General features: G+C 63.9%; 57 protein-coding genes and 1 pseudogene (2 of these 58 running past the window's edge). 15 read left to right on the top strand and 43 right to left on the bottom strand.

Annotated features, from left to right (window positions below; all coding sequences use genetic code 11):
- The coding region annotated (locus tag F8S13_24485; GenBank protein ID KAB8140389.1) for a DHA2 family efflux MFS transporter permease subunit crosses the window boundary (this coding region is incomplete at its 3' end): on the bottom strand, positions 1–200 show 200 of its 1,132 nt. 932 nt of the annotated region lie to the left of the window's left edge.
- Between the two features lie 78 nt (positions 201–278).
- Here F8S13_24485 and F8S13_24480 point away from each other — a divergent pair.
- The 4 genes from F8S13_24480 (at position 279) to F8S13_24465 (ending at position 3,244) form a co-directional block, all read left to right on the top strand.
- On the top strand, positions 279–1,247 hold the full coding sequence (locus F8S13_24480; protein ID KAB8140388.1) for a LacI family transcriptional regulator: 969 nt from the start codon (positions 279–281) through the stop codon (positions 1,245–1,247).
- 100 nt (positions 1,248–1,347) lie between these two features.
- Positions 1,348–1,776 carry a heme-binding protein gene (locus F8S13_24475; GenBank protein KAB8140387.1) on the top strand — a complete coding sequence of 143 codons (429 nt, stop codon included), beginning with the start codon at positions 1,348–1,350 and terminating at the stop codon, positions 1,774–1,776.
- A gap of 38 nt (positions 1,777–1,814) precedes the next feature.
- Positions 1,815–2,381: a histidine phosphatase family protein gene (locus F8S13_24470; protein KAB8140386.1), complete on the top strand. Its 567-nt coding sequence runs from the start codon at positions 1,815–1,817 to the stop codon at positions 2,379–2,381.
- A gap of 86 nt (positions 2,382–2,467) precedes the next feature.
- Positions 2,468–3,244: a DUF4111 domain-containing protein gene (locus tag F8S13_24465; protein KAB8140385.1), complete on the top strand. Its 777-nt coding sequence runs from the start codon at positions 2,468–2,470 to the stop codon at positions 3,242–3,244.
- A 12-nt stretch (positions 3,245–3,256) separates the two neighbouring features.
- On the opposite strand, the gene F8S13_24460 is transcribed toward F8S13_24465, so the two are convergent.
- The 5 genes from F8S13_24460 to F8S13_24440 all read right to left on the bottom strand — a co-directional run bounded on the left by F8S13_24460 (position 3,257) and on the right by F8S13_24440 (position 8,976).
- Entirely contained in the window at positions 3,257–4,147 is an 891-nt protein-coding gene (locus tag F8S13_24460) for a hypothetical protein (protein ID KAB8140384.1), read from the bottom strand.
- Positions 4,148–4,227: 80 nt separating this feature from the next.
- Positions 4,228–5,007, bottom strand: a complete 780-nt coding sequence (locus tag F8S13_24455; protein KAB8140383.1) for an ethanolamine ammonia-lyase subunit EutC — start codon at positions 5,005–5,007, stop codon at positions 4,228–4,230.
- 142 nt (positions 5,008–5,149) lie between these two features.
- Positions 5,150–6,544, bottom strand: coding sequence for an ethanolamine ammonia-lyase subunit EutB (locus tag F8S13_24450; GenBank protein ID KAB8140382.1), 1,395 nt, complete (start codon positions 6,542–6,544; stop codon positions 5,150–5,152).
- Between the two features lie 66 nt (positions 6,545–6,610).
- A complete protein-coding gene (gene eat, locus F8S13_24445) occupies positions 6,611–8,122 on the bottom strand; it encodes an ethanolamine permease (protein KAB8140381.1) in 1,512 nt (503 codons plus the stop codon).
- Between the two features lie 377 nt (positions 8,123–8,499).
- Positions 8,500–8,976, bottom strand: coding sequence for an OsmC family protein (locus F8S13_24440; GenBank protein KAB8140380.1), 477 nt, complete (start codon positions 8,974–8,976; stop codon positions 8,500–8,502).
- 867 nt (positions 8,977–9,843) lie between these two features.
- On the opposite strand from F8S13_24440, the gene F8S13_24435 reads away from it, so the two are divergent.
- On the top strand, positions 9,844–10,815 hold the full coding sequence (locus F8S13_24435) for a carbon-nitrogen hydrolase family protein (protein ID KAB8140379.1): 972 nt from the start codon (positions 9,844–9,846) through the stop codon (positions 10,813–10,815).
- A gap of 81 nt (positions 10,816–10,896) precedes the next feature.
- Here the strand turns inward: F8S13_24435 and F8S13_24430 are convergent, their stop codons facing one another.
- Positions 10,897–11,352, bottom strand: a complete 456-nt coding sequence (locus F8S13_24430; protein KAB8140378.1) for a hypothetical protein — start codon at positions 11,350–11,352, stop codon at positions 10,897–10,899.
- Between the two features lie 663 nt (positions 11,353–12,015).
- Positions 12,016–12,408, bottom strand: coding sequence for a hypothetical protein (locus F8S13_24425; protein ID KAB8140377.1), 393 nt, complete (start codon positions 12,406–12,408; stop codon positions 12,016–12,018).
- 525 nt (positions 12,409–12,933) lie between these two features.
- Between F8S13_24425 and F8S13_24420 the strand changes: the two genes are divergently transcribed.
- The 6 genes from F8S13_24420 to F8S13_24395 all read left to right on the top strand — a co-directional run bounded on the left by F8S13_24420 (position 12,934) and on the right by F8S13_24395 (position 21,955).
- Positions 12,934–13,512, top strand: coding sequence for an SHOCT domain-containing protein (locus tag F8S13_24420; protein ID KAB8140376.1), 579 nt, complete (start codon positions 12,934–12,936; stop codon positions 13,510–13,512).
- Between the two features lie 27 nt (positions 13,513–13,539).
- A complete protein-coding gene (gene chrA / locus F8S13_24415; GenBank protein ID KAB8140393.1) occupies positions 13,540–14,685 on the top strand; it encodes a chromate efflux transporter in 1,146 nt (381 codons plus the stop codon).
- 227 nt (positions 14,686–14,912) lie between these two features.
- Positions 14,913–17,240, top strand: a complete 2,328-nt coding sequence (locus tag F8S13_24410) for a prolyl oligopeptidase family serine peptidase (GenBank protein KAB8140375.1) — start codon at positions 14,913–14,915, stop codon at positions 17,238–17,240.
- 279 nt (positions 17,241–17,519) lie between these two features.
- Positions 17,520–19,430, top strand: coding sequence for a bifunctional metallophosphatase/5'-nucleotidase (locus F8S13_24405; protein KAB8140374.1), 1,911 nt, complete (start codon positions 17,520–17,522; stop codon positions 19,428–19,430).
- Positions 19,431–19,904: 474 nt separating this feature from the next.
- Positions 19,905–20,747 carry a methyltransferase domain-containing protein gene (locus tag F8S13_24400; protein ID KAB8140373.1) on the top strand — a complete coding sequence of 281 codons (843 nt, stop codon included), beginning with the start codon at positions 19,905–19,907 and terminating at the stop codon, positions 20,745–20,747.
- Complete coding sequence (locus F8S13_24395) at positions 20,744–21,955, top strand: PAS domain-containing protein (GenBank protein ID KAB8140372.1); 1,212 nt, start codon at positions 20,744–20,746, stop codon at positions 21,953–21,955. The genes F8S13_24400 and F8S13_24395 overlap by 4 nt, the downstream gene beginning before the upstream one ends.
- A 76-nt stretch (positions 21,956–22,031) precedes the next feature.
- On the opposite strand, the gene F8S13_24390 is transcribed toward F8S13_24395, so the two are convergent.
- The 9 genes from F8S13_24390 to F8S13_24350 all read right to left on the bottom strand — a co-directional run bounded on the left by F8S13_24390 (position 22,032) and on the right by F8S13_24350 (position 31,357).
- On the bottom strand, positions 22,032–22,877 hold the full coding sequence (locus F8S13_24390) for an energy-coupling factor transporter transmembrane protein EcfT (protein ID KAB8140371.1): 846 nt from the start codon (positions 22,875–22,877) through the stop codon (positions 22,032–22,034).
- Between the two features lie 4 nt (positions 22,878–22,881).
- Positions 22,882–23,790 carry a hypothetical protein gene (locus F8S13_24385; GenBank protein ID KAB8140370.1) on the bottom strand — a complete coding sequence of 303 codons (909 nt, stop codon included), beginning with the start codon at positions 23,788–23,790 and terminating at the stop codon, positions 22,882–22,884.
- Between the two features lie 68 nt (positions 23,791–23,858).
- A complete protein-coding gene (locus tag F8S13_24380; GenBank protein KAB8140369.1) occupies positions 23,859–25,457 on the bottom strand; it encodes an energy-coupling factor ABC transporter ATP-binding protein in 1,599 nt (532 codons plus the stop codon).
- A 165-nt stretch (positions 25,458–25,622) separates the two neighbouring features.
- Positions 25,623–26,432: an MBL fold metallo-hydrolase gene (locus F8S13_24375; protein KAB8140368.1), complete on the bottom strand. Its 810-nt coding sequence runs from the start codon at positions 26,430–26,432 to the stop codon at positions 25,623–25,625.
- A gap of 110 nt (positions 26,433–26,542) precedes the next feature.
- The gene (locus tag F8S13_24370) at positions 26,543–26,947 is read right to left on the bottom strand and encodes an ester cyclase (GenBank protein ID KAB8140367.1); all 405 of its coding nucleotides are present in this window, start codon (positions 26,945–26,947) and stop codon (positions 26,543–26,545) included.
- 212 nt (positions 26,948–27,159) lie between these two features.
- Complete coding sequence (locus F8S13_24365) at positions 27,160–28,017, bottom strand: alpha/beta hydrolase (protein ID KAB8140366.1); 858 nt, start codon at positions 28,015–28,017, stop codon at positions 27,160–27,162.
- A 246-nt stretch (positions 28,018–28,263) separates the two neighbouring features.
- Positions 28,264–28,929 carry a cysteine hydrolase gene (locus F8S13_24360; protein ID KAB8140365.1) on the bottom strand — a complete coding sequence of 222 codons (666 nt, stop codon included), beginning with the start codon at positions 28,927–28,929 and terminating at the stop codon, positions 28,264–28,266.
- Between the two features lie 288 nt (positions 28,930–29,217).
- Positions 29,218–30,375 (bottom strand): hypothetical protein, encoded by a 1,158-nt coding sequence (locus F8S13_24355; GenBank protein KAB8140364.1) that lies wholly within the window; start codon positions 30,373–30,375, stop codon positions 29,218–29,220.
- Between the two features lie 283 nt (positions 30,376–30,658).
- Positions 30,659–31,357, bottom strand: coding sequence for a hypothetical protein (locus tag F8S13_24350; protein ID KAB8140363.1), 699 nt, complete (start codon positions 31,355–31,357; stop codon positions 30,659–30,661).
- Between the two features lie 179 nt (positions 31,358–31,536).
- On the opposite strand from F8S13_24350, the gene F8S13_24345 reads away from it, so the two are divergent.
- Complete coding sequence (locus tag F8S13_24345) at positions 31,537–32,646, top strand: IS200/IS605 family element transposase accessory protein TnpB (GenBank protein KAB8140362.1); 1,110 nt, start codon at positions 31,537–31,539, stop codon at positions 32,644–32,646.
- A gap of 429 nt (positions 32,647–33,075) precedes the next feature.
- On the opposite strand, the pseudogene F8S13_24340 reads toward F8S13_24345, so the two are convergent.
- From F8S13_24340 to F8S13_24305, 8 genes and pseudogenes are all read right to left on the bottom strand, one after another.
- A pseudogene (locus F8S13_24340) lies at positions 33,076–34,062 on the bottom strand (hypothetical protein).
- A gap of 354 nt (positions 34,063–34,416) precedes the next feature.
- A complete protein-coding gene (locus F8S13_24335) occupies positions 34,417–34,956 on the bottom strand; it encodes a histidine phosphatase family protein (protein ID KAB8140361.1) in 540 nt (179 codons plus the stop codon).
- A gap of 12 nt (positions 34,957–34,968) precedes the next feature.
- The gene (locus F8S13_24330; protein ID KAB8140360.1) at positions 34,969–35,505 is read right to left on the bottom strand and encodes a GNAT family N-acetyltransferase; all 537 of its coding nucleotides are present in this window, start codon (positions 35,503–35,505) and stop codon (positions 34,969–34,971) included.
- On the bottom strand, positions 35,486–36,094 hold the full coding sequence (locus tag F8S13_24325; GenBank protein KAB8140359.1) for a hypothetical protein: 609 nt from the start codon (positions 36,092–36,094) through the stop codon (positions 35,486–35,488). The genes F8S13_24330 and F8S13_24325 overlap by 20 nt, the downstream gene beginning before the upstream one ends.
- A 54-nt stretch (positions 36,095–36,148) precedes the next feature.
- Entirely contained in the window at positions 36,149–36,367 is a 219-nt protein-coding gene (locus F8S13_24320; protein KAB8140392.1) for a hypothetical protein, read from the bottom strand.
- A gap of 1,177 nt (positions 36,368–37,544) precedes the next feature.
- Positions 37,545–38,174 carry a DUF4303 domain-containing protein gene (locus tag F8S13_24315; GenBank protein KAB8140358.1) on the bottom strand — a complete coding sequence of 210 codons (630 nt, stop codon included), beginning with the start codon at positions 38,172–38,174 and terminating at the stop codon, positions 37,545–37,547.
- A gap of 428 nt (positions 38,175–38,602) precedes the next feature.
- Complete coding sequence (locus F8S13_24310; GenBank protein KAB8140357.1) at positions 38,603–39,205, bottom strand: dihydrofolate reductase family protein; 603 nt, start codon at positions 39,203–39,205, stop codon at positions 38,603–38,605.
- Between the two features lie 258 nt (positions 39,206–39,463).
- On the bottom strand, positions 39,464–40,057 hold the full coding sequence (locus F8S13_24305) for a TetR family transcriptional regulator (GenBank protein KAB8140356.1): 594 nt from the start codon (positions 40,055–40,057) through the stop codon (positions 39,464–39,466).
- A gap of 115 nt (positions 40,058–40,172) precedes the next feature.
- On the opposite strand from F8S13_24305, the gene F8S13_24300 reads away from it, so the two are divergent.
- A complete protein-coding gene (locus F8S13_24300; GenBank protein KAB8140355.1) occupies positions 40,173–41,114 on the top strand; it encodes an SDR family NAD(P)-dependent oxidoreductase in 942 nt (313 codons plus the stop codon).
- A 345-nt stretch (positions 41,115–41,459) separates the two neighbouring features.
- Here the strand turns inward: F8S13_24300 and F8S13_24295 are convergent, their stop codons facing one another.
- The 4 genes from F8S13_24295 to F8S13_24280 all read right to left on the bottom strand — a co-directional run bounded on the left by F8S13_24295 (position 41,460) and on the right by F8S13_24280 (position 43,692).
- The gene (locus F8S13_24295) at positions 41,460–41,690 is read right to left on the bottom strand and encodes a KTSC domain-containing protein (GenBank protein ID KAB8140354.1); all 231 of its coding nucleotides are present in this window, start codon (positions 41,688–41,690) and stop codon (positions 41,460–41,462) included.
- Positions 41,691–41,737: 47 nt separating this feature from the next.
- Positions 41,738–42,763: an ADP-ribosylglycohydrolase family protein gene (locus F8S13_24290; protein ID KAB8140353.1), complete on the bottom strand. Its 1,026-nt coding sequence runs from the start codon at positions 42,761–42,763 to the stop codon at positions 41,738–41,740.
- A gap of 268 nt (positions 42,764–43,031) precedes the next feature.
- Entirely contained in the window at positions 43,032–43,397 is a 366-nt protein-coding gene (locus F8S13_24285; GenBank protein KAB8140352.1) for a hypothetical protein, read from the bottom strand.
- Between the two features lie 67 nt (positions 43,398–43,464).
- Positions 43,465–43,692: a hypothetical protein gene (locus tag F8S13_24280; GenBank protein KAB8140351.1), complete on the bottom strand. Its 228-nt coding sequence runs from the start codon at positions 43,690–43,692 to the stop codon at positions 43,465–43,467.
- 127 nt (positions 43,693–43,819) lie between these two features.
- Here F8S13_24280 and F8S13_24275 point away from each other — a divergent pair, with 127 nt between their 5' ends.
- Positions 43,820–44,656, top strand: coding sequence for an SDR family NAD(P)-dependent oxidoreductase (locus F8S13_24275; protein ID KAB8140350.1), 837 nt, complete (start codon positions 43,820–43,822; stop codon positions 44,654–44,656).
- A 149-nt stretch (positions 44,657–44,805) separates the two neighbouring features.
- On the top strand, positions 44,806–45,846 hold the full coding sequence (locus tag F8S13_24270) for an AraC family transcriptional regulator (protein KAB8140391.1): 1,041 nt from the start codon (positions 44,806–44,808) through the stop codon (positions 45,844–45,846).
- Positions 45,847–45,889: 43 nt separating this feature from the next.
- Here F8S13_24270 and F8S13_24265 read toward each other — a convergent pair whose 3' ends face one another.
- The 14 genes from F8S13_24265 to F8S13_24200 form a co-directional block, all read right to left on the bottom strand.
- A complete protein-coding gene (locus F8S13_24265) occupies positions 45,890–46,774 on the bottom strand; it encodes a class I SAM-dependent methyltransferase (protein KAB8140349.1) in 885 nt (294 codons plus the stop codon).
- A 36-nt stretch (positions 46,775–46,810) separates the two neighbouring features.
- Entirely contained in the window at positions 46,811–47,110 is a 300-nt protein-coding gene (locus tag F8S13_24260; protein KAB8140348.1) for a hypothetical protein, read from the bottom strand.
- A 60-nt stretch (positions 47,111–47,170) separates the two neighbouring features.
- Complete coding sequence (locus F8S13_24255) at positions 47,171–48,298, bottom strand: beta-lactamase family protein (GenBank protein KAB8140347.1); 1,128 nt, start codon at positions 48,296–48,298, stop codon at positions 47,171–47,173.
- A gap of 39 nt (positions 48,299–48,337) precedes the next feature.
- Complete coding sequence (locus F8S13_24250) at positions 48,338–48,883, bottom strand: GNAT family N-acetyltransferase (protein ID KAB8140346.1); 546 nt, start codon at positions 48,881–48,883, stop codon at positions 48,338–48,340.
- 225 nt (positions 48,884–49,108) lie between these two features.
- On the bottom strand, positions 49,109–49,459 hold the full coding sequence (locus F8S13_24245) for a glyoxalase/bleomycin resistance/extradiol dioxygenase family protein (protein ID KAB8140390.1): 351 nt from the start codon (positions 49,457–49,459) through the stop codon (positions 49,109–49,111).
- A 230-nt stretch (positions 49,460–49,689) separates the two neighbouring features.
- Entirely contained in the window at positions 49,690–50,175 is a 486-nt protein-coding gene (locus tag F8S13_24240; protein KAB8140345.1) for an SgcJ/EcaC family oxidoreductase, read from the bottom strand.
- Between the two features lie 106 nt (positions 50,176–50,281).
- Entirely contained in the window at positions 50,282–50,491 is a 210-nt protein-coding gene (locus F8S13_24235) for a hypothetical protein (protein ID KAB8140344.1), read from the bottom strand.
- 136 nt (positions 50,492–50,627) lie between these two features.
- Positions 50,628–51,197, bottom strand: coding sequence for a GNAT family N-acetyltransferase (locus tag F8S13_24230; GenBank protein ID KAB8140343.1), 570 nt, complete (start codon positions 51,195–51,197; stop codon positions 50,628–50,630).
- 232 nt (positions 51,198–51,429) lie between these two features.
- Positions 51,430–52,134, bottom strand: a complete 705-nt coding sequence (locus tag F8S13_24225; protein ID KAB8140342.1) for a DUF4386 domain-containing protein — start codon at positions 52,132–52,134, stop codon at positions 51,430–51,432.
- A gap of 135 nt (positions 52,135–52,269) precedes the next feature.
- Entirely contained in the window at positions 52,270–53,100 is an 831-nt protein-coding gene (locus F8S13_24220; GenBank protein ID KAB8140341.1) for a hypothetical protein, read from the bottom strand.
- A 204-nt stretch (positions 53,101–53,304) separates the two neighbouring features.
- Positions 53,305–53,757 carry a VOC family protein gene (locus F8S13_24215; GenBank protein ID KAB8140340.1) on the bottom strand — a complete coding sequence of 151 codons (453 nt, stop codon included), beginning with the start codon at positions 53,755–53,757 and terminating at the stop codon, positions 53,305–53,307.
- A gap of 111 nt (positions 53,758–53,868) precedes the next feature.
- Positions 53,869–54,705 carry a class I SAM-dependent methyltransferase gene (locus tag F8S13_24210; GenBank protein KAB8140339.1) on the bottom strand — a complete coding sequence of 279 codons (837 nt, stop codon included), beginning with the start codon at positions 54,703–54,705 and terminating at the stop codon, positions 53,869–53,871.
- A 66-nt stretch (positions 54,706–54,771) separates the two neighbouring features.
- The gene (locus F8S13_24205; GenBank protein ID KAB8140338.1) at positions 54,772–55,386 is read right to left on the bottom strand and encodes an RraA family protein; all 615 of its coding nucleotides are present in this window, start codon (positions 55,384–55,386) and stop codon (positions 54,772–54,774) included.
- A gap of 71 nt (positions 55,387–55,457) precedes the next feature.
- A protein-coding gene (locus tag F8S13_24200; GenBank protein KAB8140337.1) for a hypothetical protein crosses the window boundary here: on the bottom strand, positions 55,458–55,948 show its 3' portion. The gene runs 25 nt beyond the window's last position; the window shows 491 of its 516 coding nt (coding positions 26–516); its start codon lies beyond the right edge, outside the window; its stop codon occupies positions 55,458–55,460.

Here is a 55,948-nt window from a genome sequence, read left to right as displayed (position 1 = left end):
GGCGCGGTGGGGCTGACGGCGGCCTGGGTGAGCATGTACACGGTCACAACCCACTGTACCAACTGCACCGAGCTACCGAAGGCGAGCTGGAGCTGGGGGATCATAACGTTGACGATGGTATCGTCGAGCAGGCTCATGAACATGCCGAGTGTGATGGCGATCAGGACGAGCCATTTTGGGGCGATGCTGGGGCGTGGCATAGCGATCCTTTGATTTGCACCTTGACTTACACGTGTAAGTTGAGTATAGTAGCGCTCACGAGTACTGTCAAGGAACCTATGGCAAAACAACACCGAGTGACCAGCGTGGATGTGGCCCGCGCCAGCGGCGTCTCGCGCGCCACGGTGAGCTACGTGCTCAACAACGACCCCCGCCAGAGCATCCCCGCCGAGACCCGCGCGCGTGTGCTGGCCGCCGCCCGCGCGCTTGGCTACCAGGCCTCGCCTGCGGCGCGCACGCTGCGCGCTGGCAGCAGCCAGGTGGTGCTGACTGTGCTGCCCTTCGCCCAAGTCGACCCAGGGCTGGCGATCAGCCTGCAGGCGCTGGGCGAGGCGCTGGCCCAGCATCGCTACAGCCTGATCTGGCATATTGGGCGCAGCGCTGGCGAGGCCACGCACCCCTCGGTCAACATCAGCCCTGCCGTGGTGGTTAGCTATATCGATGCGCCCAGCCCCGCCGACGCTGCCTTCCTAGAGCAGTTCCGCGCGCCTGTGGTCACGCTGGATGGTGCGGCCTACGGCGCGGCGGTGGGCGAGCTTCAGGCCACCCACCTGCACGGGCGCGGCTGGCGGCGGCTGGCCTTCGTGGCCCCCGAGCGCGCCGATGTGCAGCGCCTGGCCGACGCTCGCATGGCAGGTGTGGCCCGCGCCTGCGCCGCGCTGGGCCTTGCGCCGCCCGCCGTGGTGCGCATGCCGCGCTCCCGGGCTGCGGCGCGCGCCGCTGTGGCGGGCCTGCTGGCCAGCGCTGTCGGGCCGGTCGGCTTCTGCTGCTACAACGACGAGATCGCCTTCATGCTGCTGGCCGCGCTGGCCGACCTGGGCGTGGCGGTGCCCGCAGCTGCCGCGGTGATCGGCTGCGACGACATCCCGCTCGCGCCCTTTAGCGTGCCCGCGCTCACCTCGGTGAGCCTGCACCAGGCCGATCTGCTGGGCGATCTGGTGCGGCACATCCTGGCCGTGGCGGCGGGCCAGCAGCCTGCGCCCATCCCAGCGGTGCCGCTGTCGGTGGTGGAGCGCGGCTCGGCGTAGCTGCTCGTATATTCCTGTGCGCCCCAACGATTGTGCGGCGGCGCGAGGCTGTGCTATACTCGTGGTATTCTTCCCGACCCTTCAGAGAATGGAGCGCGCCATGCCTGATCTTCCTACCGTGCCCGCGCTGAATCTCGCTGCGGCCCGCGCCATCTCCGCCGCCGCCGAGGCCGAGGCCACAGCCCACGGCTGGGCGGTCGCCATTGCGGTGGTTGACCAGGCCGGGCAGCTGCTGCACTTTCTGCGCATGGATGGCTGCTCGAATGCGAGCGTGGAGACGGCCCTGGCCAAGGCCCGCCACGCCATCCATTTCCGCCGCAGCACCAAGTTTCACGAGGATCGCCTGAGCGAGGGGCTGATAGTGGTGCTGAGCCTGCCCGGCGCGCTGCCGCTTGAGGGCGGCGTGCCGCTGCTGGCGGGCGAGGCCTATGTGGGAGCCGTCGGCGTGAGCGGTGTGCAGTCGGCGCAGGATGGCCAGATCGCCCAGGCGGGCGTGGATGCGCTCCAGCGCTGGCTGGCGGAGGCCTGAGCGCGCCGTGCGGAGCGCAGGCAGGGAGATGATGCACGATGCCCAAGCTGATCCTCGTCAAGCACTCGCTGCCCACGCTCGACCCCGCCGCGCCCGCCGCTTCGTGGCGGCTGGCCCCCGAGGGCCTGCGCCGCTGCCGCGCCCTGGCCGAGCACCTGCGCGCCTACGCCCCCGGCCAGATCGTGTCGAGTGCCGAGCCGAAGGCCCAGGCCACGGCTAGCGCGGTGGCCGATGCGCTGGCCATGCCCTGGCGCGTGGCCGAGGGGCTGGAGGAGCACCACCGCCGCAGCGCACCATTCCTTGCGGATGAGGCGTTTCGCCAGGCGGTTGCGGCTATGTTCGACCGGCCCGGCGAGCTGGTGTTCGGCGAGGAGACCGCCGACCAGGCCGCTGCGCGCTTCGGGCGGGCCGTCGACGCGCTGGCCCAGCCCGCGCCCGCCGACCCGCTGGTGGTGGTGGCCCACGGCACTGTGATCGCGCTGCACCTGGCCCGCCGCGCGGGCGTCGCGCCCTTCCCGCTGTGGTCGCGGCTGGGCCTGCCCTCGTTTGTGTCCGTCGAGCTGCCCTCCTACGCCATCGGCGCGGTGGTTGAGCATGTGCTGTAGTAGGCGGCGATCACCCTAACACGCGCACGGCGAATGTATGCTATCATCGTGTTTTCTCTCTAGTTCCTGCTGCTCTCGGAGGAGCGATGACAAGCCTGATCCCGTCCCACCCGCTTCCCGCCCGCGAGACCGAGTATCTGCGCGATGTGCGCGCGATCCTGCGGAGAACCCTCGCCGATCAGCTTGTGGGCGTCTATTTGTTTGGCTCGGCGGCCAATGGGTCGTATGAGCCGGGCGTGAGCGACCTGGATATCCAGGCTGTCACGCATGTGCCGGTGCCCGAGGCGCTGCGCCGCGAGCTTGCGGGGCTGCTGGCCCACGCGCACCTTCCCTGCCCGGCCCGCCGCCTGGAGTTCGTGCTCTACTCGCAGGGCGCGGTCAGCCCCGCCGCGCGCCACCCGCGCTTTCTGCTGAACTGGAACACCGGCGCGGGCGAGCGCGACCACATGTCGCTCGATGCCGCGCAGGAGGCGAGCCACTGGTTTCTGCTCGACATCGCCATGGGCCGCGAGGTTGGCCAGGCGCTGTTCGGCCCGCCGCCCGCCGAGGTGTTTAGCCCGATCCCACGCCCGTGGGTGCTAGATGCCCTGCTCGACTCGCTGCTCTGGCACCACACGCACGAGGGCACCTCGGCCAACGCCGTGCTGAACGCCTGCCGTGCCTGGCGCTACGCCGCCGAGGGCGTGATGGGCTCGAAGCTCGACGGCGCGGCCTGGGCCATGCAGCAGCTGGATGAGCCGGGCCTGATTGCGCAGGCGCTGCGCCACCGCAGGCACGGCTACGCGCCCGACCCCGCCGCGGTGGTGCAGCTGATGGACCGCGTCGCGCTTGAGGTTCGCCGCGCCATCGAGCGCTCGCGCTGACCGCGCCCCTCCCTACCCTTTGCCCACATAGCCCACCTGCGCCATGCGCGCCGCGAGGTCGTCACCCTCGCGGCGCGTGCGCTGGTGCTCGTAGAGCTGGAGGCGGATGAGGCCCATGATCGGCAGGCAGATGATCAGCAAGATCGTGCGGATGAGGAGCAGCCCAAGGAAGTTTTGCCATCTCGACCCCAGCACGAGGGACGGCGCGAAGATGCAGAAGCTGTAGAGCAGCACGATGATCGCCCCGCACAGGTAGGCGGGCACCCACGCGCCCGCCGTGAGCTGCCAGCTACGGTTGATGCTTGCGCGCACGCCGATCTGCTCGGCGATGGCGATAGGGAGGGCCAGGATGACCCGCGCCTGCACCACAAACATCGCGAGGTAGAGCGCCAGCAGAAAGACGCCGGTGAGCAGGCGCGTGTGCTCTGGCTGACTTGAGAAGAGCATGATCTCATCTACAATGAAATAGAATACGATGATCATGCATCCAATCAGGCTAATGATATGGATAATAAAGCTGATCAAAGATAGGATGCTGATGCGCAATGGGTGGCGGAATATCTGCACAAAACTCTGCGCAAAGGTCGGCTTTTGCGCCTGTGCGATGTGGATGGCTCGCTGGGTGATTGCCGCCTGCGCAAAGATGATGGTGGCGTGGATAGCGAATGTGACGCAGATGAGCATGACGATCATGCGCAGCACATCGTTCAAAGAGGTAAATCGCATGCCAGATGCAAAGATTTGATCGGTCGTACCGTGGGTGATGATCAGCGTGAGCGCGATGGGGAGCTGCATGATCGCCGCGATGGCCATATACTCCAGCGCGTGCGCGCGGTAGCGGGCGATGGCGCGGTCGAGCGTGAGGCCCAGCGAGAAGGGCATGGGCGTTCTGGTGTCGGACATGGGAGCCTCGTGAGCCTATGCGGGCGGGCGCGGCGGCACCCAGCCGCCGCTGCGAGGCCCCAGTATACCAGCCGCGCGCCTCACGCGCCGAGCGCGGGCGCGTCGCCCTGCGCGCGGTCGTCCTTCAGCGCCACGCCGGTGAGGCGCAGCCTGCGGGCCTCGCTGGCCAGGTAGATCAGGGTCTCGCCCGCCTCGCCGTAGCTCAGGCCCGCGCCGTGGATGTTCGAGATGCAGTTGCGCTCGGCGTCGGTGCGGCCTGGGCGCGGCTCGTAGGTCAGGTAGATGCCCAGGCTGTCGGCCACGCTCAGGCCGGGGCGCTCGCCCACCAGCACGGCCACCTGCTGGGCGCGCACGATCTGCCCCGCCTCGTCGCCCACCGCCACGCGGCCCTGCTCCACCACCACCAGCGGCCCGATGCTCCAGCCCAGCCCCTCCAGCGTGGGCAGCACATGCCCCAGCAGCCGCGCCGCGTGCTGCTGCACCGCCCGCGCCGAAAGCCCATCGGCGATCACAAACACCATGTCGTAGCCGCGCCCGCGCTCGGCGGCGTGCGTGGCCAGCGCGGCGCGCGACCCCTCGTCGAGCTGCCGCCCCAGGTCAGGCCTGCGCAGGTAGGTGCCGCGATCCGCCGCCCGGCTGCGCAGGCGTATGACCTCGCGCCCCTGAGCAGCCAGCTGTGCCTCCAGCGCGGCCACATCCAGCGGGGTGTGCACCGCGTCGCGGGCGCGGGCGTGGTCGAGCTGGAAGGCCAGCATGGGCTTGGTGGGCAGCCCATCGCCGCTTCTGCCCAGCCCGATCCGGGCGTTGGTGTAGCGCCGCAGCTGCGCCCACTCGTCGGCTGGCTCGATCTCGTCGCTCATGCGCTTTTCCTCTGGCTTGCGGCGCTTGCTGATGATGGCCATAGCGCTTATGGAACATCAGCAACATCGCGAAAGCGTACACATTTTCAATACATGTCTTGAATCAGCCCGAAGAACACTTTTTTGATATCGCTCTGGCGATCTAGCCCGCCGCCAGCTGCGCCAACGAGCGCATCAGCCGATTGGCCCCGCTGCTGGGCAGCAGGTGGCCGCGCTCGTCCACGATCTCCATGCTGGCCAGCCAGCCCTCGAACTCGGGCGCGGGGCGCAGGCCCAGCGTCGACTGCACAAAGCGGATGTCGTGGTACGAGGTGCTCTGGTAGTTCAGCATGATGTCGTCGGCCCCCGGCACGCCCATCACATAGGTGCAGCCCGCCGCGCCCAGCAGCACCAGCAGCGTATCCATGTCGTTCTGGTCGGCCTCGGCGTGGTTGGTGTAGCAGGCGTCGCAGCCCATCGGCACGCCCAGCAGCTTGCCGCAGAAGTGGTCCTCCAGCGCGGCCCGCATGATCTGCTTGCCGTCGTAGAGGTACTCGGGGCCGATAAAGCCGACCACGGTGTTCACCAGCAGCGGCTGGAACGCCCGCGCCACCGCGTAGGCCCGCGCCTCGCAGGTCTGCTGGTCCACGCCGTGGTGGGCGTTGGCTGAGAGCGCGCTGCCCTGGCCGGTCTCGAAGTACATCACGTTGTCGCCCACTGTGCCACGGCCCAGGGCCAGCGCCGCCGCGCGGGCCTCGGCCAGCAGCGCCAGATCGATGCCGAAGCTGCGGTTGGCCGCCTCGGTGCCCGCGATCGACTGGAACACTAGGTCGATCGGCGCGCCGCGCTCAAGCGCGGCCAGCTGCGTCGTCACGTGGCCCAGCAGCGAGGACTGCACCGGGATGTCGTAGCGCTGGCGCAGCTCGTCGATCAGCGCCAGCAGCGTGGCGACCATCTGCGGGCTGTCGGTGGCCGGGTTGATGCCGATTACCGCGTCGCCGCAGCCGTAGAGCAGCCCTTCGAGCATGGATGCGGCGATCCCGCGCGGGCTGTCGGTGGGGTGGTTGGGCTGGATGCGCGAGGAGAAGCGCCCTTCCAGCCCGATGGTGTTGCGAAAGCGCGTCACCACGCGGCATTTCTTGCCCACCGCCACCAGATCTTGGTTGCGCATGATCTTCGAGACCGCCGCCGCCATCTCGGGCGTCACGCCGGGGGCCAGCGCCGCCAGGGCCGCGCTATCGGTCTCGTAGCGCAGCAGCCACTCGCGGAACGCGCCCACGGTGAGGCCGCTGATCGGCGCGAACGCCTCGCGGTCGTGGGTGTCGAGGATGAGGCGCGTCACCTCGTCCTCCTCGTAGGGGATGAGCGGCTGCTCTAGGAACGCGGCCAGCGGCATGTCGGACAGGCACAGCTGCGCGGCCACCCGCTCCTCGGCGCTCTCGGCGGCGATGCCCGCGAGGATGTCGCCGGAGCGCTCGGGGGTGGCCTTGGCCATCAGCGCGGCCAGCGTGGCGAAGTGGTAGGTGCGCCCGCCCAGCGCCTGGGTGTAGCCCGCCATTGCGTTCTCCCTTGGGGCTGCGCGTGGCTGGGGCGCGCGATTGACGCCCCAGCCACGCAGCGGATGTCAGTGCTTCAGCTCGGCGTTGGCCGCCTCCAGGATGGCGGCCTCCTCCTCGGGGGCCTGGGCCACCAGGTGCTTGCGGCTATAGATGTAGTAGTAGACGATCATGGCCGCCAGAAACACCGCTGTGCCGATCACGCCCGGCCGGTTGCTCTCGATCGCCATGGTCGCGATCAGCGAGATCACGGCCAGCACCACGCCCACCACCGCGCCGGGCACGCCCAGCGGGCTGCGGTAGGGCCGGGGCAGCTCGGGCTTGCTGATGGCCAGCTTGATGTAGGAGAGCAGCACCAGCGCATAGGAGATCACCGCGCCAAACACGCTCATCGTCAGCAGCGCCGCGCCCACGCTTGCGGCGAAGCGGTCGATCAGCAGCGCCAGGCCCAGGCCCACCACGCCGCCGATCACCAAAGCCCGCGCCGGGGTGTGGTACTTGGCGCTCGTCACCGAGATGAAGCGCGGGATGTAGCCCGAGCGCGAGAGCGCGAACAGCACGCGGCCATAGGCGTAGATGATCGTGTGGAAGCTGGCGATCAGCCCGGTGAGCGCGGCCACCGTCAGCAGCGTCTGGGTCGCGCCGGTGCCGAAGATCGCCTTGAACCCGATGTCCAGCGGGGCCAGCGACGCGCCCACCTCGCTCGCGCCGCCGCCTACGCCCGCGTTGAGCACCAGCGTGAAGATCGAGAGCGCCAGCAGCGTGATAATGCCGCCGATCAGCGCCTTGGGCATGTCGCTCGCGGCGTTGTGGCTCTCCTCGGCCGCCAGCGGCAGCTGCTCGATGGCCAGGTAGAACCAGATGGCGAAGGGCAGCGCGGCGAAGATGCCGTAGAACCCGAAGGGCAGGAACGAGCTTGCGCCCAGCGCGGCGGGCTGCTGCGGGTCGGCCACCACGTTGAAGACCTTGTCCCACTGGAACGCGCCCGATGCCACCGCGCCCACGTAGAAGATCGCCAGCACCGCGATCGCCAGCAGCGTCACCACCAGGCCTACGCGCAGGGTCAGCGCGGTGCCCAGGATGTTGATGCCGACGAACACGGCGTAGAAGGCCACCCACCACACGTAGGTCGGCACGCCGGGGATGAGCGTCTGCATGTAGCCCGCGATCGAGATCACGATCACCGCAGGCGTGACGACATACTCGATGATGTCGGACACGCCGTTGATGAAGCCCAGGGTCGGGCCGAAGGCGCTGCGGGTGAAGGAGTAGAACCCGCCCGCGTGCGGCAGCGCCGCCGAAAGCTCGGCGATCGAGAAGACCATGCACAGGTACATCACCGAGACCACGATGGTGGCCACCAGCATGCCGCCGAAGCCCCCGGCGGGCAGGCCGTAGTTCCAGCCGAAAAAGTCGCCCGAGATCACCGCGCCTACGCCAAGCGCCCACAGCAGAATCCAGCCCGCGCTCTTCTTCAGCTTGCGCTGCTCCAGGTAGCTCTGGTCTACGTTGTCGTACTGTACCGTCCCGTGTGTTCCCGCGATGGGCTGGTGCCCCCCAACTGCCTGCTGCTCGGCCATGGCGGTATCTCCTCTCACAGAGCCTTTCGGCTACCCGATGGTATGGCATCCGCGCCGTTGCGGTGAAACCACAAAGACGAGCGATGTGCTACCACACGCTCGGGAGATGTGCTGGGAACGTTGACCGACCGATCAAAAAAAGCGGCAATGCGACGCAGAGTACAGCAACGCTGCTGGGGGAAATGCGAGGTATAGGTTGAGAACATGCCGATGGCGCTACTATATCGCATAGCGCCATCATTTGTCAAAATTGTCTAAATCTGCACAATCTTGCTATGTCGCTGGCCCCGCTTGCATGTTGCAGATCAGGGCCAGGGCCGGGCGCGATTGTGCAAATAGTATAGGTGATGAACTGCTGCTGACGGCAGCGCGCAGGCCTACCCCTCGTCAGGAGCCAGCCCGGCCACCTCCACCGCCGCCGTGATCGAGTTGGCGATGAAGCAGTTCTTGTGGGCCAGCTCGTGCAGCTGCGCCAGCTGCTCGGGGCTAGGCACGTGCTTGCCGCTGAAGCGGATGTCGGGGCGCAGGATCACGCGCGTGATCGCCATGCGCCCGCGCCCGTCCTCCTCCATGATGCCGACCGCCACATCGTCGTAGCTATCCACGACATAGCGCTTTTTGGCCGCGATCCCTAGGAAGGTGAGCATATGGCAGCTTGAGACCGCCGCCACAAAGGCCTCCTCGGGGTCGACATTGGCGGGGTTGGAGAGCGGGATGGGCACCACGTGCGGCGACGATGATGCGGGAACCTCGACGCCGCCGTCGAACTGCCAGGTGTGGGCGCGGCTGTACAGGTTGTCGCTAAATGTGGCGGTGCCGCGCTGCCAGCGCACGGTTGCAAGGTACTCGGCCATAGCTGCTCTGCTCCTTTATGTTGTCGGTCGCTCGAAGATCATCACTTGCCCGAGGCTCTGCGGCGGGTGCTGCTGAACATGGCTCGTGGTGGGGGATGGCTGCGCTATTGTAGCACTGAAGCTACGCGAGGACGAATGCTGCGAAGGGGATTGCGTCACATCGGAAGAGGATTGCGTCGCATGGGAAGGGGATTGCGTCAGGTCGGCCTCGCCCATCCAGCGAAGGTGCGCCCCTAGGCCTGCTGGCCATGATTCTCACCGCAGCGGGAAGGCCTCACCCAGCGCAGGTAGATCGCTTTCCCCTCGTGCCTTGGAGTTGTGGTGGTACAAGAACTTCGCGTCTTTGGCGAGGGCGGTGGTGCTTGGGTGGTGGTGTGCCCTGCGCGGGCAGCGCCGAGGGGCCAGCCCCTAGGAACCCCGCGCAGGGAGCATCGCCCCCTGTGAAACCCCCAATTTATGGCGTTCCGATGCCGTTTCCTGGCGGCGTTCGTTCGTGCATATGGCCATCAAGACTCTCGCGGCACCTTCGCCGCATGGGCCGGGTGGGTAGGGCTGGCGAATCGCCTTATTGCCTCTCGTCTCTTGGAGTCTTGGCGTCTTGGTGGTAAAAAAACTTCGTGCCTTCGTGGTATTCGTTTTTTTTGGAGTGGACGTGTGCGCGCTGGCCGACCTGTGCTATGATGCGGCGGTACGCTCGCATGATCGCTTGGGAGAACTGCCATGCTCGGCTGCTTCCTCTGACGCTGTGCCGCCTTGCCCCATGGGGCCGCGCACGGCGCGCCGCCCACGCCCCGCGCACGGGGGCCGCCTCGACCGCTCATCGGCCACGCACGCCGCTGGTTCATGAGCTATAGAGGAGGTCTTTCCATGCAGCCTTTTACGGTCGCGCTTCTTCAGATGACCGCCTGCGGCAACGACACCCAGGCGAATATGGCTAAGGGCGAGGCGTTCTGCCGCCGCGCCAGCGCCATGGGCGCCGATCTGGCGCTGTTCCCCGAGATGTGGAGCGCGGGCTACACCTCGCATGCCCCCTGCGCCGATGGCCCCGACCTGGTGCGCGCCCCCGAGCTCTGGGGCGGGGACGCCGCGCCGCTGGGCGCGCCGCCTGCGGAGGAGCTGTGGCGCGGCCTTGCGGTGCGCCGCGACGGCCCGTTCGTGCAGCGCTTCCAGGCGCTGGCCCGCGAGCTGGGCATGGCTATCGCCATCACCTACCTGGAGGAGTGGGAGGGCGCGCCGCGCAACAGCGTGTCGCTGATCGACCGCAGCGGCGCGATCATCCTCACCTACGCCAAGGTGCACACCTGCGACTTCGCGCCGGGCGAGGCCGCGCTGACGCCGGGGCAGGGGTTCCCCGTGTGCGAGCTGGCCACCGCCAGCGGCGCGGTGCGGCTGGGCGCGATGATCTGCTACGACCGCGAGTTCCCCGAGAGCGCGCGGCTGCTGATGCTGGGCGGGGCCGAGATCATCCTCACGCCCAACGCCTGCGAGCTTGAGCAGCACCGCCGCACACAGTTCCGCACGCGGGCCTACGAGAACATGGTGGGCGTGGCCATGGCCAACTACGCGGGGCCGCGCATGGGCCACTCGCTGGCCTACGACCCCGTGGCCTTCGACACGCTCGGCTCGCGCGACACCCTAGTGATCGAGGCGGGCGAGGCCGAGGGCATCTACCTCGCCCACTTCGACCTGGCCCAGATCCGCGAGTACCGGCGGCGCGAGCCCTGGGGCAACGCCTTCCGCCGCCCGCATCGCTACGCCGCCCTGTGCGCCACGGCGGTCGAGCCGCCCTTTGTGCGCGTCGGCCCCACCGGCGAGCCGTACGATACGGCGCGGCGGTAGGGTGGAAACATCAGCAGCGACTACCGTAAAGGCGGTAGTCGCTGCTGATGTTAGGATTCTTAAGTAGATCTGTCGAATGCGCTAGCAGCCTGTAAGCGAGATGCTCTTGCCCTTGACCGTGAGCGGAGTGGCCGAGGTTTTCTTTCCATTAACCACCACATAGCTGTCGGTTGTTGATGCCCAGCACACATCGTCTGTTGAATTGTATGCCATAAAGACATAATCGATTGAGCAGCTTGTTGCATTATAGCAGTGTTTGTTCTCGAAGTGGCCTGCATCACGATTTCCGCCAGGGATAGAGTATCCCGAAATAAAGATATCGGACACACTACTTGAACAACTGACGATATGGTGCGCTTCGACTCCATAGATAGTGATATCCGCATTAACAGATAGGCTGCAAGGCCCAAATGCGTTACCTGAAGCAGTATGCGTTGAGCCATAATTTTCTTGAGCATAGGCGGCTACTGGCGCGGTGGCGATAATTCCTGCCGCAAGGCATGGTACGAGACTCTTAATGATACCTGCGAACTTCATTGTGATTCTCCTGATCTAGGAATGATATATTTTAAAGACCCGTAGAGAAATGAGATCTTTATAGAGGAGATTCTAGGTGAACGAGTATAGTATTTTTAGCAGCTAGCAGCTAGATGGTATTCCATATTTGATTGATACAGGAATACCGGATATCTTCTGACCATTAACGACAACATAGCTGTCTGTGGTATATACCCAGTAGAATATATCACTCATGCTCCCATATTGATAATCATATGTAAAGAAACATTCACTTGCGTTATAGCAATGTTTATTTTCGAAATGGCCAAGGCTTCTGTTTCCGTCCGGAATAGAATATCCCGATATAAATATATCGGATACTGTGCTCGTGCAGCGGATACTATGGGTTGGATGAATGAGTTGTGTTGTTCCTGGCTCAATGTCTGCAGTTAATCCGGCATAACACGGGCCAAATGTTGCGCTGGTAGCGTTGCCGACAATGGCTGCATTTGCGCTCTGCGGAAGGAAACAAACCGCTGAAAGATGAGAAAATCTTAAGAAATGTTTGAGAGGGCTAGATTGTACGAATAGTAATGAGCAGTAGGTATTTGCAAGCAGGTATGATAGGATTACATGTGTTACGGGGATGGTTAGACCCCAGCAAATGGTGGCGCATAGCGAATGCTTTAATACTAGGCATCTCTAGCCCCCTAGCTTAAACCTCGGGTCGTCGAAGCGCATCAAGAAGACCACGCGGCGGATGTCGGCTCGGCCTGAGCGCAGCTGGTGGATGCCGATCTCGGCGCGGTTCTCGGTCCATGCCTCGGCGAAAAGTGGGCCGACGTAGCGCCAGAGGTCGCCATCCTCCCGCACAAACGCGGGTATGGGGAAGCGCTGATTGCAGAACACACAGGCCCACTGGTAGACCCGCTCGTTCGCGCCGATCAGGAGGATGTCGGGCGCGTCGGGGTGCTGGTCGGGCCGCATGCAGATCCCGACCACCTGCCGGTTTTTGTGGGGCAGGTAGTCGTTCATACCGCCGCCAATGGTGGACTGGATGTCGGTGCGGTCATAGCTTGTGTTGAGCTGAAACATGGGCAGTGTCACCGTAGAAGTGCGGAAACAGCGATGCTGATTGTACCATTGTTGGGTGGGTATAGAAGGGCGTAAACATCTTCGCGCCTTCGTGTCTTTGTGGTGAAGTGGTTTTTTGGGTGCCTTGGTGGTGAAAATCTTCTTGCGGCTTCGATGATGATGGTCGCTGGTGGTTGTTTGGTGCGTGCCCTGCGCGGGCAGCGCCTAGGGGCCAGCCCCTAGGAACCCCGCGAGGGGGCGATGCCCCCTTCGAAACCCCCAATTTATGGCGTTCCGATGCCGTTTCCTGGCGGCAGGCGTTCGTGCATATGGCCATCAAGACTTTAGCGGCATCTTCGCCGCATGGGCCAGGTGGGTAGGGCTGGCGAATCGCCAGTTTCTACTGCCTCTTGTTCCCTTGGAGTCTTGGAGTCTTGGTGGTAAAAGACCTTCGCGCCTTCGTGGTGAAGCGCTGCCCTTGCCCTTCTGGCCATTTTCCCCTACCATAGCGCTGTGGCGACACACAGCAGCACAAGCGAGGTGCAGATGACGGCAGATGCAGACGAGCGGCTGATCGCGGCCTTGGCCGAGCGCTACGGCTTCAGCCAGGGCGCGGTGCGCGCGCTGCAGCAGGCCATGGTGCGCGGCGGCGGCAGGATGGCGCAGTTTCAGCACCCCGAGCTAGGCGGCATGGGCCAGTGGCAGGCGGGCGGCCTGCTGATGATCGGCCAGATCGGCAACGCCGAGCTTCAGGCGCGGGTAGGGCTGCTGGCCGAGGCGCTGCGCCAGGCCGCGCAGGCCCAGGCGGGCGAGCGCACGCCGCCCAGCCGCCCCCCGGCGGCGCTGGCCGGCCTAGTGGGGTTCTCCGCGCCGTGGTGGCCCGCCGACATGGGCCAGCCCGCCGCCAGCGGCGGCCAGGGGGATGTGCGCTACGCCTTCTTCCCCGCGCTGCGGCGGCTCGCGGTGCTGGCTGTCGGCACCCTGACGCTGTACGACACGCTCGACCATCAGGTCTATGGCGTCTCGCAGCAGCAGGGCCACAGCGCATCGCTGCAGTTCACCAGCCAGCGGGGGGTATTCACCGTCGATGCGCTGCCCATCGTGGAGCGGCGAGCGCAGCCATAGGGGGTAGCAGTGGCGCAGGAGCACAGGATCGCGCAGGTGGCTGCGCGTGGCGAGCTGGTCGAGGTGGCGCTGCTGGCGCTGCGGCTCGGCTTCACGGCCTTCGGCGGCCCGGCGGCGCACATCGCCATGCTGCGCGAGGAGGTGGTGGCGCGACGCGGCTGGATGAGCGACGAGCGCTTTCTCGACATGCTCGGGGCGACGTACCTCATCCCTGGGCCGAACTCCACCGAGATGTTCATCCACATCGGGCGCGAGCGGGCGGGCTGGCGTGGCATGATCGCCTCGGGCGTGTGCTTCATCCTGCCCGCCGCGCTGATCGTGCTGGGGCTGGCCTGGGCCTATGTGGCGTTTGGCGCGCTGCCGGCGGCGGGCTGGCTGCTCTACGGCGTGAAGCCGGTGATCATCGTGATTGTGGCCCAGGCGCTGTGGGGCCTGCTGAAGACGGCGGTGAAGGGCAGGCTGCTGGCCGCCGTGGGCGCGGGCGTGCTGGCCCTGGCGCTGCTGGGCGCGAACGAGCTGGCGCTGCTGTTTGGCGGCGGCGCGCTGGTGATGCTGCTGCGCAACCTGGGCCGCCCGCTGGGGCGGGTGCGCGCGGCGCTGCCAGTGTGGGGCCTCGCGCCGCTGGCCCTGGCCCAGGCCGCGCCTGTCACGCTCGATCAGCTGTTCTGGAGCTTCCTGCGCATTGGCGGGCTGCTGTACGGCAGCGGCTATGTGCTGCTGGCGTTTATGCGCAACGAGTTTGTGGTGCGGCTGGGCTGGCTGAGCAACCAGCAGCTGCTCGACGCCGTGGCCGTCGGCCAGTTTACGCCCGGGCCGGTGTTCACCACCGCCACCTTTGTGGGCTATCTGCTGGCGGGCCTGCCGGGCGCTGCGGTGGCCACGGTCGCGATCTTCCTGCCCTCATTTGTGTTTGTGGCGGCGATCAACCCGCTGCTGCCCATCCTGCGCGGCTCGCCGTGGATGAGCGCCTTTCTGGATGGCGTGAACGTCGCGGCGGTGGGCCTGATGGCGGCGGTGCTGCTGCAGCTGGGCCAGGCCGCGCTGGTGGATGGGTGGACCGTGGCGCTGGCGCTGGTCGCGGGCGTCATCCTGTTTCGCTACAGGCTCAACTCGGCCTGGGTGGTGCTGGGCGGCGGGCTGCTGGGCATTGTGATCCACTACCTTCCTTTTTGATGATGCCATGATGCGTGAGGTAGGCGGGCCTGAGATGAAACGGATGCCGATCGAGCGCGTATATATCCCGGAAGTTGTGATCGCCCAACGTTCTATCTATCGTACCGTCTTCTGTCGTTGGGTGTGAATCAGCCCAATCAAGCGTGCTGACATGTATGCCTGCTGCGAGCTACCTGCCAGCACCGAGACGTGCCCCGCCCCACGGAAGCGACTATCGGGAGAATGCAATGCGACACACACGGCTCGCGATCCTCGCGCTGGCGCTGGCGACGGCGATCGCGCCTATCGCCCCCGCGCACGCTGGCGACGACGACCCAGTGGTGAAAGATGAGGGCAACAACATCTACCTGATCGACGGCAGAAATGGCGACATCCCCAATATTCTGCCTGCCGACGAGGTGAAGAGGATCGCCGACCTGCAGAGCGCGCCGGTCTACACGCCGCTGTTCAGCCCGGTGAGCGACGACGACCAGACGATCTTCGCTGTGACCGCCACCGAGGCGCTCTTCCTCGACATTCGCAGCGGCGAGAAGACCCCGTTCCAGGGCCTGGTCGGCTTCGACGATGGGCTGGACATCATCTCCAACTTCTTCTGGCTGGGCGATGAGACGCTGTGCTTCTACGGCGTCACCTACTCGGGCGGCCAGGTGCTGGTCGGGATCGACCGCAGCAGCGGCATCGGCGAGATCTTGGCCTCAAGCGACGACCTGAGCACGGTGCCGGTGCTGGTGTCGCCCGGCGGGCGCAAGGCGCTGGTCGTCACCGTGCCCGAAAACGTGCCCAACGTCCCCGGCGGCTCGACGGTGGTCAAGCTGCCCACCCAGGCCGACCGCCACAGCGAGACGCTGCGCCAGGCTGTGGCGCGTGTGGGCATGCTCAAGCCGCTGCCCGCAGGCTCGCGGGGCCGCGCCGTGGCCGATTTCGCCGAGTCCTTCGACTCGCTGGCCGATGGCGCGATCGCCCCTGCGATCGGCGCGAAGTTCTCGGTGGTGGACACCGAGACGGGCGACTCGCACGATGTCGCGACATTGGAGCCGGGCTATGTGCCGCTGGATATGAGCTTCAGCCTGGATGGCAACCAGTTCGCGATGGTGGTGGATGGCTACCGGCTCGACCCGCTGCGCGCGCGCTACGATGGCGCGCTGCTCTCGGAAAGCTCGTACCGCGACGTGACCGGCAACCTGCCGCCCGCGCAGAACCCCTGGCTGCAGGGCAACCGCCTAGTCACGCTCGACTTCCCCAAGGGCAAGGTGACCGAGCGGCGCGCCGCCGATGGCGACGGCTCGGTGTACGCCGGGGTGAGCTGGAGCACCGACAGCCAGACGCTGGCGGTGAAGATGCAGCGCCCCAGCAAGCTGGCGGGCCGCACCTACCCGGTCTACACGCGGCAGTTCCGCGCTGGGTCGTACCTGCGCTTCTACAACGGCGCGCTGGATGAGATCCGCCGCATCGAGCGGGCCGAGATCGGCGATGTGTATCTGGACATCAACTTCATCTCGCCCGACGAGCTGATCATCCAGAGCCAGAGCAAGATGAACCGCCACCCGTTCTACTACAACTGGCGCTCGGGCGAGTTCCGCGACATCGCCGACCGCCCCGGCTACTTCGCGCCCGTGATCGCCACCCACCGCACGAAGGAGATCGTGTTCTCCTACAGCTCGTTCACCGAGCCGACCGATCTCTACCGCATGAGCGTGGATGGCAATGCCTTCGCGCGCCTGACCTGGGACAGCGAGCCGATCCACCAGCTGAGCAAGGTCAAGCAGTACCCGGTGTCGTTCACGCTGCGCGACCGCACCACCCACGAGGGCGTGCTGCTGCTGCCCGCCGACGCGGCCTTCCCGCCCAAGAAGCTGCCGATCGTGGTCTGGCAGGAGGGCGGCCCGACTTCCACGGTGGACAACCGCTGGGTGGCGCTGGTGGAAAGCCCCTTCGCGCTGCTGCCCAACTTCGGCTTTGGCGTGCTGGTGGTGCCGCTGTACGGGCGCTACGGCTACAGCAGCGCCGCGTTCAACGCCCTGGCCGACAAGAACAACTTCGGGCAGATCGACATCGACGCCCAGGCCGAGATCGCCCAGCAGCTGCGCAGCCGTGGCTGGGCCAGCAAGGTGGGCATCACCGGCTGCTCCTACGGCGGCTACTTCACCACCCAGAGCCTGGTGAGCCACCCCACCACCTACGATGCGGCCCACACCATGTGCTCGCTGGTGGACCTGATCACCGAGTGGAGCCGGGGCTACGCCGCGCTCGCGCCCTGGATGGAGGGCCTGCCGCCCCAGGCCGCGCTCGACGAGTACCGCCGCGACTCGCCGATCTACAACGTGGGCAAGCTGCGCACGCCGCTGCTGGCCTTCCACGGCAACAACGACTTCCTGCCTGTGACGATCATGGAGAACTTCATGCTGCAGGTGGTGAACAACAAGGTGCCCGCCAAGCTGCTGAAGTTCGCCGACGCGGGCCACGGCTTCCCCAGCACCACCGCCAACGCTCGGAAGTACGAGCTGTTCGGCGCGCAGGAGCAGATCCAGTGGTTTAGGACGTACCTGTCCAACTAGCCTTCGACCGACTGCGGGCGCGCCCCTGAACGCGCCCGCAGCCCCGCCGCAATCCGCCCAGCGGATGACCGCCCCGCCGCTAGCCCCCCTCGTATGTTCGTGTATAATGGCCCGCGTCCCCAATAGCGTCGTCGTAGAGCATCATCGTGCGGTAGGATGGCGTATGGACCTCGCTGCTTCCCCTACCCCGCCTGATCCTGCGCCGATGGCCTGCTGCGCGCCCGCGCTGGCGGGGGCTGGGTGTGCCTAGAAGATGGGCATTCTTTTAGAGGAGGGGTTATGCCATTTCGTCGGCAGCTGATCGGGGCGGTTGCGGTGCTGGTCGCGCTCCAGGGCTGGGCGCTCGCGCCGGTGGCCAACGCAGAGGACGAGACCGAGACGATCACCATCCTTCAGACGAGCGATCTGCACAGCAACCTGATGCCGTGGGACTACTACGCGGGCAAGGTTGCGGACTGGGGCCTGGCGCGCGTGGCCACGCTGGTGAAGGCCGAGCGGGCGAAAGATCCGAACCTGCTGCTGCTGGACAGCGGCGACACCATCCAGGGCACGCCGCTGGGCTTCTACTACGCGCGCATCGACCAGAAGGTGACGCACCCCATGGCCGTGACCATGAATGCGCTGAAGTATGATGCGGCGGCGATCGGCAACCACGAGTTCAACTACGGCATGGAGACGCTGAACCGCTGGAAGGGCCAGCTGAACTTCCCGCTGCTCTCGGCCAACATCCGCAACGCGGATGGCAGCGAGGCCTTCACGCCCTATGTGATCAAAGAGGTGAACGGCGTCAAGATCGGCATCCTTGGCCTCACCACGCCTTCCATCCCCAACTGGGAGAAGCCCGAGAACATCATGGGCCTGCGCTTCGACAACCCGGTGGAGGTTGCCAAGCAGTACGTGCCCAAGATCCGCGCCGAGGGCGCGGACATCGTGGTGATCTCGCAGCACATCGGCTGGGACAAGACGCCGAGCGCCACCAACAACCCCCAGGCCTGGCTCACCGACCCGAGCACCTGGCAGGACAGCGGCTCGCTGCCCGATGAGAACCTGACGATCGAGATCGCCCAGCAGGTGCCCGGCATCGACGTGATCCTGGCGGGCCACTCGCACCTGGATGTGCCGAAGACCCTGATCAACGGCGTGCTGGTGGTGGAGCCTTCGTACTGGGGCAAGGCCATGTCGAAGGTGACGCTGCAGGTGAAGAAGAGCGGCGACCACTGGCAGATCACCAACAAGGATTCGGCGCTGGAGTATGTGAAGGGCATCGACTCGGACAAAGAGCTGACCGACCTTTCGTACCCCTACCACGACCAGACCCTGAAGTACATCAACACGCCGATCGGCACCGCCACCGGCGAGTTCGAGGGCGGCCCGGCGGCGCGCTACGCCGATGGCCCGCTGGCCGACCTGATCAACACAGTGCAGACCGAGGCCGCCGCTGCGGCGGGCTTCCCGGTCGATCTCTCGCTGGCGGCGATCTTCAACGATACGGGCCGCATCCCGGCGGGCCAGATCGCGCTGCGCGACGCCTACAGCGCCTATATCTACGACAACACGCTGTATGTGATGGAGATCAACGGCGACATCCTGCGCCGCGCGCTTGAGCGCGATGCCGAGTACTTCAAGCAGGCCGACCCGGCCAGCCTGCCCGCCGACCCCAAGGGCCTGGTGTCCGAGGTGGCGCGCGACTACAACTGGGATCTCTACAGCGGCATCGACTACACCATCGACATCACCAAGCCGGTCGGGCAGCGCGTCACCAAGCTGCAGTTCAAGGGCCAGGATGTGAAGGCCGATCAGAAGTTCCGCATCGCGATCAACAACTACCGCGCCAGCGGCGGCGGCGGCTACCCGATGTTCAAGGAGGGCACCCGTGTGTGGGCCTCCACCAGCGAGATCCGCGACCTGATGGCCAGCTATGTGCAGGCGCACCCCGCGCTCGACCCGGCGGCGATCAACGTCAAGAACTTCACACTGGTGCCCGATCTCTATGCGCACTACTATGGCGCAGGCAAGCCTGCGGCCCCGGCCACGGGCAGCTCGCCCGCCACCCCCGCCACGCCGGGCGCAGCCACGCCGGTGCAGCTGCCCGACACCGGCGGCGACAGCCCGCTGCCTATGTCGTTGGGCCTGCTGGCGCTGGCGGCGCTGGGCGCTGGTGTGGCGCTGCGGCGCTGGGCGCGGCGCTAGGCCGATTGGTTAGGAATTAATTAGGGTGTTACCCCGTGGGGATGCTCTGTCTCCACGGGGTTGCTTTTTGTTTTGCGGTGTAAAAGGTTTCTTTGATTCTGGTGCACGCTGCCGCTCGGCAGAGCCTGCGCTCACATCAACCTCTCATCTGGTTGGGCTATGGTGAATCGGCGGGGAATCGTGATAGCGATCATCTGGCTAGCTGATTCTGATGCCTTGCCGCGCTCTTCCCGATTTCGCTCCCGTTTTTGCCTCATTTTGCCGCCGAGATACTACTAGGCAAAAACAACCAGATACGAAATAATACATGCTATAATTGGCCCAAGCAGAAAGTCTGCCACCGATTCAGCAGTTTCCTCCATGCAAGGGCGTGTGTATACGTGCTTACACGAGTATGCAAACGCATTGCGGCTGCTGCTGCAATGTGCATAGGTAGGTTTGCTGAAATGGCCCTGTTTGCCACGGAGCACAGCTATGCCAGTTACCAAGCCCACACCGACCGAGATCGGCCAGTACTACGACACCATGGCGGCGTTCTACCAGACCCTCTGGGGTGACAGCGTGCACTTCGGCTTTTGGGCCGACCCGACCGATACGAGCGTGACCATGGCCGAGGCGCAGCAGGCCTTCACCGACCTGATGATCGCCCAGCTGGATGTGCAGCCTGGCCAGCGCGTGCTGGATGTGGGCTGCGGCACGGGGCGGCCTGGCATCCAGCTCTCGCTCAAGGCGGGCGTGGCGGTTACGGGCATCACGGTGAGCCAGAGCCAGCGCGACACCGCCGAGGCCAATGCCAGGGCGGCGGGCGCGGCCAACGCCAGCTTCGAGCTGGTGAACGCCATGGAGCTGCCCTACGCCGACAACAGCTTCGACGCCGCATGGGCCTTCGAGTCGTTCTTCCACATGCCCTCGCGCCTGCAGGTGCTGCGCGAGATGGCCCGTGTGGTCAAGCCCGGCGGCAAGATCGTGATCGCCGACTTTGTGACCATCCGCCCCATGACTCAGGAAGAGATCGACATCGCCTACCCGGCCTTCGCCGTGGCCGAGATCGGCTCGTATGCCGACTACATCGGCGAGCTGAAGGCGGCAGGCCTGGTGGGCGTGTACTGCCGTGATGTCACGATCAACACCATCCACCCCAGCAACGTCGCAACCCTCGGCGCCCTCCAGACCAAGGAAAGCCAGGACATCCTGATCAGCGTCTATGGCGAGCCGATGGTCAGCGGCATGCTTGGCGGCTGGTCAGCTATTCAAACGGTCAATGAGACACTCTCCTACATCGTCGTTTCTGCAACCAAACCCGGAGCTTCAGCATGACCACGACCGACACCTTGGATCTTGCCTTCGCCCGCCTCATCCTCGAACGCTGCGCCAACCTGATCTATGTCTATGATCTGGAGACGCAGCAGAACGTCTTCGCCAACCGCGAGATAGCAACGGTCCTGGGCTACACGGTCGAAGAGATACAGGCGATGGGGTCGCAGCTGTTTGCGATCCTGATGAACCCCGACGACTTCCCCGTGGTGGGCGCGCACCAGGGGCACATTCTGGCCGCCGCCGATGGCGAGGTCTGCACCGTCGAGTACCGCATGAAGCACAAGAACGGCGACTGGCGCTGGCTGGTCAGCCGCGACACGGTGTTCCGGCGCGGTGCCGACGGCAAGCCGACCCAGTACTGCGGTATCGTCGAGGACACCACCGAGCGGCGCAGCACACTTGAGTGGGCGCAGCGCGCGCTGGCGCTCAACCCCATGCTGGTGTATGTGTTCGATATGGTCACGCAGCAGAACGTCTATGCCAACGGCCAGATCGGGCACATCCTGGGCTACAGCACCGAGGAGATCAAGGAGATGGGCAGCTCGCTGATCGTCTCTCTGATGCACCCCGAGGACTTCCAGAGCTTTGCCGCCATCCTGGGCCAGATCGCGAGCGCCGCAGACGATGAGACGATCGCCTGCGCCTACCGTATGAAGCACAAGAACGGCGATTGGATCTGGCTGCAGGACAACGTGCGCGTGTTCCTGCGCGCCCCCGACGGCTCGGTGCAGCAGTATATGGGCGCTATTCAGGATGTGACCCAGCGCAAGCACGAGGAGGAGGAGCGCGTGCAGCTGCAGCAGCAGGTGATCGAGGCCCAGCAGCACGCGCTGCGCGAGCTTTCGACGCCGGTCATCCCCGTCTCCGAGGATGTGCTGGTGATGCCGCTGGTCGGCTCGATCGACTCGCAGCGCGCCCAGATGGTGATGGAGTCGCTGCTGGATGGGGTTGGCAACAACCACGCCCGCACGGTCATCCTCGACATCACCGGTGTGCCGGTGGTGGACACCCAGGTGGCGGGCGCGATCCTGCGCGCGGCCCAGGCCGTGAAGCTGCTGGGGGCCGAGATCGTGCTCACTGGCATCCGCCCCGAGGTGGCGCAGACCTTGGTGACGCTGGGCGCGGATTTCCAGGCCCTGGTGACGCTCAGCTCGCTGCAGAACGGCATCGCCTACGCCCTGCGCGAGCGGCGCCTGCTGGCGCGCTAGTGCGGCACTAAAAAAACGCCCTGCGTCGGAGTGATCCGACGCAGGGCGTTTTTTGCTGTGTGGGTCGGTGGATGCGTTAGGTGGAGCTCAGCAGCCAGCCCGGCACCCACAGCCCGTTCAGGCCGCGTGCGGCCAGCACCATGGCGGCGACCATCAGCAGCAGCCCCAGGGCGATCACGGCGTAGTCGGCGGGGCGGTAGTGCAGCTTCTGCACCCAGGTGCGCGGCCCCACGCCAAAGGCGTGCAGGTTCATCGCATCCACCACATCCTCGCCCTTCAGGATAGACCCAATGGTGATCGGGATGAGCAGCGGCGCGGTGTTGCGGATGGCCTGCAGCACGCCGCCGGCCCGCTCTAGCTCGTAGCCGCGCGCCCGCTGGGCATCGAGCGTAGTCATGAAGTCGTTGCCCAGGCTGGGGATGAAGCGGATGGCCAGATCGAGCGCGAACGCGATGTTGTCGGGCAGGCCTAGCCGCCGGAAGGCGATGCCGTAGGCGGCGGGGTGGATGGTGAAGGGCAGCACCATGGCCAGCGTGGCCATGGTGAAGAGCCGCACCAGCTGGGCCACGGCAAACACCAGCCGCTCCACACTGATCAGGATCGGCAGGCCGAAGAGCGAGGCCTGCCAGATCGGGTGCTCGGCGCTGTACAGGCCGGTGCCGCCGCGCCCGGTCAGCAGCGTGAGCAGCGTCATGAAGGTGAACAGGAAGCTGACCGCCATCCAGAACCGCCGCGTCTCGCGCCATGTGAGCCTGGCGAGCCACAGCTGCGCGAGCGCGATGCCGAAGGGCACGGCCAGCAGCCGCAGATCCCACAGCAGCACGGTGGCGATGGTGGCGCACAGCGCGAAGATCAGCCGCGACCGCGGGTCGAGCCGCTGGATGAAAGTGCCGCGCTCTTTGTAGTTGAAGCTCGCCAGCATCGTGCTACCGCCCGCTCTGCGCGCGCGCCGCTTGGTAGGCCACCAGCAGCAGCGGCACCAGGATCAGCGCATTCACCAGGTTCGAGCCAGCGCCCGGTACGAACTCGCCCAGCAGCGCGGTGAGCAGCGAGTAGCCGTTCCACCAGATGTCGGCGATGGCCGCGAAGCCGATGCCGATGATGATCGCCACCGCGCCCCACAGCGCCGCCGCGCCGATCTCCTCTTTGCCGCGCAGCAGGAAGCGCACGCCTGCGGCTAGCACTACCACCACCAGCGGCACCCACCACAGCGTGCCCACGGTGCCGCCGCCCATCTGGTCCTCAATGTTCGGGTTGGTAAGCAGCAGCACAGTGAGCAGCAGGTTGACTACGATGATGATCGCGGTCAGCACGTTCAGGCTGGCCTTGCGCGAGCGGAAGGCCAGCGACAGCCCGGCCACCAGCCCGATCAGGCCATTGCCGATGTCCCAGGTGGGCGAGATGCCCCAGCCGCTGAGCGCGTCGCCCAGGATGTTGCCCACGAATCCCACGAAGAAGCCGACCGCCGGGCCAAACAGCACCCCGAAGAAGATCGGGATGGCGATGGCGGGCCGCAGCGTGACGAGGCTGATCGAGGGCAGCTGGAAGATGCTGTTGGTCAGCCAGCTGAGCACGCCGTAGAGCGCCGCGCCGATGGCCATGAACACCACCTCGCGCGTGCCTACCGCCCACAGCTTAGGCGAGCCGACCAGCGCGATGGTGACGTACACCAGCGCCGCGCCGACGATCAGGAAGGGGATCACCCTCGCAATGTCGATTTCGGCCTTTGTGTAGGCATTACCGATAAGGATCAGGATGATACCTACGACAAGACCGATCAGCACCGGCTTGAGCGGGCGCAGCCATTGATTTTCCGACGCCGTCGTGGTTGCCATCGCACACCTCCTCGCCTGGGGTATGGCCCAGGTATCACAAAAATCTGCGCACGCTTCGTCGGGTGCGATCACTCACCGATATAGGGCGCGAGCTGCGCCAGGGGAAGAAAGCGCCCGGTCTTGGGCAGCAGCTGCAGGTTCAGCTCCAGCAGCGAGGTGGGCAGCACGCGGCAGCGCTCCAGCAGCGCTCGGTTGGCCAACACCTGCTCGGGTGCGCCGTCGGCCTCGATCTGGCCGTCGCGCATCAGCACCACGCGGGTGGCGTAGGTCACGGCTAGGTCCACGTCGTGGGTGATCAGCACGGTCGCGCCCAGCCCTTCGATCTGGCCGATGGCGCGGATGAGCGCGGCGGTGCTGCCGTGGTCCTGCCCGGCGGTTGGCTCATCCAGCACCAGCACGCGGGGCCGCATGCTCAGCACGGCGGCGATGCTCAGCCGCTTCTGCTGGCCGAACGAGATCGCCAGCGGGGCGCGCTCCTCGAAGCCTGCCAGGCCCACCTGTCGCAGCGCCTCGGGGATCTGGGCCTCCACGGCGGCCATGTCGCGCCCGATGTTCTTGGGGCCGAAGCTCAGCTCGGCGCGCACCGTGGGGGCGAACAGCATGTTGGAAGGGTTCTGGAACACGTAGCCCACCGTGCGCGCCAGCTTCGCCACGGTGGATTTGCGGGCGTCCTGCCCTTCCACCAGCACGCGGCCCTTGCTGGGGCGCAGCAGGCCGATGCCGTGGCGCAGCAGGGTGCTCTTGCCCGCGCCGTTGGGGCCAAGGATGGCCACCACCTCGCCCTCGCGGATGTCGAGCGATACGCCACGCAGGATGCTGCGGCCATCGCCGTAGGAGAAGTGGATGTCCTCGAACTGCAGCAGCGGCGCTCCTGGGGTGGGGCGCGGCGCAGGGGGCACGCGGTCGGCAGCGATCTTGCGCAGCGTCACCTGGGCGGGCAGCCGCACCTCGGCGGGGTCGGCGAAGGCCACAAAGTCGCCGGTGGGGCCTGCGAAGGCCACGCGGCCCTGCTGCAGGAAGAACGTGCGGGCGGGCTGCACATGCAGCACATCCTCGACCCGATGCTCGACCACCAGCACGGTGCGGCCCTCGCCCGCGATGTCGCGGAACAGCTCCAGCGCCTCGCGGGCCGAGGCCGGGTCGAGGCTGGCCAGCGGCTCGTCGAGCAGCAGCATGCGCGGGTTCATGGCGAGCGCCCCGGCCAGGGCGACCTTCTGGCGCTCGCCGCCGGAGAGGTTGGCGGTCTCGCGGTCGCGCAGGTAGGCGATGCCCAGGCGCTCTAGCGTGGCGTCCACCACGGCGCGGATGCGCTCGCGCGGCCAGCCCAGGTTCTCCGGGCCGAAGGCTACCTGCCGCCCCACATAGCTAGCCACGATCTGTCGGTCGGGGTCTTGCAGCACGGTGCCCACCAGCTGGGCCAGCTGGGCCAGCGAGAGATCGGCGGGGTTCTGGCCCGCGATCGCGATGCTGCCGGCCAGCTCGCCGCCGTAGCTGCGCGGGATCAGGCCGTTCAGGCAGCGCAGCAGGGTGGATTTGCCACTGCCGCTGCCGCCCGCGATCAGCAGCAGCTCGCCCTCGCGCGCGGCCATGCCGATATCGCTAAGCGACGGGGTGTCGGCGGCGCGGTAGCGAAAGCTCAGGTTGTCGATGTGAAGGAGGTCGCTCACGGCTCTCTGTATCTATCAGTCTGTTTGTTAAGGATCATAATCCGCGAACCCAAGTTTGTCAAAGTGCTGAAAGCCAGTGTTAGGTGAGCGAAAAGCCTATCGATGGTGCTTCGATAGGCTTGGCGTCTCGCTTTTCCCGCTGTCGGATCTGGCGGTGTGGGTGCGCTACTCGCTGATCGCGCGGATGTAGCGCTCGGCGGATGCGCTGATGGCCTGCTTGGCCTCGGTTAGGATGCGCAGGTGCCACCACGCGCCGTAGATCCGATCAAATGGGAACGGCTCGACCTTCGCCACGATCCGGCGCACCGCGCTGGCTGGCAGCGGGATCAGGTTGGGGTAGCTGCGCATAAAGCTCACGAAGCGGCGATCTTGCACGATGTGGATGGTGTCGCCGGTGAGCAGCACGCCGCGCCCCTCGGCCCCGGCGGCCCAGTGCAGCACCGCGCTGCCCGCGAAATGCCCACCACAGCGGATGAGCGTCACGCCATCCACCAGCTGGAGCGTCTCGCCCTCCCAGAACCGCACAGCCTCGCTCGGGCGCATCACCCACTGGCGGTCGTCGGCGTGCAGGTAGATCGGCACACCGCCCAGCGCCTCGCTCCAGGAGACCATGGAGGCGTAGTAGTGCGGGTGCGAGATGGCGATAGCTTTCAGGCCGCCCAGAGCCTGGATCTGCGCCACGGTCGCATCATCCACCAGGCTGATGCAGTCCCACAGCACGTTGCCCTCGGGGGTCTGCACCAGCAGGGCGCGCTGGCCTAGCGCGAAGCCAGGCTCGCTGCCGATGCCGGTGAGCGACGGCTCCTGCTGCTCGAAGCGGTTGTGGTGGCTTTCGCGCAGCTGCTCGATCGTGGTCCAGCGCTGGCCGTCTCGCCCCACATACTGGCGCTCATCCTGGCAGATCGGGCAGGCGGCAGGTGGCAGCTCGCTATCGGCAAACTGGGTGCCGCAGGTCTGGCAGATAAAGTTAGCCAAGGGTCGCTCCTTCTCTGTGAAACGTGTGTGCGTATTATAGCGCACCCAGGGCAGGGCCATATCGGGCGGAAGGGGCGGGGGCTTCTGTACCAAAGGCCAGGTGCGGGATGCTACGGCTGGATGGCGCGCAGCTGCTGCACCACCTCGGCGGCGTTTACCTGCTCGTAGTTGCTGGCGATCTTGCCTTCGGCGATGCGGTAGATGTTGGTGCCCCTCAGCTCCACGGGCTGGCCGGTGGCGGCGACGCCCCGGAATGCGCCGCTGTGGTGACCTCGCAGCACCCAGCGCACTGCCACGCGGTCGCCTTCGGCCAGCAGGTCTTGGATGCTGGCGGTGAACGGCGAGAAGGCGGCGTGCAGCATCTGCATGGCGCTGCGCACCATGGCGGGCGGGCACGGGCTGTCGTTCACCGCGTAGCTGGGCGCAAAGATCTGATCGACCGAATCGGCATCGTTGCTCATCCACACGTCCTCGATCCAGTGGCGTACCAGGGCTTTGTTTTCTTCGGTTGACATAGGTATACTCGTTTTTTTATAGATAGGGAGTACAGTGTGTTATCGAGACTTCGGCATACTTCTGTGAGCGTAGGAGCTATGCCAATGTCGAGACGATTTGCCCAACGACCGCATTGTAGCACGGATAGGCGTAGATAATGGGCAGCTCTGGAGCGTGGACCAATGACATATCGTCGCGTATCTGCGCACAGGTCTAGCGATCTGGCTACACCTCACTCGGCGAAAAAGTTGCGCAGCGCGTGGTACACCTCGTCTGGCGCCTCCTCGGCCAGATAGTGGCCTGCGTCGATGTGCTGGCCACGCACATCCGCCGCCCAGTCTCGCCATATCGCGCAGACATCGTACCATTGCTCCAGCTCGCCCTGGGCGCTCCAGAGCGCAAGAACCGGGCACGCGATGCGCCGCTTGCCGCGATCTGCCTCATCCAGGGCGTAGTCGACCGTCGCGCCCGCCCGGTAGTCCTCGCACATGGCGTGGATGGTGGCGGGGTCGTGGCAGCAGCGCAGGTAGTCGGCCAGCGCCTCTGGGTCGAAGCGCTCCCGCCCGCTGCGGAAGTAGTAGGCGTCGGGGTTTGCGCCGATGAGCCGCTCGGGCAGCGGGGCGGGCTGGGCCAGGAAGAACCAGTGCCAGAACCCCAGCCCGAAGCGCATGTCCGCTCGGCGGAATGCCTCGCCCGTCGGGATGATGTCGAGCACGGCCAGCTTGCGCACCCGCTGCGGGTGGTCGAGCGCCAGCCGATAGGCGCAGCGCCCGCCACGGTCGTGCCCTGCCACCGAGAACTGCTCGAAGCCGAGCTGCTGCATCAGCGCGACCTGATCCTGGGCCATGGTGCGCTTGGCGTATGGCATGTGGTCGGGGGTAGTCGCGGGCTTCGAGCTGTCGCCATAGCCGCGCAGATCGGGGGCGACGACGGTGAACTCGCGGGCGAGCTGCGGCGCGATCCGGTGCCACATCACGTGGGTCTGCGGGTGGCCGTGCAGTAGCAGCAGCGGCGGCCCATCGCCGCCGTGGCGCACGCGCAGCGTCACTTCGCCCACGCTGATGTGGGAGAGCGTGTACTCCTCAAACATGGCTGCCTCCTTGTCGCTGTTCGCTCGGTTGCCGCTGGCGAGAGCATTCTGCATGCCATGGATGTTATATATTGAAAACCGTTCAGCCGCCGAACTCAAACATGGGAGAGGTCACCTCGTTATGGTAGCGATTTAGGGCTGGAACGAGCGAAGCGCATCTGCATCGCCTCCTCTTCAAGTTCATAGGAGCCAGATATCTAGCCCTCGCTGTGCGCTTCGCTCGTTGAAACTTTTCCCGATCAAGATCTATCTGTTGCTAGCAAGGGTTCTCATTATCTCTTCCGAATGCTGAACCTTGGCAAAGGCAAATCGAAGGGCATTCAGCTCTGCCGTCTGCATCTCTTCGGTGTAGGTTGCGGTGACATCTGCCCCCATCACGATGTTAAACCCTCTTTCATAACCTTGTCGCGCCGTTGCGCCGCAGCAGCAGTTGGTCAACGTACCGGAGATGATGATGGTTTCCTTCTTCATATTCCGCAGAATGGTTTCAAGCGGAGTGTCAAAAAAAGCACCATACGAGCTTTTATGAATGATTATCTCCCCAGCCTCTGGCTTCAGATCCTGCCAGATATTCCCGTGGGTGAACCAGCTTGGATCACTTCCGAGCTCTGGAAATCGATTCGGCATAAACGATCCAGATTGTGGCCGATCAAGAAACTCGTGGGTTTTGCTGAAGACGGTATAGATAACAGGAACATTGCTTAGGCGGCAGAAGTCGATCAGGGCTTTGATCTTTGGCACCTGCCGTGTCGCTTCTGGGATCCATGATGATGTCCAGCCAGGTTTGACAAACTCATCCTGCATGTCTATCACGAGCAGGGCACTATTGGTAGCGGAGTAGTCAAAAGTGGCCAAACCTTGGTGATACTTCTCGTTGGCGATTTTGATGATCTGTTCTTCGCTAAAGGCCATTTTTGTACTCCTTGGGTCTGCGCTCGCGAGTCTTGGCTGGCGCTGCTCATGTGTATGATATCGCTGCAATTATAGCAAAAAAGGCAAAAAATTGCTTGTTACTGTGGATTATTCGTAGTATTGTTCGAGTGTGCTATCTGGCACAATGTTTCCCTGTGATGATTGGAAGAATCTCTCATTTTGCCGGAGTACCTACTTTATGCACCAGAAAATGATAATAAAGCTAGTATCTCCTCTCTGTCCATGCAAGCCCCCGCGCCCCACGAGAGGTGCGGGGGCTTGCCCCGCTCAGCGCAGCCAGGCGGGCGTCAGCTCCTCGATGGTCACCTCGATAGGTCGCCAGTTCACAGACAGGCGGCTCCACGACCCGGCCTCGTCGCCCTCGCGGTCGACCCAGACCTGGAATTGTTCCACGACCTCGCCAGAGGGCCGGTTGAAGGTCAGCTGGCGTTCGTCGCTCTGGTTGCTTGTCACCTTCGTATTGACCGTTGAGGCGGCGGATGGTCGCACCTCGACGATCTTCCAGCCCGTGGGTGCGGTGTATACGGCGTCCCAGGCGCTGCTGCCGTTTACCTCGGTGTGGTCTGGCTCGTCCTCGCGGGCGTGCATGGAGATACGGCTCTCGATCTCACTCTCGGTGATGCGCAGCTCGCCGCGCACGCTCAGGCTAGTTGGCGAGTCGTCCTCGGTGTCGAAGTCGCGGTCGCCCTTGCCGACGCGCGGCGGCGTGTACGGCCCTGTGCTGCCAACATCGATCAGCGGCTGCCTGATCCGCTGTGGCTCCCACGGCACGACCACGATCTCGGGGAAGCCGACGCTGCTGCCATCCCACGAGACCACGATCTTGCGGATGTGGGCGCTGTAGAGCTGGGCCGCCATCTGCCCTAGGTTGAGCGTGATCTGGTAGTGCGTGGTCCTGCCGATGCGGCTCTCGGGCAGCGGCGTGCGCTGGCCCTGCTCGTCGACTAGGAAGATACTCAGCGGGGCGCTCGACGTGTCCTTGTGGTCGAGGTCGTAGCCCGCGATCAGCACGGTCGACCACTTCTCCGGCGAGATTTTCAGGTCGATTGATGCCGGGTCGACCTGGCAGAATCCCGGCGGCACAGGCAGCTGGCTCTGGCCCAGCAGCTCGGCCTTCAGGGCGCGCAGCGACTGGATGGCGCGGCTGCCCAGGAAATCGGTGTTGCAGCGGAACTCGGTGCCTGCGGTGGCGATGCTACGGTTCGCCAGGCTCTGCGCGTCGACGCGCACCGTCTCGGAGATGTCCTTGGGCAGCTGTTCGGCCACGCGCTGCAGCACCGACTGCCATACCGCCGAGCTGACGCCGATGTCGTGGATGCCGCTGTCGATGATGTTGGCGGCGCGGTCGATCGACGAGCTTAACCCCCCTGTTAGGTCGCAGGCCGTCATGGCCAGCATGCACAGGATGGCTACGCCAACCTGCATCAGCTTTGCGCAGGAAGATAGCCTAAGGTAGGCCTGATTCTTTGCCACGGTTGCCTCCCAAAAGCGATGGCCCGCGTCGCAGCAGCGCTGCGCCGTGGGCGACATACAACGCGCACTACAAGCTGTCGTGCGCGTCTCGGGTGTATCGGCTTGGATGTGGTTAGGGTATGTTCACATGAAGAAACGGTGGGGGAGACTCGTTTCGCATAGGCCGTTGGGCGGATGGATTCCTACGCCGCGCGGCCAATGCGCCTGCCGAGGCGAGATTGGCCGCGCGGCATGCCTACGCGGTGGGGCTGGCAGGCGGGCGGGAGCTGTCGATGTGGCTGGCTGCTACACCGATCATCACACGCTGTATGGTCTCTGGTGCGGCGGTGATGTGGATGCGGTGCGGCTCCATATGCGCATTGGCCTTCTGAATCCACAGGATCAGGCCCGCGTCGCTGGCGCTGGTCTGCTCGGCGCGGTGCATAAGCCAGCCCATGAAAAGCATCCCAACCAGCCCGAGCGCGGCCGGGGGCGTTCGGATGATCGCGGTGAGCAGCACAAGCAGCGCGACCAGCAGCCCGGTCACGATCTGCCCGCGCATGCGCTGCTGGCGGACGCGTGGGTTGGTGTGGTCGTAGGTTTCGATCTGGGCTGGTGTCGTCAGCGCGAAACTCCACCTTCCCAGCATGCGCGTCGCGCAGCGCATCGTGTGGGCGTTAGGGTTAAACGTGATGGAGGTGGAGCGGAGCGAGCGGCGGATGCCGATGGAGATCGCCACGGTGATGAGGATCATGAGCGGGAAGGCGCTATACCATAGCGACTCGTAAGGCGTGCCGTCGACGACGCCCCAGACCATCAGCGGGCCAGTGAAGACAAGGGTGATCAGCAGCAGCGGGAGAAATGTGAGCATCGCCCCGCGTAGGCCGGAGATGGCGTGCAGATCGACCGTCAGCGTGTGTTCTGATGACTCTGGGTTGTTGGGAAGGGTCTGCATAATTCTGCATTCTATCTATGGTGTATCCAAATCACATGTTTTTTACGGATGCTTGCCTTTAGGCGTGAACGCCCACCAGCTTCAGCGGTGGGATGAAACGCTCCGCTTGAGCGGCTTTCGCCCATAGTCGGCATAGCACATATGTTGTATTTTACGGAGTGGTGTGCTATGTTTAACGTATGCAGAAAACCTACAAATACCGCATCTATCTCACCAAAGAGCAGCGCCGATTGCTTGAGCAGCAATTGGAACTGTGCCGTTGGGTCTATAACGAGACGCTTGCCGAACGCACACGTGCGTATGAAGAACGCGGCAAGCGGTTGCGGTTGTACGATACCCAGGCGCTGCTTCCGGTTTGGAAGGTGGCAAAACCTGCATTGAAAGGCGTTCACTCACAAGTCCTACAAAACGTCTCGGTGCGGGTTGATTTGGCGTATCACGCCTTCTTCCAACGCGTCAAACGTGGCGCTGAACAAGCAGGCTTTCCCCGGTTCAAAGGCAAAGGACGATACGACAGTATCACCTACCCGCAGTACGGGAACGGGGTGCGGCTGGAGGGCAATCGGTTGCTCCTCTCGAACGTCGGCGCGGTCCACGTTGTTTTGCATCGTCCCGTTGAGGGAACGCCCAAAACCGTGACGATACGCCGTTCTCGGAGTGGCAAGTGGTTTGTCTCGTTTTCCTGCGAGCTGGAAACGCATGAACAACGCCCCACGGGCGAAGTGGTGGGCGTGGATATGGGGCTGGCATCGTTCGCGACGTTCTCCGATGGCGAGCAGATCCCTAACCCGCGTTTCTACCGCCGCGATGAAGCAGACCTGGGGCGCGTCCAGCGGCGGAAGGACGCCGCCAAGCAAGCAGCAAACTGGGCCGAGCACACCAAACAAAAGCTGATCCTTGCCAAGATCCACGAGCGCATTGCCAACCGACGCAGCGATTTTGCGCATCAGGCAAGTCGCACGCTCGTCAATCGCTTTCAAGTCATCGTGTTTGAAGACCTTGCCCCGCAAGCCATGGGCACGAGCAGCGGGATGCGCAAGAGCATTATGGACGTGGCGTGGTCGCAGTTTATCGCGATGACCGTCAGCAAAGCGGCAGAAGCTGGCAGGCGGGTCATGCTGGTCGACCCCCGCAACACGTCCAAAATGTGTTCCCGCTGCGGCACATTGGTCGATAAGACCTTGTCTGACCGCGTGCATAGGTGCCCGACGTGTGGGCTGGTGATGGATCGTGATGTGAATGCGGCGATCAACATCCTCCAACGCGGCCTCGCTACCCTTCGTACCTGACATGGTGGAGTGGGGCGGCACTCCCTTGAAGCCCACGCGCGTTAGCCGTGGGAGCCGTCACACCAATGTGCGATATAGCTGCTGCCTTGCTTACCTCATCACCAGCGGCAGGAAGGCTTGGCTGCCCGCCAGCGTCGTGGCCGATGCCTCGCCGGAGTAGGCCGAGTCGCCCTTGGCGTTGGTGGCGCGCACGCGGTAGGTGTACTGCGTGCCGGGCCGCAGGCCGAGCGTGTCGGAGAAGGCCGTGGTGTCCGCGCCCACCGTGGCGATCTGCGCGTAGCTGCCCGCGCTTCCCGTGCGGCGCTCGATCTTGAAGCCGATCTCGTTGTCCGCCGCGTCGGCCCATGTGAGATCGATCTGGGCGAAGGATGTGGCCTCGGCGGCCAGCGCGGATGGCGCGGCGGGCGGCTCGGTGGCGGGCGGCACATACTCGTACGCGCCCACGTCCAGCGCCCCCACGGCGAGCCGCTCCTGCATGCCCATCGGGTGCACGTACTCGTACGCCGGGGCGAGCGCCACGCCGCTGGCCGCGCCTGGGCTTGTGCCCGCGCCGATGGCGGGCGACCCGGCGGCCAGGCGGTAGTCGAACCCGGCGCGGTCCACTAGCCCCGCGTCGGCGGTGGCGAGGTTGCTGATCAGGTTGGCCGTACCGGGGCCGGAGTAGGGTGTGCCGGTGCCCACAAACAGGTTGTTCTGCACCTGCGCGGGCACGCTACCGACCACCCGCACGAAGGTGCCGCCGCTGGGCCGGTCGTTCACCATGGTGTTGTTCACGACATACAGGTGCTGGTCGGGGTTGACCGCGCCCTCCTCGCCGTAGGTGAGGATCACGGGGTTGTCGGTGTTTGGCCCCTGCTGCAGCAGGTTGCCAATCACATAGGACGTGCCGCCGTTTGGCAGGTCGATGGTGTAGCTCGATGTGCCGCTGGCCTCGTCCATAATCCGGTTGTAGAGGATGTAGTTCGTCTTTGCGCGGCTCTTCACGGTGTGGCCGATGTTGGCGTGGTGCGAGTAGCTGTAGCGCAGGGTGAACGAGCGAATTTGGCCGATGTACATGTTGTGGGTGTACCCCGAGTCGCCCAGGCCGTTGTTGGCGAACTCCGAGTGCTCGATCACGATGTCGCTGCTGCTGTTGCTCCCGGTCAGGATGCCGTTCTCGTTGTCGTGGAACGAGCAGCGGCGTAGGGTTAGACCCGCGCCCTCCTGGCGGATGCCCGCGCCGTTCAGGTCTTTTACGCGTGCGCCGGAGAACGCGATGTTCTCGATGGTGGTGTTCTGCCCAACGACCACCCAGATGGCCTTGCCGTTGGGGATAAGACCGCTCGACTGGAGCTGCGCCACCCCATTGACTCCTCTGATAGTTAGGTTGCTAGCGCTCCAAGTTGCCCAGTCGTTGGCATAGACTCCCGCGTCGATCTCGATGGTGTCGCCATCCTGCGCGGCCTTGGCCGCCTGGCTGGGCGTGGTGTAGGTGCGCCCCGGCCCCACCTGCAGCACCCGCGCGGCGGGCGCGATGGGCTGGTGCGAACCCTTGCTATATGCGTCGAGTGGCTGGGATGCTACAAAAAACAGGAGTGCGGCGAGGAGGGTTGCGATGCGATGCATATCGAGCCTTGTTGCTGGTATGTGGGCGAATAGCGCTAGTATAGAGGATAGCTCATGTGATGTCACTGAACATAAGTGAAAGCCGGTAGGCTGTAGGACTCGTTGTAGTTTTCGCACTTGGCAGCGCATGGGGGCAGAATGGACATGTCCCAACCCTATTGCTGATCAGTCGCGCAAGCGATACTCCCAGCCCTCGCGCCACGCGAAGTCCTGCTCCATCAGGGCTTCGAGCGCCACGCCATTCAGCTGCTGGTCGAGGGCCCAGCGCGTGGCCACGTGGCCGATCACCAGGATGCGCCGCCCTTCCCAGCGAGGTCGCAGGTCACCCAGGAAACGGCTGGCCCGCGCGACCGCCTGTCGCCAGCTCTCGCCGTTGGGGTAGGGCAGATCGAGGTGCTGCGCGCGGCTGCGGTGCATTGCCGCTGCGGGCTGGCCGTTCAGGTCGCCGTAGTCGCACTCGCGCAGCCGCCAGTCGGCCAAGATTGGCACTGCCGCCGCTTCAAAGGCGATCCGCGCCGTCTCGACCGCGCGCCCCAGGTCGGATGTGAACACGGCGGTGATGCCATCATCGCGCCGCCGCGCGCCCAGCTCGCTAGCCAGTGCGCGCCCGCGCTCGGAGAGCCGCCCGTCGAGCCAGCCGGTCGCGATGCCGCGGTCGTTATCCTCACTCCACGAGTGGGTCTCAAACACGATCTGGATGGTCATTGGCGCTCCTCGCTATTTTCCCTTCTCAATGCAGTATATCAGCCGCGTATAGGTGTGCGCCACGCCATCCTTGATCATCTGGTGGCCTTCCTCGTGGCCTGCCCGCGCCATCCCGCACTTCTCCATCACACGCGCCGAGCCGATGTTCTCCTCGTGGCATGTCCCGATGATTTTGCGCATGCCCAGCGCATCAAAGGCCAAGTGTATGACCGCTTGAGCCGCCTCGGTCATATAGCCGTGATTCCAGTAGCGCCTGTTTGATATCCACCCGATCTCGGCCTGATCCGCCTCGACCACCAGCGATATATTCCCGATCATTTTGCTGTGTTCTCGCAGGATGATCGCGAACTCGTACCAGCTCGGCTGGCTGTTTGACATCTCGCCGATGCAGGTGTCGATGAAATCGGCGATCTTCGCGCGCGTCTTGGGCCAGTAGCGCATATAGCGCCCTGCTTCTGGATCGGCCCCATACTCGCAGATATCGTCCAGATCCGCCGCCCGCACCGCTCGGATGCGCAGCCGTGCGGTCTCAATGGCTCTGTTCTGCATGGGTTCCTTGCACGAGCCGCTTGCCGAGCCGAAACTGCACGCAGGCGAAGATGATAATGTCGATGATGAAGATGTAGATGATAAACCCGCTGTTGGCGAAGGTCCACTCGCCCAGCGTCAGCAGCGTGAGCGTGATGCCCACACAGGTGGCCAGCCATGGCCAGGCGAGCTCGGTCTCGGGGTGGCGGTAGGCCTTGTTCAGCGTCGGCAGCCCGGCCAGGCCGTCGGCCACGATGCTGAAGAAGATCGCCACGTTGCCGACCCTGGTGATCAGCCAGAGCGCCAGCCCCACCACCGAGAGCACGCCGCAGATCAGATCGAACCGCGTGAGCTTCCACTCGGCCTGCTTGTTGACAAACGAGGCGGTGAAGATGAGCAGCGGCAGGAAGCCGGTGCTAAACGTCATCAGCGCCTCAAGGCCCACGCCCTGCCGCACCTGGGCCGCGAAGGCGATCATGGGCGCGACCGACCACAGCAGGAACGACACGCGGTTGGGCCGCACGCGGCCCTTGATGGTGTTCCACAGGTACGTGATCGCGCCCGAGGTGCTGATCAGCGTGCCAATGATGACGAATCTTTGATCGAGCATATGCTCCTCGGCTCTTGTATCTTGCGGGTGCCCAACGATCACGCTCTGTGCAGCTCATCCATGGTTGCGGGGGTGCCTGCCCGCCTTGCGCTCGTTGCCGCGCTTGTAGTTGCCGGTCAGGCGGGCCATCCGCTGCTGCGCCTCGCCCTCGGTGCAGCTTGCGAGCTTGGCGATAAAGTCGCGGGCGGCGCTGCCGCGCAGCGTGGCGGCCACGGCCCCGTGGTGCAGGATAACCACATCCTCGTTCTTGCGCACGCGGTAGGTGAACCCCAGGTCGCCGCTCTGCTCGGTCTCTTCCGTTTGGCTCTCGCTCATCGCTACTGCTCCTCTGTCGGCTGCGGCGTTACTCGTTCCCACCTTGCGATAGCTGGTACGACATCATTATAGCTGTGATTTTGCCTTGATAATGGCAAGTACCGCATCTGCCCACTCATCATAGCGAAAGATTACATAGTTAAGATAATCGCTCATAGAGAAATCAAGATACTCCCACTGGCGCTGCATCTGTGTATGCGGGGCACCCCCTAGCCCACTTGGTCGAGTGTGCCAGGATTGATTTGCCCAATCGGCTATGATAGCACCCCATTCCCGCCATGTTAGGTCAATAGTCTGGCCTTGTGGCGTGCCTATCTCACGCCAGGGAAGCAGATCACCAGCGGCCATCACCATATGCGTCTCCGCTAGGAAGGGATAGAGGGTGTTGCTACACCACTCATCGGTGGCTGGCAGATCGTTGCTTGGCTCCCAGTCGGGGCGGTATTGACACACAACTCCATGCCGCTTCTCTGCTGCGAGAAGATATGGGCGGCATCTACCAGCGGTAGCCCTCGGTCGAGGACGCCAAATACAGCGTGGACGAAGGGAATTTCTTGATGAAGGGTGATTGGTTGTGTGAAAGACATAGTGATTCTCGCGATAATGGTTTCTAGCTTTCCACAGTGCGAGGGCTTCTCATCTCTCTATCTGGATTATGTGGCCCACATCGTCCCGCCAGCGATACGGTATGCACGCTACCGCCTATATCAGTGATTGAACCAAGCATAGAATGGCTCGCCTCGAATTTGTCGCAGCGGCCTCCTCTGATTGCTGTATGTGCCAAACTCGACCGATATAGCCGCCCTGCTCACGGTGTCGATGCCCAGGTTATACCGCGCTAGCATGCGGTCGAGGTGAGCTCTGAAGCTCTGCTCGATCTGCGCGTTGAGTGCAGTTGCTGGGTTGCTCAGCCATGGGGTTACCAACTCTATCGTAATAAGTGGCTGGTTTTGTCCTGCGCCTGTGAGCAGAGCACTCCGAGCGCCCAGTAGCCATCAATATCGTTGTTTCGGTTGATAAAGATTCCCGAGAGGCCGCTAGCGATCCCCCTTAAACTGTTTGCGGTACGGCATATGATTGCTCATAGAGAGATGACTGCATATGTATAGATGAACATGCTGTCGCGTTGGGCTTGCTACGGCTCCCGCCATTGTCTGTCAAAAATAGTGCGGTATGCATCATAGCCTTGATCTAGCTCAATCGCAAGCTGCGCGCAGGCCTCTGGGCTATTGAGCAGCGCGGCAAATGTTAGGCGCTCCTCGTTGGACTGATCACCTTTGAGGAGGTTGAGCAGCGGCGGGCTGCCTTGCGCGAGGTTATCAAAGAACTTCTCGCGCTGTAGTTGCTGTAGCGCGCTTATGCAGCAGTGCTCGATCAGATCTGGATCGAAGAGGAAGCTGGTGTAATCGTCGTCCCATCCGCTATCTAGCAGATTATTGACCGCCGCGAGCGCTGTTTCGGAGCCGGATTCGTGGTATTCCCAATCACATGGCGACCAGCGGAGAGATTGCTGATAGTATGTGTGGAGTTCAGGGGTTGACTGTGATTGTTGTAGCGCGGTGCGCTCTAGGGCCTCTTGTGTGTTGGCCGTCGGGAGAACGTAGGAGCCTTCATCATTGGTGTACAGCGCAAAAACGTATATATGCTCATTCCCGACCGCTGCGGTGAGCTCGTGAAAGACATCCTGCACAAGTTTGTGAATAACCTTTGTAAAAGAGAGCGTGTCGAATTGGCGATAGGATTTCATCGAAAAAATGCTTTCCATATCTTTTAAGAGATAGGTCGGGCCGACCAGCTACGGCCTCGATGATGGCGGTTCCGCTTGATTGGTGGGTGGATGCCCTGCGCGGGCAGCGCCTAGGGGCCAGCCCCTAGGAACCCCGCGAGGGGGTGTAACCCCCTTCGAAACCCCCAATTTGCGGCGTTCCGATGCCGAATGCTGGCGGCTGGTGTTCGTGCATATGGCCAGCAAAACACGAGCGGCACCATCGCCGCATGGGATGGGTGGGCAGGTGTGTTGCCGCGCCCTCCATGAAATCATCGTTGTAGGGGCGGATCTGGTGTCCGCCCCCGCCGTATGGCATCGCCGCATCGTCGGGCACGCGATGCGGGCGATGAATGCGGTGAGGAGCGCATTGAGCCCCCACTGTTGGAGTTCCTATGCCAATTCCTCTATTCCGTTTGGTCGCTCCTCTATTCTGCTGGCTCGCCCCGCCCCAGCGCCCCGTTGCGCTCGTAGGTGGCGAGGATGACGCCCGTGGATGTGACGGCGCTCTCGGTCACGCGGAAGGCCGCCGGGGTGGTGCCGTCGGCGAACAGTCGCTTGCCGCTGCCGATAGTCAATGGGTAGATCATCAGCCAGAGCGTGTCGACCAGATCGTGGCGCAGCAGCGTCTGGAGCAGATTGCCGCTGCCCCAGACGTGCAGATCCGGCCCGGGCTGCTGCTTAAGTTGGGCTACCTTCCCCGCGACATCGCCGCCCAAAAACACCGACGGCTGCCACTCGCTCGTGGTGCGGGTGTTGGATGCGACGTACTTGGTGGCGGTGCTGGCGTTGGGCCACACGTCCACGTGCTTCGGCCAGTACCCCTCCCAGATGTCGAAGGTCTTGCGCCCCAGCAGCAGGTCGAACGAGGCATCGAGCTGCCGACGCAGGGCCGCGCCTAGCACCTCGTCGCCGTAGCCATCGCTCCACCCGCCGTGTGTGAAGCCGCCGCTGGTATCTTCCTCCGGCCCGCCGGGGCCTTGGATGACGCCATCCAGGGAGAGATGCTCAAGCGCGATGATCTTTCGCATGGCCGTGTTTCTCCTCGCTATGCTGGGTTCCATACCACATCTGGTGTTGCGCTCATCGTACCGCCTGATTGTGACATGGAGCGTCGCAGATAGCAAGGATGTACGGGTGTTAGGCGGGGCTGTGCGTTCTTCATTCACCGAAGATTCTTTACCATGAAGACGCGAAGGCTCGAAGGTTTGTATCCCTTTTTTCTTCGTGTCTTTGTGATATTCGTTCCCTTGGTGTCTTGGTGGTAAAGAATCTCAGTGTGCGGCGATCTACCGCATACCCGCGCGCAGCGCCGCGAAGCTCTCGCGGATCACGTCGGGGAGCGGCTTGTCTGGCGTGTCCTGCTGGCTCCATGCCTCTAGCGAGAGACGTATGGCCCCGATGCAGGCCATAGCGACCATGCGCAGCTCGGGGCGGCGCTGTGGCTGCCGCCAGATCTGGCAGAGCGTGGCGAACAGAGTGCGCTCCTGCTCCTCGTAGAACGCCTGCTTGCGCGCCCGCAGCGGCTCGCTGGAGCGCAGCAGCCGGTCGATGGCCTGCATCTGGCTGTTGGTGTAGGGGGCCACATGCCGGATGAACACGTCGCGCACGGCGTCCAGCGGGTGCTCGTCGGGCGATGCGGCCAGCAGATCCTGCTGCGCGATAGCCCACCCCGCGCTCTGCCAGACGAACAGGATATCTTCCTTGGACTTAAAGTAGGAGAAGAAGGTCCGGCGCGAGATCCCGGCCTCGGCGGCGATGGTGTCGAGCGTGGTCTGCTCGTAGCCGCTGGAGAGGAACAGCCGCAGCCCCGTTTCGGCGATGCGCTGGCGGGTCTCGCGGCGTTTGCGCTCGCGCACGCCCTCGGCGGTCTCAGGAGTCATGGCGCACATGCGAACCTCTTGGGTCTTGACAATGTACACTCAGTGCAATATTATTTGCACTAGGTGCAGAAATTAACGCATCCAGTATAGCATCTACGAGGAAAGAGGACAAGGAATGACTCGATGGACAGCCTCGGACATCCCCCCGCAGCGGGGCCGCTCGGTGGTGATCACCGGCACCGGCGGGCTGGGCCTGCAGGCCGCGCTGGCCCTGGCCTGCGCTGGTGCGGATGTGACGATTGCCGGGCGCAGCGCGGCCAAGGGCGCGGCGGCTGTGGCGCAGATCCGCGCCGCCGCGCCCAGTGCGCAGGTGCAGTTTGAGCAGGTCGACCTGGCACGGCTCGACTCGGTGGCGGCCTTCGCAGAGCGCCTGCGCGGCAGCCGCGCCAGCCTGGACACCCTGATCAACAACGCGGCGGTGATGACGCCGCCGCAGCGCCAGACCACCGCCGATGGCTTTGAGCTGCAGCTTGGCACCAACTACCTGGGCCACTTCGCGCTCACGGCGCACCTGCTGCCGCTGCTGCAAAAGGGCACTGCGCCGCGCGTTGTCACCCTCTCCAGCGTGGCCGCACGCCAGGGCGCGATCCACTTCGACGATCTCCAGTTCGAGCAGCGCTACGACCCCATGGCGGCCTACGCGCAGTCCAAGCTGGCCTGCCTGCTGTTCGCCTTCGAGCTGCAGCGGCGCAGCGCCGCCGCAGGCTGGGGCATCACCAGCATCGCCGCGCACCCCGGCATCTCGCGCACCGAGTTGCTGACCAACGCGCCAGGGCGGCGCAGCATGCAGGCGGCGGTGCGCACATGGCTGTGGTTCCTGTTCCAGCCCGCCGCGCAGGGCGCGCTGCCCACGCTCTACGCCGCCACCGCACCCCAGGCCGCAGCGGGCGGCTACTACGGCCCCGACCAGCTCGGCGAGACGCGCGGCTACCCCGCGCCCGCTAGGGTGCCCGCCCCCGCGCTCGACACGGCCTCTGCCGCGCGCCTGTGGGAGGAGTCGGAGCGGCTGACGGGCGTTTTCACCTCACCCGGCCTGGCGGCGACTACCGCGCGCTGAACCTTGGGGTAGCTCGCTAGCCCTCATCTTGGCTCAGGCCAGGATGGCGATCTCGAGCGCACGGAGGATGTCAGGCCCGCTCACCAGGCTGATCGCCGTGATCCTCTGGCGCTGCACCGTGAGCCGCAGGATCATGAGCAGCCGACCGAATGGCGCAATCACCACGCCCACCGCGCCATTGGGCAGGGCGTGCAGCCTGGGCGCGCCCGCCCAGCCGCTGGGCCAGCAGCGCCTCTTGCGCGGGGAGTCCTGCCGCGTCTGTACGTTTGCCTAACCGCGCGGGACAGGGCTAGTAGTGTGAGCAGCGCATCGGGGTGGGCGCGCCGCCCTGCCCCATGCCGCCTGTCACCGCTGCCGCCGTCGCCTCATCACCCGACTCACCGGGTAGAAATCGAGAATATGTGCCTGCATATACTGGCCCTTGGATGATGCGGCCAATAGCTCATTGTAGACCGTGGGCGGCACGCCGGTGTAGCGATAGCTTTTTCCGCTGTTGAAGACAACCTCAAGCATCTGGGCTTCCGCATCATAGCCGACCGCCTGGATCATGCTCGATTCTACTTTGATCAGTTCCATTGGATGCTCCTGAGTGCTGCAGTCTATGCGCCGCGCGGCCTGCCCGCCTAGATCATGCGTTTGCGGGTGAGCAGGTTGAACTGAAACGCGCTGTTGCGCCCGACATCCGCCAGGAAATCGAGCGGGCCGCGCGGCGCTCGGTAGTTCGGCTGCCTATCGCACAGCGCCAGGGCCAGCCCCAGCAGATAGTCGCGGCCCTTGTAGCCGTTCTCCAGGTTGGCGAGCCAGCGCTCGGGGATAGCTGCGAGACCGTTCCAGGCCCCCGAGATATGGCCACAGATGCAGGCCATGGTGTCGGTGTCCCACCCCGCGTTCACGCAGGTGAGGATGCTCTGCTCGAAGTCGTCGGGTGTGCGCAGAAACGCGAACAGCGCCATCAGGATCACGTCGGCGATCGGGCTGCCCCACATGGTGCTGTTCGCTAGCAGATGTGCGAAGACCTGCTCCTCTGGCAGGGCCAGCAGCGCGGGCAGCTCGCGCACGCGCTGGGCCAGATCCGCGTCGTACTGGCTGGCCGGGCTGGCGATGGCGTCGAGGAAGTCGGCCACCACCAGCTTCTCGTGGTTGAGCGCGTAGGCCACCGCGAAGGCGGCGAGGATAGACCCGGCGATGGCGCTGGGGTGGGTGTGCGTCACCTGGCAGCAGGCCACCGTCTGCTCCAGCAGCGCGTCGGGGTCGGCGTGGTAGGCCAGCGCCAGCGGCGCGATCCGCATCGCGCCGCTGGTGCCCGGCACGTGGCGGCCCGTGTCGCGTAGGCCCAGCGCGCAGCGCCAGGCCGCATTTTTGGTGCTGCGCCCGCCCAGCCGCAGGGGCACCATGATCCAGCGCGCCAGCTTGCGGCGGAAGGCCTCGGTGTCAAACCGCTGGTGTTCGGCCAGCACCTCGGCCAGCGCGATCGCCATCTGCGTATCGTCGGTGTAGTAGCCCCAGCGCGGCCTGATCTGGTAGTCGGTCAGGCGGCCATACACCCGCCGGATGCGCTCGCGGCTGAGGTTCTCCGAGGGCAGCCCGAGCGCGTCGCCCACCGCGCCGCCCAGCAGGCAGCCGCTGAACTTGTCCTGTGCTGTTGCCATCGTTTGCTCCGCACCTTTGACCTATATCAGTAGAGCAGAATGGTCACTATGGATACATGATACTTGTTAGACATGTAAGAACAAGATTACATAATTTACCGGCACCAATCTTCTGAATACTATGATGTTCATGCTTCGGAAGATCTTCAAGGGATGTGCCACTCTGATAAAGCTAGCAATATCAGCTATGTTTTGCCCGGTTAGGGTGCTCGATAGGGCTGATCAATCCGTAACCAATAGGCTACCGGCGGCCTAATAGCGCACTGCGCTATTCCTCGCCCTCGCGCGGCAGCTGGGGCATCGCGGGCAGCGGGCGCAGCGGTGCGTTCTCGTTGGCCAGCGGCGGGGGCAGGCTGGGGTCGACCCGCCGCGCCCGCTCATAGCGCCGCCTGTCCACCTGCTGGCCCGCCACGAAGTAGCGCGGGTAGCCGCGCCGCAGCCGCCCGCGCGCGCTCCACTCGCGGAAGATGCCGTGCTCCTCGCCGTGCCAGAAGTGGCCCTCTAGCCAGATCGTGCGGTTGTCGCTGTTCCACCAGCGCTCGTAGCCGTGGCGGTCGCCGTCGAGGCAGTGGCGCTCCTCGGCCAGGGTGCCTGGTCCGCCGAACCACAGGTCGACGCCGGTGCCGTGCTCCATGGTGTAGCTGCCGATCAGGGTGCCCTGCTCGTCGTACTGTTGGGCGACGCCGTGCTCTTTTCCCCGCTCATAGTGATGATAGCTCGCAGAGCTGGCCGTTCTCGTGCCATGTGCGGAACACGCCGTGCTGCACGCCGTCTTGTATGCCGTACTCCATGTCGATCTGGCCCTCGGCGGTCCAGCTACGATACCCGACCTGCTGACCATCCAGGGTGTAGAAGGCCGAGCGTTTGGCTCCATCCTCCCATGTGTCGTGGATAATCTCCTGTGCGCCCTCTGGTATCGGGTCGGTCATTGGCGTGGCATCCCATATGTTTGGCGCTATTTGCATAGGCGTTGGCATCATATGTCAGTGATCTCTCGCACAGTATAGCGTATTATGCCGCCATCGACAGTTGCTGTACAATCAATGGGAGAATGGTATGACATCAACAGCTGCTAGTAAAAAAGTTGCCCTTGTCACTGGCGCGTCATCGGGCATGGGCAAAGCCTTTGCCAAAGCATTGCTGGCCGAAGGGATGACGGTCTACGCAGCGGCCCGCCGGCTGGATCAGATGGCCGATCTTGTGCCGCTTGGGGCGATTGTCCTGAAGATGGACATCACGCAAGAGCACGACATCCAGGCGGCGGTGCGGCAGATCGAGCAGGCGCATGGCGGGGTGGATGTGCTGGTCAACAATGCTGGATTCGGCCTCTATGGCGCGATGGAGGAGGTTTCGCTTGATGACGCGCGCTACCAGTTTGAGGTGAACCTGTTCGGCATGGCGCGGCTGACCCAGCTCGTGCTGCCATCGATGCGCGCAAAGCGGAGTGGCAGGATCATCAATCTGTCTTCTATGGGCGGCAAGATCTACACCCCCATGGGCAGCTGGTACCATGCGACGAAGCATGCGGTGGAGGGCTGGTCGGATTGTCTGCGCCTCGAACTGGCCCCTTTCAACATTGATGTGGTCATCATTGAGCCTGGCGCGATCGCCACCGAGTTCAATGGGGTGCTGATAGAGCCGCTGCTCAGGAGATCGGGGAGCGGCCCCTACCGCGCAATGGCGCAGGCGGTGGCGCAGGCCGGGAAGGCTGCCGACGAGCGCGGCAGCGGCTCTGATCCGCAGGTGATCGTTCGACTTGTGCTCCAGGCTGTGCGTGCGCGAAGCCCCAGAACCCGCTATGTGGCGGGCCAGTATGCCAAACCGCTGATGTTTGTGCGCAAGTGGTTTGGCGATCGGATCTTCGATCGGATTGTGCTCTCTACGGTGCGGTAAAGGGGGAAACGATGGGGAATCGAGCCACCTCTTTCAGCGTGCAGCCGGGCTGGAAGGTATTTATCGCTGATGATGTTTGTGCGCAAGTGGTTTGGCGATCGGATCTTCGATCGGATTGTGCTCTCTACGGTGCGGTAAAGGGGGAAACGATGGGGAATCGAGCCACCTCTTTCAGCGTGCAGCCGGGCTGGAAGGTATTTATCGCTGATCTGGGACTCAGCCCGGAGCATGTTTTGCGGCTTGCGGGGCTGCCCGCCGATCTGTTTGTACGTCGGCATACACGGATGCGGCCAGCAGAATACTTTCGCCTTTGGCGCGGCCTAGAGCAGGTGGCGGGGGCCGACAGCGTGCCCCTGAAGATTGGCCAGCACCTGTCGACCGAGTCGTTTGACCCGCCAATCTTCGCCAGCCTTTGTAGCCCAGATCTGAATACCGCGCTCCAGCGGCTGGCCCTGTTTAAGCCGCTTATCGGCCCTCTGACGCTGCTGGTTGAGATTAGCGCGCAGCAAACCAGCGTTGCGCTCGACTATTATGGGAACGAAGAGGTGATCCCGCTGTGCTTAGGCGCGAGCGAGCTGGTGTTTCTGACACAGCTTGCTCGATTAGCGACACGCGCGCGCATTATCCCGCTTCGGGTCGAGCTTGTCGATCTTCCCAGCGATATGGAGGCCTATAGGCAGTATTTTGGCGTGCCTGTGTCGCGGGGCGCGGTCAATCGCCTGATCTTCACCGCTACGGATGCCGAGCGCCCATTTCTGACGGAAAATGTAGCCATGTGGGATTTCTTTGAGGAAGGCCTCTATGCAAAGCTAGCAGATCTCGATAGCGATGCCAGCATGTGCGAGCGTGTCCGCAGCACGCTGCGCGAGATGCTTCCCGCTGGCCAAAGCTCGATAGATGAGGTGGCACGACGCCTAGCGATGAGCAAACGGTCGATCCAGCGGAAGCTGTCGGATGAGGCATCGAGCTACCAGGATATGTTAAATGCCGTTCGGCAAGAGATGGCATGCGCCTATCTTTCGCGCTCCTCGGCCTCGTTGGTGGAAATCGCCTACTTACTGGGCTTTCAAGATGGAAACTCGTTTATTCGAGCATTTCGCAGCTGGACAGGCCAGACCCCGGGCGAGTACCGCGCCAGCGCCCTAAAGAGCGCTCGTCAGGCATACACACATGCCACATACATGCGCTAGATATCGAGCAGCTGGCGCGGTGCCCCTGGGTATTGGCAGCCCCCTAGCTGCCTGCCGCCGCCCGCGCTGGCTCGAACAGCACAAACCCCGCGTACCTGCCCATCTCCTGGCGGCGCTTGGGCGAGGCAAATAATCTCAGGATGCGCATCATAAAGCGCACGGCGGGCGGGAACGGCGCTGGCCGCCCCAGCCGCTCGGCCTCGGCGGCGAAGTACTGGGTCGCCTTTGGCTTCCAGCCGATGCCCAGGAAGAACCCGAAGTAGTCCTTCGGCTCGAACAGGAACGGCGCGTTCTCCATCATCTTGCTCATGCCGGTTTTTCGCCGGTACTCATACAGCTCGGGGGCGAAATAGTCCACCAGCCAGTAGCGTATCGACGTGTGTGCGGCCAGGTCTGCGCCGAGGGATGCGACCGCAGCCTCGGGAAGGTAGGGCATAACCGCCTCGGTCAGCACCAGGATGCTGCTCGATTGGGCGGACACATGGTCGAGAAGCGCCTGCCGCGCAGCGGCATCGGCCAGATCGAGCCGCACCCGCTCCAGCTGGCAGCGTGGCATTTCCCCAGCCAGGCGCTCCGCCTTCAGATCGATGATGTGCGGGTAGTCGGCCTCGACCCAGCGGAGCGACGCAGGCAGCGCCATGCGGTAGGGCCGGGTGTCCAGCCCTGCGCCGAGGTTCAGGATGGTGTCGATGCCCTCGGCGACCGCGCGCTGGATGAGATCGTCGATAACCCGCGTGCGGATCACCACCGACCAGCCGCCCATCATCGCGCGGCTTGGGATGCCCTCGACGATCTTCCTGCCCTGCTCACCGGCGAGCTTTGCGGCCAGCGGATCGCGAAATAGCGCATCGGGGCGGTCTGTCTCCATGGCGCGGTAGGCGGCTGCCATGAAGGCGGTGTCAGAGACCTGATTGATCTGGTCGGTCATGATTACTCGCCTGTTCTCAAAGAGCGCTCGTGTGCGTTAGCGAATTGCGTCTAGATCCTCGATGCCCGTTTTGACCTCCCAGGGAAGCAGCTCGTACTGCGCGCATTTGTGCGTGGTGAACGGATCGTGGTCGCGGATGCGGTCGAGGGTCTCGGCGGCGCTGCCATCGGGCACGCGCAGCAGAAAGGCACCGCCCACATGCGGGCGGAATGGGCCAGAGGCGATCAGCAGACCCTGTTTCTTCAGCGCCCGCAGGTACTCGGGGTGCGCCTCGCGAAGCCCCTCATCCACCTCTTCTATCGGCACCCGGTAGCGGACAATGGCAAGTGCATACATGCGAAAGCTCCCTTGGCCTGCGGCGATGCGGTATGCCTGGGTGGCGCGATGCTCCCACCGCTACGCGGCCTCATCGAGGTAGGCGCGGATGACCTCGGCGACCCTGTAGCATGCCTCCGCCTCGTCCTCCGGCCAGCTCATGCGGTTTTTGGCGAGGCCGAAGCTGAGCCGCCGCACCGGGTCGGCGAAGCCCAGCGAGCCGCCGTTGCCTGCGTGGCCGAACTCGCCGCCGCCCCGGCCCATGGCGCTGTCGCCGCCGTGCGCGGGGTCGCCACCCAGCGCATAGCCAAGCCCTCGGCGGCGGCGTATGCCCGAGCGGGCGTCGGGCGCGTAGGCGTGCAGCGCGCCGATGAGGCTGCACCGCTCGGCGGAGAGGATGCGCACGCCGTCCAGCTCGCCATCCTGGGCCAGCATCGCGTAGTGCCGCGCGATGGCGCGGGCGCTCATGATCCCGCCGCCGCCAGGGATCGAGGCGCGGCGGATGTCGGGCCGGTTGAGCACCGCCGCGCTTGTGAGCTGCGGCGGCATCACGCGCAGCGCCAGCTCGTTCGTCTCCGGCTCGGCTGGCGCTTCCATCAGCGGCGCGACGCGCGCCGCCACTTCATCGGGGATGCCCAGGTAGAAATCCGCGATGCCGAGCGGCTGGCAGAGCTCCTCGCGCGCGAACTGCGCGATTGGCCGCCCATCGATGCGCCGCACCAGCTCGCCGATGATCCAGCCGAAGGTCCAGGCGTGATAGCAAACTGTGCTCCCTGGCTCCCAGAGCGGCCTGAGCGCCGCGATCGCCGCGCACATGGCATCCCAGTCCGTCATCATCTCCGGGGTGACGCCCTCGGGCACCTGCGGTACCCCCGCGCGGTGGGTGAGCGCATCGCGCACGGTGGCGGCCGCTTTTCCGTGCGCGCCAAACTCCGGCCAGTAGGCGGCGATCGGGGTGTCGTAGTCCACCTGGCCACGGTCGGCTAGGATGTGCAGGCAGGTGGCCACAAAGCCCTTGGTGGTGGACCACGTGGTGAAAAGCGTGTCGCCGTCGACCAGCTGGCCGCTCTCCTCGTCCGCGACGCCGCTCCATGCGTCGACCGCCAGCTCGCCGCCCACGTACGCCGCGACCTGCAGCCCGATCTCCTGGCCCGACTTGACCAGCTCGTCGAGCGTCTGCTGGACGCGCTGCTGCAATGTGGAATCCATCTTTCTCCTCAGTTACGGCGATTATCTGCTCTTTCTCGACTATGAGCGTGCTGCGCGGTATTCGCTCTTCAATATTGAGCAGATGTCGATATCGATGAACTCGCCATTTTCACGCTCATATTGGCGCAATCTTCCCTCGTGCGTGAAGTTATTTTTCAGCAGCACTTTCTTGCAGCCAATATTTCTCACATCGAGCAGCGCCTCTACTCTATTGTATCCGAACTGGTTGAATCCTATCGCTAACAGCGCGCTGATGCAGTTTGTCATAATGCCTCGGCCCCAATATGCGCGCATCAGCCGATATCCAATCTCGGCCTTGTGGTGCTCTGCGCTGAAGCTGTGGAACCCTATGTCGCCGATATAGCTATCGTCTTCCCGCTCGGTGATGATCCAGCGCCCGGCATTATTGGCGAAGAGATCCTGGCACCATCGTATCTGCCGGATCGCGTCATCATGGGTTCTGATATTCGCGCCTGCTGCGCCATAGTATCGCATGGTCTCGGCTTCGCTACAGATAGCGATGAATCCCTGCGCGTCTCGGTCCTCGGGCGCTCGTAGCGTGATTGTATCTACATGGATGTTCATGGTTGCTCTAGAGGTTTGTACGCATCAAAAGTATGTTCTGCACAGTGTGGAAGATTGAGAGCATATCATATTCCAATGCGTAATATTGACCGATCCTCCGTATTCGGATAGACCTGTACTATACCATGGTGCGTATCCCTGTGTGTTTTTTAGCCATAACGCCCAAAAGCCCCGTATGCGCGCTTGCCGCATGCGGGGCTTTTGGGCCGGGCTGCTGTGCCAGCCTTACGCCGCCGTGGGCGGCTCGCCGACGCAGACAAGGCCCCAGCCATGCCCATCGATGTCGGTGAAGCCGTGCGTATACATGAACCCAAAGTCCTCGGGCCTGTCCATCGTGCCACCGGCGGCCACGGCCCTGGCGGCTAGCTCATCGACCTCCTGGCGGCTCGCGCAGGTGAGGCTGAAGAGCACCTCGGCATGTTTGGATGTGTCGCAGGCGGCCCTGGGCGTCAGCTCGCGGAATTTGGCCTGCGTCATCAGCATCACGGTGGTGGTTGGGGTGATGGCGATGCACGCCGTGGCGTCGGTGGTCGACTGCGGGTCGAACGAGTAGCCGAGCGCGGTGAAGAAGGCCATCGATTTTGCCAGATCGGCGATGGGCAGGCTGATGAAGATCTGCTGGTGCGTGCGGCCCTGCTGGCCTGCTGCTGGCTGCCCTGTCCCCAAAGGACATGCGCTAACACCCTGATCGGCTGCTGTCATCTCTCCCCCTCCAGCTATATCGCTGATACGAACGTATGTGCGTATTATATCGGATCTGTCAAGCTGCGCAGGAGGGGGATGGGGTAGCGATGGCTCAGCAATGCTTAATCTGCCTGACGGCGAGCAAGCAGCGCCTGCTCAAGCTCGCTGGTCAGTTGCTCGACCAGCTCGGGCCGACCATGAAATTGGGCTGGGGTGTTGTGATAGAGCGCGATAGACCACGAATCGTGCTCCTGAATGGCAACGAGGCTCTGGATGGTATGCACCGCCGGGTTAAGGCCTTCGGCCCCGGGCGGCACCATGCCCGCCACCGCGCGCAGCAGCGCCGCGCCGCCGACAAGCTGACGAACCTCGCGGACAATGCCGATGTATGCGCCAGTGGGGTGGTGGGCGAAGATCTGCTGCAGGCTGGCGAAAATCTCCGCCTTCCCATTCATGGTGCTGCCATCAAACCCAACGGCGCTGCCATCCTCGGCGAATAAGCTGGCGAACCCGGCTGCGTCGCGGCTGTTCCAATAGCTCAGAAGCTGATGGTAGAGCGTCTGGATGTGCTGCTGGCCCTGATCGGTCTGAGGTGCGAGTGTTGTCATTTCTCTCCCTCCCAACACTTTTTGCGAACGTATGTGCGTATTGTACGAGGTCTGTCAAGGTGCGCAGCAGGAGAGAGAGGGGCATGCGCAGGCATCCGTAGTAGGCCTATTCCGCCCGCCGGTATAGCTCCAGCAGCTCGCGGGGGGGTTGCGCAAACAGCTCGGTGTAGCCGCACTGCCCGCAGATCCAGGCCCACCGCGCGCTCTGGTACAGGCCCTTTATCAACATGGCTTTTGGGTTCTGGTGCATACCCACGGTCAGCTCCTGGTCGGTGTTGTCGAAATGCCCACGGTCGATGACGTGGATGTTGGCCATGATATCGTGGGAGCTACAGTTGGGGCAGGGGCCATGTTGTAACATAATGACGCTTTTCCTCTCGTATGATCCATATCAATGAAGATACGAGAGGAAAAGCGTTTTGTTCCATTTCCCTCCATGGATGATCTGATAGTTAAGAAGAGGCATCATCCTGACGAGAAATCCCATACAGCAGGCAGTCCTCGAAGTCGGTTGCCGAATTGGGGTCGCCCGGCAGGCTGCGCAGGATACGCAGGCCGGCCTTTTCCAGCATGCGGCGCGAGGCCGTGTTGCGCACCAGCACCTCGGCCTGCACCTCGGCCAGGCCGAGCGTGCCGAAGGCGTAGCCTATGGCCGTCCGCGCGGCATCGGTGCCGATGCCCCTGCCCCAGCTCGCCCGCCCGATCACGATGCCCAGCATGGCCACCCGCGCCTCGGCGGATGTGATGCTCAGCCCAACGGTGCCCACGCTGGCCACCGAGCCGTTGGGCACGATGGCCCAGCGCAGGGCTTCGCGCTGGTCAAAGCGCTCGCGGTGGTGCTCAAGCCATTGGGTGCCTAGGTCGATCGACTCGGGGATGGGGTCGCCAGCCAGCTCCGCCGACTCGGCATCGGTGGCGCGCGCAAACCAGGCGGGGATGTCCTCCTCGGCCAGCTCGCGTAGGTATACCGCATCGCCAAGCAGCACCGGCACCGCGTCGGGGAAGTGCAGCTTTTGATCCATTCGCCATCTCCTCTTCTTTGCCTAGTGACCAGCAGATCGCGGCGCTATTATAGCCGAGAACCTACGCGCAGCAGCGGGTAAGAGCACGAGCAGGGCCTATGTGTTCTGCAAAACGAAGACATCAAGATGAAACGAGCAAGGCTGGAACCGTCGGATTCGCTCCCTTTTGCTCCTTGGTGTCTTGGAGCCTTGGTGGTAAAACGTTCTGCCGAATGAGCACGCAGCGGCGTGGCTATTGCTCCGCGATGCCTGCGGTGTTGAAGCCCTTGGCAAACAGCCAGAACGGCATGATGATGATCTCCCAGAGCGCGACGGGCACGGCCACGATCGACGCCGGGCCGCCAGGGGTGGGGTCGAGGATGCCAAACAGCCCGACGACAGCGGCTGGCAGCAGCAGGGCGTAGCCGATAAGGCCAAAGATGGCGATAGGCCTTGGCACGAGCTTGGTCTGGTATAGGGTGATGTTGAGCATGATTCCGCTCAGGCCGAGGAACACGAGCTGCAGCAGGTTCAGGAACCAGTTCTCGGCCTGCTTCAGCACCGCGCCGATGGCCTGAAACAGCGCGACGTCTGCACCCCCGCCCCGGATGAACTCATGGCTGAGCGGTATCAGCAGCATCGCGAAGAACACCCCGACGATCATCAGGAGCGACTCGAAGATGCGCAGGCTCAGGTAGCCGAGCGCTATGACCTCGCTGTGCTTCTTGAGGATCGGAAATAGCAAGATCCCGATGAAGACAATGCCAGTATCGTTGATCAGCCAGCCGAACATGCCGCTTGTGATCGTGGCGCTCTTGGGCGCGGCTGCGGTTAGGTAGTCGGGCGCGTTGATGATCGGGTTGATCAGCAGCGCGCCGCTTATCGCGCCAATGGCGGTGATGATCCAGAGAGATGCGACCAGTAGCTCGGTCCTGCGGTAGGGCGAATGAGCGCGCACGCTTGGCGTTCCTTTCTAAGATGCACTCTTTATCACAAAGATATCTCATATGTACGGTGATCAAAGAAAGATGTTTCAGCTATGCGAACAGCACGCAAGATCGGCGGAACTATATCCCTGGAGGGTTAGGTGCGATTACCCCGCTTCAGATCGCACAAGGCGAACTATCTGTGAGCGCAGCGGGTCGCTCAGCCACGGCATGCTATCGGCAACACACCATACGAGCGTATCAAGATAGGGGATGCCGCCAGGTCGTGGAAGCGATTGCAGCAATTCTCGGTGCAGCTGGCCGATGTCCTCGCGGCTGCTTGGGTCATCGCGCGCGATCTGCTGCAGCGCCAAGAGCGCCGCGCCAACGCTCCAGTCCATTGGCCCGCACGCCAGCGAGAACAGCGCCGACCTGCGGAGCGAGTGCGGCCAGCGCTCACGATCGATGAAGGCGATGGTGAAGGCGGCGGCAACTTGGACGAAGAGCAGCCAGGACCACACTGGTATTTTCGTGGGGCGCTGCGGCGGGTGCACCATGACACCCAGCAGATGCGCGAGGGCATCTGGTCCAACTTCCTGGCCTAGCCTCCGCGCTTGCTGCGCCCAGCGCGCGAGATCGTATGGGGTCGATGCGATGGCGGCTATGCGATCTGCAAGCTCGGGTGGTGGGGGCGGATACGCGGCTGTGGGATTTGTCCCCTCGTAGTGCCAAAGGACAAAGTCGACCGCACGGTGTGGAACACGAGGGTCTGGCTGTTGTATGTCTGCAACCTCGATCTCGACCTGGCTCTGCCCGTAGGCCTCTTGCTGGAACAGCGCGATCGCCAGGCGTGCGCTCGGCGCTTCGAGCGAGCTAAGTCCTATCTTGAGCGTGGGGATGGGCGTTTTCTGCTTGGCGACCTGTTGGAGAATCCCGATTGTGGCATCTGCTGGCCCAGGGAGGTAGGTGACGTACGGCTGTTTGCGTTTCCAGAACATAAAGTAGCTCCAGGGATGTGAGAAGAAAGCTTAAAGTTAGGCAATACTCTATACTTTTATGCGGCAGCATGGTATGCGCCCAACGGCACAGCGGACATGCGCTGCAAAAAAGGCCTGCAGCAGTTCAGCGCTGCAGGCGACCCGTATACGATGATTGCCAGGCCTTAATAGATGAGGGCGGATTAGCCCCCAAGTTGTCTGGCCTCAGTCGTTCTCTAGCAGCTCGATCACCGCGCCATACTGCTGCTGGCCGTCGAGGTAGGCGTAGCGCCCGCCGGTGTACTCGCCGCGCTGCACCAGCTGCATGCCGCGCTCCTGCAGGCCCTGGATGTGCTGGTCCATGCCGCTGATCTCGAAGGCGATGTGGTGCAGGCTTGGCCCGTGGGCCACCAGCTGATCGTTCCAGGTGCTTGGCTCGCCGAGGGGCTGGATCAGCTCTAGGCTGACCTGCCCGAGGTTAAAGAACGCTAGCTTGGCCTGGGCCGGGGTCGGCTGGCCCTGATAGGTGGTGTGGGCGAGGTCGACCGTGTCGGTGATGATGATGGCGGGCGGCTCAACCCCTAGCAGGAGCGCCCAGTCGCGAGCGGCCTGGTCGATATCTGCGACAACCAGGCCGACCTGCATCACCCTGTTGTTCCCCAGCGAACGTGATGACATAGCAGCATACCCCTTCATTGGTGGTGTGAGGGCGTCGGGTCTTCAGGGCCCAACGACGATGATTGGTGACGCTGCGATTATAGCTGAATACTGGCCACCCGCGTGCGTCGGCTAGTAGTGGTAGACAAGCGTGCGCTCGACCCTGCGCAGGGTGGCGTTGGCGTCCTGGATGCGGTAGAGCGCGCGCATCCAGAGCGGAAACCGCGAGAACGCCACCATCTCGGGCATAGTGTACTCTTTGACTAGCTCCAGCTTCGGCTCTAGCCGCTTGATGTCCTGCGGGTCGTCTAGCCCCCACTTGTAGGTGGCACCAGTGCCGCCCACATTCGCGCCCACCCGCTTCACAATCATCGAGTTGCAGCTATCGAAGATCATCTGGCCGCCGGGGAAATGGGCGACAACCGCATTAAGAAGCGCCTTCACCTCCTGCTCGGTCAGGTAGTGCAGCACACCCTCGGCGATCAGCAGGCCGGGGCGCTCGCGCGGCACCTCGTCCAGCCAGCGCAGGTTGTCCAGCGGCGCGCCGATCATATGGTAGCCCGCGCGCTGCTCGGGGAACAGCCTGCGGCGCAGGTCGACCACATCGGGGTAGTCTACGTCGAACCACTGGACCGTGGCGGGCGGGTCGATGCGAAAGATGCGGCTGTCCATGCCGCAGCCCACGTGCAGCACCGTCGCATCTGGGTGATCTGCCAGAAAGCGGGTTGCGAGCAGATCGAAGGTTGCGGCGCGTGTGGCAATGATCATCGGCCCGATATCTCTCCAGATGGGCCATGCGGCCACCCCGGTCAGCTGCTTGCTGATGTCGTAGTCGATATGCCGCATGGCCTCTTCGGCCCAGGGGTCGGGGAGGATGGGCTGCTGCCATCGGCTCTGGATCGCTCGACCGCTGAGGGTCATGAGCATGGTCTCTTTTTCTTTTGTGAACTGGACCTTATCGGTTGACATAGATCGGCCCTCCTTCACATAGGTTGGTTTCGCACCCCCTGGCAGCATGTGGTTTGGCCCTGGATGCTAGGCATTTCTTGCCTTCGCCATGGCCTGCTCAACCTTGGCCCGATGATCGCGCTCCCACGCGCTGAGTGGCATATTTCGGTCCACCATAGCCCGCGCCCTGGCCCGCTCGAACACATCCGCCGCGTCTTCGCCAGGGATAACCGCCACGCCGTCCTCATCGGCCACAATGATATCGCCGGTCCTCACCCGCACGCCGCCGCACACCACCGGCTGGGCAAGCTCGATGTAGCGGTTCTTCTTCCCGGGCACGGGGAAGAGGCCTCTGGCGTACACGGGGAAGCGGATGTCGCGGATCTCCTCGATGTCGCGGATGACGCCATCGATGATGAAGCCCACGATGCCGTTCTGCTGCGCCACTGCGCAGACATTGCCCCCGGCGACCGCCGAGCGGAGATCGACGCCATCTACCACGAGCACCGATCCGGCGGGGGCTTCGTAGATGGCTTTGTGGAGCATCAGGTTGTCGCCCGCCGCCAGCTGAACCGTGAAGGCCGCGCCTGCGATCCTGGGCATGCCTGCCCAGAGCGGGCGGATCGCGCTGTCCATACACTGCTGGGCGCTGAGGATGTTGCCGTACTCGGTGGTCGAGAGCGCGCTAAAGTCAATGTCCATGATCGCTTCTCCTCTATCTCGCTCACTCACACTCATATAGCGCTGTTATTATAGGGTAGATATGATCGCGATCATCCCCAGATTTCAACACGCCCGTATCCAGATTTCTGCGCAAGTTCTACCAGCTTTGGTGCATGTTCAAGTGGGACGATCATTACGGCTACATCATCCGTCTCGAAATATGCCAGAGCATACCCATATGCTCTAAGGTGCTTCCCAACGGCCTGAAGCTGCTCCCTGGCGAAGAAGCAACGCCACTCGTCGGGGCGATGCCATTCCCAGAACGTTGCTGTGGTGCGCTCGCTGATTCCAATCGAATCGAGCAGCCATCGCAGATCTTCAGGGGTGGTTTTCCAATCGAAGATGGCTATTTGCTTGTGTGATTCCAATTGGCGAGTGAGGCTGACCCATGGATCGATGATGTCCCATGGGTTGATCTCGTCGGCCTGCTCGCTGGCGAGGAGGATCTGCTGCTCGGCATGTGCGTTGCAGATCTCTTGCATATCCTCTACCATTTTTGCATTGTTGGGCATAAGCCAAGCGGCAAGCGCTAAAAGGTGGC

The organism is Chloroflexia bacterium SDU3-3, from assembly GCA_009268125.1.
Classification (GTDB): Bacteria; Chloroflexota; Chloroflexia; order Chloroflexales; family Roseiflexaceae; genus SDU3-3.
The sequence above is the reverse complement of the archived record's forward strand: the minus strand, read 5'-3'. Positions and strand labels throughout refer to the sequence as shown.

Excerpts from the sequence above, each read along its gene's own strand:
- F8S13_24285 (KAB8140352.1), bottom strand. The coding sequence starts at position 43,397 with ATGGAGCACGGCACCGGCGTCGACCTGTGGTTCGGCGGACCAGGCACC.
- F8S13_24210 (KAB8140339.1), bottom strand. The coding sequence starts at position 54,705 with ATGTCAACCGATAAGGTCCAGTTCACAAAAGAAAAAGAGACCATGCTC.
- F8S13_24430 (KAB8140378.1), bottom strand. The coding sequence starts at position 11,352 with ATGAAGTTCGCAGGTATCATTAAGAGTCTCGTACCATGCCTTGCGGCA.
- F8S13_24305 (KAB8140356.1), bottom strand. The coding sequence starts at position 40,057 with ATGACTCCTGAGACCGCCGAGGGCGTGCGCGAGCGCAAACGCCGCGAG.
- F8S13_24315 (KAB8140358.1), bottom strand. The coding sequence starts at position 38,174 with ATGGAAAGCATTTTTTCGATGAAATCCTATCGCCAATTCGACACGCTC.
- F8S13_24250 (KAB8140346.1), bottom strand. The coding sequence starts at position 48,883 with ATGAACATCCATGTAGATACAATCACGCTACGAGCGCCCGAGGACCGA.
- F8S13_24265 (KAB8140349.1), bottom strand. The coding sequence starts at position 46,774 with ATGACCGACCAGATCAATCAGGTCTCTGACACCGCCTTCATGGCAGCC.
- F8S13_24455 (KAB8140383.1), bottom strand. The coding sequence starts at position 5,007 with ATGAGCGACGAGATCGAGCCAGCCGACGAGTGGGCGCAGCTGCGGCGC.
- F8S13_24390 (KAB8140371.1), bottom strand. The coding sequence starts at position 22,877 with ATGCTGGCGAGCTTCAACTACAAAGAGCGCGGCACTTTCATCCAGCGG.
- F8S13_24310 (KAB8140357.1), bottom strand. The coding sequence starts at position 39,205 with ATGCGAAAGATCATCGCGCTTGAGCATCTCTCCCTGGATGGCGTCATC.
- F8S13_24470 (KAB8140386.1), top strand. The coding sequence starts at position 1,815 with ATGCCCAAGCTGATCCTCGTCAAGCACTCGCTGCCCACGCTCGACCCC.
- F8S13_24230 (KAB8140343.1), bottom strand. The coding sequence starts at position 51,197 with ATGGATCAAAAGCTGCACTTCCCCGACGCGGTGCCGGTGCTGCTTGGC.
- F8S13_24480 (KAB8140388.1), top strand. The coding sequence starts at position 279 with ATGGCAAAACAACACCGAGTGACCAGCGTGGATGTGGCCCGCGCCAGC.
- F8S13_24205 (KAB8140338.1), bottom strand. The coding sequence starts at position 55,386 with ATGGACATTGACTTTAGCGCGCTCTCGACCACCGAGTACGGCAACATC.
- F8S13_24385 (KAB8140370.1), bottom strand. The coding sequence starts at position 23,790 with ATGGCAACCACGACGGCGTCGGAAAATCAATGGCTGCGCCCGCTCAAG.
- F8S13_24235 (KAB8140344.1), bottom strand. The coding sequence starts at position 50,491 with ATGGCCAACATCCACGTCATCGACCGTGGGCATTTCGACAACACCGAC.
- F8S13_24435 (KAB8140379.1), top strand. The coding sequence starts at position 9,844 with ATGCAGCCTTTTACGGTCGCGCTTCTTCAGATGACCGCCTGCGGCAAC.
- F8S13_24425 (KAB8140377.1), bottom strand. The coding sequence starts at position 12,408 with ATGTTTCAGCTCAACACAAGCTATGACCGCACCGACATCCAGTCCACC.
- F8S13_24440 (KAB8140380.1), bottom strand. The coding sequence starts at position 8,976 with ATGGCCGAGTACCTTGCAACCGTGCGCTGGCAGCGCGGCACCGCCACA.
- F8S13_24410 (KAB8140375.1), top strand. The coding sequence starts at position 14,913 with ATGCGACACACACGGCTCGCGATCCTCGCGCTGGCGCTGGCGACGGCG.
- F8S13_24220 (KAB8140341.1), bottom strand. The coding sequence starts at position 53,100 with ATGTTCTGGAAACGCAAACAGCCGTACGTCACCTACCTCCCTGGGCCA.
- F8S13_24395 (KAB8140372.1), top strand. The coding sequence starts at position 20,744 with ATGACCACGACCGACACCTTGGATCTTGCCTTCGCCCGCCTCATCCTC.
- F8S13_24460 (KAB8140384.1), bottom strand. The coding sequence starts at position 4,147 with ATGTCCGACACCAGAACGCCCATGCCCTTCTCGCTGGGCCTCACGCTC.
- F8S13_24215 (KAB8140340.1), bottom strand. The coding sequence starts at position 53,757 with ATGTCATCACGTTCGCTGGGGAACAACAGGGTGATGCAGGTCGGCCTG.
- F8S13_24345 (KAB8140362.1), top strand. The coding sequence starts at position 31,537 with ATGCAGAAAACCTACAAATACCGCATCTATCTCACCAAAGAGCAGCGC.
- F8S13_24350 (KAB8140363.1), bottom strand. The coding sequence starts at position 31,357 with ATGCAGACCCTTCCCAACAACCCAGAGTCATCAGAACACACGCTGACG.
- F8S13_24420 (KAB8140376.1), top strand. The coding sequence starts at position 12,934 with ATGACGGCAGATGCAGACGAGCGGCTGATCGCGGCCTTGGCCGAGCGC.
- F8S13_24260 (KAB8140348.1), bottom strand. The coding sequence starts at position 47,110 with ATGTATGCACTTGCCATTGTCCGCTACCGGGTGCCGATAGAAGAGGTG.
- F8S13_24400 (KAB8140373.1), top strand. The coding sequence starts at position 19,905 with ATGCCAGTTACCAAGCCCACACCGACCGAGATCGGCCAGTACTACGAC.
- F8S13_24325 (KAB8140359.1), bottom strand. The coding sequence starts at position 36,094 with ATGCTCGATCAAAGATTCGTCATCATTGGCACGCTGATCAGCACCTCG.
- F8S13_24465 (KAB8140385.1), top strand. The coding sequence starts at position 2,468 with ATGACAAGCCTGATCCCGTCCCACCCGCTTCCCGCCCGCGAGACCGAG.
- F8S13_24370 (KAB8140367.1), bottom strand. The coding sequence starts at position 26,947 with ATGTCAACCGAAGAAAACAAAGCCCTGGTACGCCACTGGATCGAGGAC.
- F8S13_24355 (KAB8140364.1), bottom strand. The coding sequence starts at position 30,375 with ATGCAGGTTGGCGTAGCCATCCTGTGCATGCTGGCCATGACGGCCTGC.
- F8S13_24475 (KAB8140387.1), top strand. The coding sequence starts at position 1,348 with ATGCCTGATCTTCCTACCGTGCCCGCGCTGAATCTCGCTGCGGCCCGC.
- F8S13_24255 (KAB8140347.1), bottom strand. The coding sequence starts at position 48,298 with ATGGATTCCACATTGCAGCAGCGCGTCCAGCAGACGCTCGACGAGCTG.
- F8S13_24405 (KAB8140374.1), top strand. The coding sequence starts at position 17,520 with ATGCCATTTCGTCGGCAGCTGATCGGGGCGGTTGCGGTGCTGGTCGCG.
- F8S13_24240 (KAB8140345.1), bottom strand. The coding sequence starts at position 50,175 with ATGACAACACTCGCACCTCAGACCGATCAGGGCCAGCAGCACATCCAG.
- F8S13_24335 (KAB8140361.1), bottom strand. The coding sequence starts at position 34,956 with ATGACCATCCAGATCGTGTTTGAGACCCACTCGTGGAGTGAGGATAAC.
- F8S13_24270 (KAB8140391.1), top strand. The coding sequence starts at position 44,806 with ATGGGGAATCGAGCCACCTCTTTCAGCGTGCAGCCGGGCTGGAAGGTA.
- F8S13_24330 (KAB8140360.1), bottom strand. The coding sequence starts at position 35,505 with ATGCAGAACAGAGCCATTGAGACCGCACGGCTGCGCATCCGAGCGGTG.
- F8S13_24275 (KAB8140350.1), top strand. The coding sequence starts at position 43,820 with ATGACATCAACAGCTGCTAGTAAAAAAGTTGCCCTTGTCACTGGCGCG.
- F8S13_24295 (KAB8140354.1), bottom strand. The coding sequence starts at position 41,690 with ATGGAACTGATCAAAGTAGAATCGAGCATGATCCAGGCGGTCGGCTAT.
- F8S13_24300 (KAB8140355.1), top strand. The coding sequence starts at position 40,173 with ATGACTCGATGGACAGCCTCGGACATCCCCCCGCAGCGGGGCCGCTCG.
- F8S13_24245 (KAB8140390.1), bottom strand. The coding sequence starts at position 49,459 with ATGGCCTTCTTCACCGCGCTCGGCTACTCGTTCGACCCGCAGTCGACC.
- F8S13_24360 (KAB8140365.1), bottom strand. The coding sequence starts at position 28,929 with ATGGCCTTTAGCGAAGAACAGATCATCAAAATCGCCAACGAGAAGTAT.
- eat (KAB8140381.1), bottom strand. The coding sequence starts at position 8,122 with ATGGCCGAGCAGCAGGCAGTTGGGGGGCACCAGCCCATCGCGGGAACA.
- F8S13_24365 (KAB8140366.1), bottom strand. The coding sequence starts at position 28,017 with ATGTTTGAGGAGTACACGCTCTCCCACATCAGCGTGGGCGAAGTGACG.
- F8S13_24290 (KAB8140353.1), bottom strand. The coding sequence starts at position 42,763 with ATGGCAACAGCACAGGACAAGTTCAGCGGCTGCCTGCTGGGCGGCGCG.
- F8S13_24280 (KAB8140351.1), bottom strand. The coding sequence starts at position 43,692 with ATGACCGACCCGATACCAGAGGGCGCACAGGAGATTATCCACGACACA.
- F8S13_24450 (KAB8140382.1), bottom strand. The coding sequence starts at position 6,544 with ATGGCGGGCTACACCCAGGCGCTGGGCGGGCGCACCTACCACTTCGCC.